This window comes from Mesorhizobium sp. P2_A12 (assembly GCF_056405075.1).
The window spans coordinates 109518-164694 of sequence record NZ_JBFUCU010000008.1 but is presented as its reverse complement, the minus strand read 5'-3'; the positions used below and the strand labels follow the sequence as shown (position 1 = coordinate 164694).

Annotated in this window: 58 protein-coding genes (2 of these 58 only partly in view); 29 read left to right on the top strand and 29 right to left on the bottom strand. The window is 63.4% G+C overall.

Annotation, left to right across the window (positions count from 1 at the left end):
• Positions 1-1294, top strand: partial view of a dihydroorotase gene (locus AC1DZU_RS19370; protein ID WP_477287360.1) — the 3' portion only. 38 nt of this gene lie to the left of the window's left edge; 1294 of the gene's 1332 nt are visible here — the last part of the coding sequence; its start codon lies off the left edge, out of view; its stop codon occupies positions 1292-1294.
• Positions 1295-1327: 33 nt separating this feature from the next.
• Here AC1DZU_RS19370 and AC1DZU_RS19365 read toward each other — a convergent pair whose 3' ends face one another.
• The 4 genes from AC1DZU_RS19365 to AC1DZU_RS19350 all read right to left on the bottom strand — a co-directional run bounded on the left by AC1DZU_RS19365 (position 1328) and on the right by AC1DZU_RS19350 (position 3677).
• Entirely contained in the window at positions 1328-2113 is a 786-nt protein-coding gene (locus tag AC1DZU_RS19365; protein ID WP_477287358.1) for a hypothetical protein, read from the bottom strand.
• A gap of 70 nt (positions 2114-2183) precedes the next feature.
• Complete coding sequence (locus tag AC1DZU_RS19360; RefSeq protein ID WP_008874920.1) at positions 2184-2441, bottom strand: hypothetical protein; 258 nt, start codon at positions 2439-2441, stop codon at positions 2184-2186.
• 361 nt (positions 2442-2802) lie between these two features.
• Positions 2803-3180 carry a TIGR02301 family protein gene (locus AC1DZU_RS19355; RefSeq protein WP_477287356.1) on the bottom strand — a complete coding sequence of 126 codons (378 nt, stop codon included), beginning with the start codon at positions 3178-3180 and terminating at the stop codon, positions 2803-2805.
• Positions 3181-3245: 65 nt separating this feature from the next.
• A complete protein-coding gene (locus AC1DZU_RS19350) occupies positions 3246-3677 on the bottom strand; it encodes an NUDIX hydrolase (protein WP_477287354.1) in 432 nt (143 codons plus the stop codon).
• Between the two features lie 131 nt (positions 3678-3808).
• Here AC1DZU_RS19350 and AC1DZU_RS19345 point away from each other — a divergent pair, with 131 nt between their 5' ends.
• A complete protein-coding gene (locus AC1DZU_RS19345; protein ID WP_477287352.1) occupies positions 3809-4570 on the top strand; it encodes an SOS response-associated peptidase in 762 nt (253 codons plus the stop codon).
• A 73-nt stretch (positions 4571-4643) separates the two neighbouring features.
• On the opposite strand, the gene AC1DZU_RS19340 is transcribed toward AC1DZU_RS19345, so the two are convergent.
• The gene (locus AC1DZU_RS19340; protein ID WP_184871193.1) at positions 4644-4799 is read right to left on the bottom strand and encodes a hypothetical protein; all 156 of its coding nucleotides are present in this window, start codon (positions 4797-4799) and stop codon (positions 4644-4646) included.
• A gap of 392 nt (positions 4800-5191) precedes the next feature.
• Here AC1DZU_RS19340 and cysS point away from each other — a divergent pair, with 392 nt between their 5' ends.
• The 9 genes from cysS (at position 5192) to AC1DZU_RS19295 (ending at position 12849) form a co-directional block, all read left to right on the top strand.
• Positions 5192-6625: a cysteine--tRNA ligase gene (gene cysS / locus AC1DZU_RS19335; protein ID WP_477287350.1), complete on the top strand. Its 1434-nt coding sequence runs from the start codon at positions 5192-5194 to the stop codon at positions 6623-6625.
• Positions 6626-6803: 178 nt separating this feature from the next.
• The gene (locus AC1DZU_RS19330) at positions 6804-7211 is read left to right on the top strand and encodes an endonuclease domain-containing protein (protein ID WP_477287421.1); all 408 of its coding nucleotides are present in this window, start codon (positions 6804-6806) and stop codon (positions 7209-7211) included.
• Positions 7208-7594 (top strand): VOC family protein, encoded by a 387-nt coding sequence (locus AC1DZU_RS19325; RefSeq protein WP_477287348.1) that lies wholly within the window; start codon positions 7208-7210, stop codon positions 7592-7594. The genes AC1DZU_RS19330 and AC1DZU_RS19325 overlap by 4 nt, the downstream gene beginning before the upstream one ends.
• Before the next feature lie 6 nt (positions 7595-7600).
• Positions 7601-8092, top strand: a complete 492-nt coding sequence (locus tag AC1DZU_RS19320) for a GFA family protein (protein WP_477287346.1) — start codon at positions 7601-7603, stop codon at positions 8090-8092.
• Positions 8089-8565, top strand: a complete 477-nt coding sequence (locus AC1DZU_RS19315) for a GFA family protein (RefSeq protein WP_477287344.1) — start codon at positions 8089-8091, stop codon at positions 8563-8565. The genes AC1DZU_RS19320 and AC1DZU_RS19315 overlap by 4 nt, the downstream gene beginning before the upstream one ends.
• On the top strand, positions 8562-9518 hold the full coding sequence (gene pip, locus AC1DZU_RS19310; RefSeq protein WP_477287342.1) for a prolyl aminopeptidase: 957 nt from the start codon (positions 8562-8564) through the stop codon (positions 9516-9518). The genes AC1DZU_RS19315 and pip overlap by 4 nt, the downstream gene beginning before the upstream one ends.
• Positions 9515-11137: a citramalate synthase gene (gene cimA, locus AC1DZU_RS19305; protein WP_477287340.1), complete on the top strand. Its 1623-nt coding sequence runs from the start codon at positions 9515-9517 to the stop codon at positions 11135-11137. Before pip ends, cimA begins: the two co-directional genes overlap by 4 nt.
• Positions 11138-11220: 83 nt before the next feature.
• Positions 11221-12138, top strand: a complete 918-nt coding sequence (rarD, locus tag AC1DZU_RS19300) for an EamA family transporter RarD (protein WP_477287338.1) — start codon at positions 11221-11223, stop codon at positions 12136-12138.
• 9 nt (positions 12139-12147) lie between these two features.
• A complete protein-coding gene (locus AC1DZU_RS19295) occupies positions 12148-12849 on the top strand; it encodes a glutathione S-transferase family protein (protein WP_477287336.1) in 702 nt (233 codons plus the stop codon).
• An 18-nt stretch (positions 12850-12867) separates the two neighbouring features.
• On the opposite strand, the gene AC1DZU_RS19290 is transcribed toward AC1DZU_RS19295, so the two are convergent.
• The 3 genes from AC1DZU_RS19290 to AC1DZU_RS19280 all read right to left on the bottom strand — a co-directional run bounded on the left by AC1DZU_RS19290 (position 12868) and on the right by AC1DZU_RS19280 (position 16771).
• Entirely contained in the window at positions 12868-13866 is a 999-nt protein-coding gene (locus AC1DZU_RS19290) for a transporter (RefSeq protein ID WP_477287334.1), read from the bottom strand.
• 150 nt (positions 13867-14016) lie between these two features.
• A complete protein-coding gene (locus AC1DZU_RS19285) occupies positions 14017-16326 on the bottom strand; it encodes a glycosyltransferase family 2 protein (protein WP_477287332.1) in 2310 nt (769 codons plus the stop codon).
• A gap of 154 nt (positions 16327-16480) precedes the next feature.
• Complete coding sequence (locus AC1DZU_RS19280) at positions 16481-16771, bottom strand: muconolactone Delta-isomerase family protein (protein WP_477287330.1); 291 nt, start codon at positions 16769-16771, stop codon at positions 16481-16483.
• A gap of 110 nt (positions 16772-16881) precedes the next feature.
• Here AC1DZU_RS19280 and AC1DZU_RS19275 point away from each other — a divergent pair, with 110 nt between their 5' ends.
• The gene (locus AC1DZU_RS19275; protein ID WP_477287328.1) at positions 16882-17787 is read left to right on the top strand and encodes a LysR substrate-binding domain-containing protein; all 906 of its coding nucleotides are present in this window, start codon (positions 16882-16884) and stop codon (positions 17785-17787) included.
• Between the two features lie 53 nt (positions 17788-17840).
• Here the strand turns inward: AC1DZU_RS19275 and AC1DZU_RS19270 are convergent, their stop codons facing one another.
• Positions 17841-18452, bottom strand: a complete 612-nt coding sequence (locus tag AC1DZU_RS19270) for an LOG family protein (protein ID WP_477287326.1) — start codon at positions 18450-18452, stop codon at positions 17841-17843.
• A 114-nt stretch (positions 18453-18566) separates the two neighbouring features.
• Here AC1DZU_RS19270 and AC1DZU_RS19265 point away from each other — a divergent pair, with 114 nt between their 5' ends.
• From AC1DZU_RS19265 to AC1DZU_RS19230, 8 genes are all read left to right on the top strand, one after another.
• Entirely contained in the window at positions 18567-20054 is a 1488-nt protein-coding gene (locus AC1DZU_RS19265; protein WP_477287324.1) for a LysM peptidoglycan-binding domain-containing protein, read from the top strand.
• A 251-nt stretch (positions 20055-20305) separates the two neighbouring features.
• Positions 20306-21199 (top strand): LysR family transcriptional regulator, encoded by an 894-nt coding sequence (locus AC1DZU_RS19260; RefSeq protein ID WP_477287322.1) that lies wholly within the window; start codon positions 20306-20308, stop codon positions 21197-21199.
• Between the two features lie 129 nt (positions 21200-21328).
• Positions 21329-22165, top strand: a complete 837-nt coding sequence (locus AC1DZU_RS19255; protein ID WP_477287320.1) for an SDR family oxidoreductase — start codon at positions 21329-21331, stop codon at positions 22163-22165.
• A gap of 24 nt (positions 22166-22189) precedes the next feature.
• Positions 22190-22573 (top strand): DUF1330 domain-containing protein, encoded by a 384-nt coding sequence (locus AC1DZU_RS19250; protein ID WP_477287318.1) that lies wholly within the window; start codon positions 22190-22192, stop codon positions 22571-22573.
• Positions 22574-22661: 88 nt separating this feature from the next.
• Positions 22662-23732 (top strand): alpha/beta hydrolase family protein, encoded by a 1071-nt coding sequence (locus AC1DZU_RS19245; RefSeq protein ID WP_477287316.1) that lies wholly within the window; start codon positions 22662-22664, stop codon positions 23730-23732.
• Between the two features lie 64 nt (positions 23733-23796).
• Positions 23797-24144, top strand: a complete 348-nt coding sequence (locus AC1DZU_RS19240) for an ArsR/SmtB family transcription factor (protein WP_477287314.1) — start codon at positions 23797-23799, stop codon at positions 24142-24144.
• 22 nt (positions 24145-24166) lie between these two features.
• Positions 24167-26047, top strand: coding sequence for an ABCB family ABC transporter ATP-binding protein/permease (locus AC1DZU_RS19235; protein ID WP_477287312.1), 1881 nt, complete (start codon positions 24167-24169; stop codon positions 26045-26047).
• Positions 26048-26177: 130 nt separating this feature from the next.
• Entirely contained in the window at positions 26178-26525 is a 348-nt protein-coding gene (locus AC1DZU_RS19230) for an antibiotic biosynthesis monooxygenase family protein (RefSeq protein WP_477287310.1), read from the top strand.
• A 5-nt stretch (positions 26526-26530) separates the two neighbouring features.
• Here the strand turns inward: AC1DZU_RS19230 and AC1DZU_RS19225 are convergent, their stop codons facing one another.
• Both AC1DZU_RS19225 and AC1DZU_RS19220 read right to left on the bottom strand, forming a co-directional pair.
• Positions 26531-27394 (bottom strand): SMP-30/gluconolactonase/LRE family protein, encoded by an 864-nt coding sequence (locus AC1DZU_RS19225; protein WP_477287308.1) that lies wholly within the window; start codon positions 27392-27394, stop codon positions 26531-26533.
• Between the two features lie 99 nt (positions 27395-27493).
• Entirely contained in the window at positions 27494-27652 is a 159-nt protein-coding gene (locus tag AC1DZU_RS19220; protein WP_477287306.1) for a hypothetical protein, read from the bottom strand.
• 109 nt (positions 27653-27761) lie between these two features.
• On the opposite strand from AC1DZU_RS19220, the gene AC1DZU_RS19215 reads away from it, so the two are divergent.
• Positions 27762-28460: a phosphatidylserine decarboxylase gene (locus AC1DZU_RS19215; RefSeq protein ID WP_477287304.1), complete on the top strand. Its 699-nt coding sequence runs from the start codon at positions 27762-27764 to the stop codon at positions 28458-28460.
• 3 nt (positions 28461-28463) lie between these two features.
• Positions 28464-29282 carry a CDP-alcohol phosphatidyltransferase family protein gene (locus AC1DZU_RS19210; RefSeq protein ID WP_095086458.1) on the top strand — a complete coding sequence of 273 codons (819 nt, stop codon included), beginning with the start codon at positions 28464-28466 and terminating at the stop codon, positions 29280-29282.
• Positions 29283-29356: 74 nt separating this feature from the next.
• On the opposite strand, the gene AC1DZU_RS19205 is transcribed toward AC1DZU_RS19210, so the two are convergent.
• A complete protein-coding gene (locus AC1DZU_RS19205) occupies positions 29357-31579 on the bottom strand; it encodes an AMP-binding protein (protein WP_477287302.1) in 2223 nt (740 codons plus the stop codon).
• A 176-nt stretch (positions 31580-31755) separates the two neighbouring features.
• Positions 31756-32163, bottom strand: coding sequence for a tautomerase family protein (locus tag AC1DZU_RS19200; RefSeq protein ID WP_477287300.1), 408 nt, complete (start codon positions 32161-32163; stop codon positions 31756-31758).
• Positions 32164-32275: 112 nt separating this feature from the next.
• Here AC1DZU_RS19200 and AC1DZU_RS19195 point away from each other — a divergent pair, with 112 nt between their 5' ends.
• Positions 32276-33139 (top strand): LysR substrate-binding domain-containing protein, encoded by an 864-nt coding sequence (locus AC1DZU_RS19195; RefSeq protein WP_477287298.1) that lies wholly within the window; start codon positions 32276-32278, stop codon positions 33137-33139.
• Between the two features lie 161 nt (positions 33140-33300).
• On the opposite strand, the gene AC1DZU_RS19190 is transcribed toward AC1DZU_RS19195, so the two are convergent.
• Both AC1DZU_RS19190 and AC1DZU_RS19185 read right to left on the bottom strand, forming a co-directional pair.
• Positions 33301-34209: a DMT family transporter gene (locus AC1DZU_RS19190; protein ID WP_477287296.1), complete on the bottom strand. Its 909-nt coding sequence runs from the start codon at positions 34207-34209 to the stop codon at positions 33301-33303.
• A 60-nt stretch (positions 34210-34269) separates the two neighbouring features.
• Positions 34270-35157 carry a DMT family transporter gene (locus tag AC1DZU_RS19185; protein WP_477287294.1) on the bottom strand — a complete coding sequence of 296 codons (888 nt, stop codon included), beginning with the start codon at positions 35155-35157 and terminating at the stop codon, positions 34270-34272.
• A 217-nt stretch (positions 35158-35374) separates the two neighbouring features.
• Here AC1DZU_RS19185 and AC1DZU_RS19180 point away from each other — a divergent pair, with 217 nt between their 5' ends.
• Positions 35375-35881 carry an OsmC family protein gene (locus tag AC1DZU_RS19180; RefSeq protein ID WP_477226274.1) on the top strand — a complete coding sequence of 169 codons (507 nt, stop codon included), beginning with the start codon at positions 35375-35377 and terminating at the stop codon, positions 35879-35881.
• Positions 35882-35900: 19 nt separating this feature from the next.
• Here AC1DZU_RS19180 and AC1DZU_RS19175 read toward each other — a convergent pair whose 3' ends face one another.
• From AC1DZU_RS19175 to AC1DZU_RS19110, 14 genes are all read right to left on the bottom strand, one after another.
• Entirely contained in the window at positions 35901-36119 is a 219-nt protein-coding gene (locus AC1DZU_RS19175) for a hypothetical protein (RefSeq protein ID WP_027045347.1), read from the bottom strand.
• Positions 36120-36288: 169 nt separating this feature from the next.
• Entirely contained in the window at positions 36289-36918 is a 630-nt protein-coding gene (locus tag AC1DZU_RS19170) for a hypothetical protein (RefSeq protein ID WP_477287292.1), read from the bottom strand.
• Positions 36919-36997: 79 nt separating this feature from the next.
• Positions 36998-37738, bottom strand: a complete 741-nt coding sequence (locus AC1DZU_RS19165) for an SDR family NAD(P)-dependent oxidoreductase (protein ID WP_477287290.1) — start codon at positions 37736-37738, stop codon at positions 36998-37000.
• Between the two features lie 48 nt (positions 37739-37786).
• Positions 37787-39256 carry an amidophosphoribosyltransferase gene (purF, locus tag AC1DZU_RS19160; protein ID WP_477287288.1) on the bottom strand — a complete coding sequence of 490 codons (1470 nt, stop codon included), beginning with the start codon at positions 39254-39256 and terminating at the stop codon, positions 37787-37789.
• Positions 39257-39360: 104 nt separating this feature from the next.
• Positions 39361-40029: a CvpA family protein gene (locus AC1DZU_RS19155; protein ID WP_457151113.1), complete on the bottom strand. Its 669-nt coding sequence runs from the start codon at positions 40027-40029 to the stop codon at positions 39361-39363.
• Positions 40030-40113: 84 nt separating this feature from the next.
• Positions 40114-41517, bottom strand: coding sequence for a DNA repair protein RadA (gene radA, locus AC1DZU_RS19150; protein WP_477287286.1), 1404 nt, complete (start codon positions 41515-41517; stop codon positions 40114-40116).
• 231 nt (positions 41518-41748) lie between these two features.
• Complete coding sequence (locus AC1DZU_RS19145; protein ID WP_095086422.1) at positions 41749-43239, bottom strand: replicative DNA helicase; 1491 nt, start codon at positions 43237-43239, stop codon at positions 41749-41751.
• A gap of 220 nt (positions 43240-43459) precedes the next feature.
• The gene (locus tag AC1DZU_RS19140) at positions 43460-44428 is read right to left on the bottom strand and encodes a small ribosomal subunit Rsm22 family protein (RefSeq protein WP_477287284.1); all 969 of its coding nucleotides are present in this window, start codon (positions 44426-44428) and stop codon (positions 43460-43462) included.
• A gap of 2 nt (positions 44429-44430) precedes the next feature.
• A complete protein-coding gene (locus AC1DZU_RS19135; protein WP_477287283.1) occupies positions 44431-44754 on the bottom strand; it encodes a YnfA family protein in 324 nt (107 codons plus the stop codon).
• A 175-nt stretch (positions 44755-44929) separates the two neighbouring features.
• Positions 44930-46228: a class I SAM-dependent methyltransferase gene (locus AC1DZU_RS19130; RefSeq protein ID WP_477287281.1), complete on the bottom strand. Its 1299-nt coding sequence runs from the start codon at positions 46226-46228 to the stop codon at positions 44930-44932.
• Positions 46229-46514: 286 nt separating this feature from the next.
• Positions 46515-47099, bottom strand: a complete 585-nt coding sequence (rplI, locus tag AC1DZU_RS19125; RefSeq protein WP_095086410.1) for a 50S ribosomal protein L9 — start codon at positions 47097-47099, stop codon at positions 46515-46517.
• Positions 47100-47315: 216 nt separating this feature from the next.
• Positions 47316-47564, bottom strand: a complete 249-nt coding sequence (rpsR, locus tag AC1DZU_RS19120; RefSeq protein WP_006203718.1) for a 30S ribosomal protein S18 — start codon at positions 47562-47564, stop codon at positions 47316-47318.
• Entirely contained in the window at positions 47564-48064 is a 501-nt protein-coding gene (rpsF, locus tag AC1DZU_RS19115; protein WP_023761609.1) for a 30S ribosomal protein S6, read from the bottom strand. The genes rpsR and rpsF overlap by 1 nt, the downstream gene beginning before the upstream one ends.
• 464 nt (positions 48065-48528) lie before the next feature.
• Positions 48529-50481 carry an LTA synthase family protein gene (locus tag AC1DZU_RS19110; protein ID WP_477287419.1) on the bottom strand — a complete coding sequence of 651 codons (1953 nt, stop codon included), beginning with the start codon at positions 50479-50481 and terminating at the stop codon, positions 48529-48531.
• 253 nt (positions 50482-50734) lie between these two features.
• On the opposite strand from AC1DZU_RS19110, the gene fabD reads away from it, so the two are divergent.
• The 5 genes from fabD to mltG form a co-directional block, all read left to right on the top strand.
• Positions 50735-51682, top strand: a complete 948-nt coding sequence (gene fabD / locus AC1DZU_RS19105; protein WP_477287279.1) for an ACP S-malonyltransferase — start codon at positions 50735-50737, stop codon at positions 51680-51682.
• A gap of 60 nt (positions 51683-51742) precedes the next feature.
• Positions 51743-52480 (top strand): 3-oxoacyl-[acyl-carrier-protein] reductase, encoded by a 738-nt coding sequence (fabG, locus tag AC1DZU_RS19100; protein ID WP_477287277.1) that lies wholly within the window; start codon positions 51743-51745, stop codon positions 52478-52480.
• 212 nt (positions 52481-52692) lie between these two features.
• Positions 52693-52929 (top strand): acyl carrier protein, encoded by a 237-nt coding sequence (locus tag AC1DZU_RS19095; protein WP_006203723.1) that lies wholly within the window; start codon positions 52693-52695, stop codon positions 52927-52929.
• 34 nt (positions 52930-52963) lie between these two features.
• Positions 52964-54226 (top strand): beta-ketoacyl-ACP synthase II, encoded by a 1263-nt coding sequence (fabF, locus tag AC1DZU_RS19090; RefSeq protein WP_095086397.1) that lies wholly within the window; start codon positions 52964-52966, stop codon positions 54224-54226.
• A gap of 102 nt (positions 54227-54328) precedes the next feature.
• On the top strand, positions 54329-55177 hold the 5' portion of the coding sequence (mltG, locus tag AC1DZU_RS19085) for an endolytic transglycosylase MltG (RefSeq protein ID WP_477287275.1). The gene runs 411 nt beyond the window's last position; the window shows 849 of its 1260 coding nt (coding positions 1-849); its start codon is at positions 54329-54331; its stop codon lies beyond the right edge, outside the window.

The following is a 55177-nucleotide window of genomic DNA, read 5'->3' as shown; positions in this document are numbered from 1 at the left end:
TGTGGTCAACCATGACGGCGAAGGAGCTCGCGACATCGGCGTGAAGGACGGGCGCATCGCTGCCATCGGCGATCTCGGCCACGCCTCGGCCGGCGAGGCGATCGACTGCCGCGGCTTGAACATCCTGCCGGGTGTCGTCGACAGCCAGGTGCATTTCCGGGAACCCGGGCTTGAGCACAAGGAAGATCTGGAGACGGGTTCGCGGGCGGCGGTCCTTGGCGGCGTCACCGCCGTGTTCGAGATGCCCAACACCAATCCGCTGACCACCAGCGAGGCAGCGCTTGCCGACAAGGTCCGCCGCGGCAGTGGTCGCATGCACTGCGATTTTGCCTTCTGGGTTGGCGGCACCCGCGAGAATGCGAAAGACGTCGGCGAGCTCGAGCGACTGCCGGGTGCGGCCGGGATCAAGGTTTTCATGGGTTCGTCCACCGGAGACCTGCTGGTCGAGGACGACGAAGGCGTCGCCTCGATCCTGAGGAATACGCGCCGCCGTGCCGCCTTTCACTCCGAGGACGAGTTCCGGCTGCGCGAGCGTCTGGGTGAACGCATCGTGGGCGACCCGTCATCGCACCCGATCTGGCGCGATGAGGTCGCCGCCTTGCGCTGCACCGAGCGGCTGGTGCGCATCGCGCGCACTGTTCGCGCGCGCATCCATGTCCTGCACATCTCGACGGCCGAGGAGATTCTGTTCCTCCAGCAGCACAAGGATGTCGCGACCTGCGAGGCGACGCCACATCACCTGACCCTCTCGGCTGACGATTACGCGCGGCTCGGCACGTTGATCCAGATGAATCCGCCGGTGCGCGACATCAGACACCGCGACGGCGTCTGGCATGGCATTGCGCAAGGCATCGTCGACGTGCTCGGCTCCGACCACGCACCGCACACACTGGCCGAGAAAGCCAAACCCTATCCGGCCTCGCCGTCGGGGATGACCGGTGTGCAGACGCTTGTGCCGATCATGCTCGACCATGTCAACGCCGGCCGGCTGACGCTGCAGCGCTTTGTCGACCTGTCCAGCCACGGTCCGCAGCGCATTTTCGGCATGGCGAGAAAGGGCCGGATCGCCGCCGGCTACGACGCCGATTTCACCGTCGTCGACATGAAGCGGCAGGAAATCATCACCAATGCGCAGGCCGGCTCAAAAGCCGGCTGGACGCCCTATGATGGCAAGCAAGTGACCGGCTGGCCGGTCGGCACCGTCATTCGCGGCCGCCGCGTCATGTGGGAAGGCGAGATCGTGGCGCCGGGCCAGGGCAAGGCGGTGGAGTTTTCCGAGGCATTGCCTCGCTAGGCCCCAACCTCCCGCAAGGCGGGCCAAAAAGGCTCAATCGCCGGCGACGAAGAATGTCCATTGCCCGGTGGGCGTGATGCCGACGCGGTAGAAGATGTAGGCGCCGAACTGCTTCATGTCGTCGAAATCGCCGGCGGTGACGATCTTGAAAAGTTCGACCCGTTGCTTGGCGTCGAGCTTGTCCAGTGGCAGCGCGAAGAAATACGGCCACACATAGAGTTCTTCGGGCTTGCCGGCATCGAGGTGGACGTAGCCGGCATTGAGCACCTCTTCCAGGATGGCCAGGATCTCCTGGCCGTCCGGATCGCCTGAGAGACCCTTGAGGAAGGCGATGGCGTCGCCGTCTATATCGGTCAGCGACAATTGTGTCGTGCTGTCGCCCGTGCCGATCAAAGGCCGCAGCTTTTCGATGTCGCCGCCTTTGCAGGCTTCGACTATCAGGTCGTGCATCCGCCGTACCGGTTCCGGCAGCCTGCCGAGATCGTAGACGACCTCGGGCACAGGCGTTTCCGGATCGACGCGCGGCCTGGTCACGCCGCCGCCGCTCGGCGGGCTGTCCGGCTCGGCTTCGTCAGGGCCAGCCGGTTTGCTGGTTGGAGGCGGCGTTCCTACTGGGTCGGGCATTGGCACGGTGCTTCCCGGCGGCGACATGTCGTCGTCCGCAGGCGGCGTGACTGGTGCGGGGAGCTCTTCGCGCTTGATCTCGCTCAGCGCATAAGCGGGGCTGCTGACGAGAACCAGGGGAATCGCGGCACAGCCAGCGGCGAAGCAGATGTAGAGGACCAAGCCAACCGGCTTGCCTGACATCGAAAAACTCACTGCCCGTTTCTCCCTGCTTCCGGGCATGACGCCCGAGCGGCAATCTGCCGTCAAAGAACCGGATGTCGGTTCAGTGCCGCAGCCGTTCAGGTTCGAAGGCGCCAGCAATCACCTTTTCACGCATACGGTCGAGCAGAGCAAGCGCCGAGGTCTCGCCATTGGCACGCAACATCTCGCCGAACGCCGTCTCCAGCGCTGCCTCGGCAATGATCTCGGGCTCTATGCCGGCGGAGAGACCTTCCGCCCAGGCTTCGCTGTGGCTTTCCACGGCGGTCAGGCGCTTCTCTTCCCTGACCAGCGCGTCGATGTCGTTGACACCATGTTCCATATGCGATGTCCACCCTTTCAAGCGGCGATCCGTCGATGCGGATCAGGCTTGATCTGTTCATTTCACACGCAGGGTCAATTAAGTATTTGTAAATACGACATTTTTTTGATCGTTTTTTACAAAGCCCGATTGCCTTGCGCGAAGCTGCGTTCAACTCGGGACAAACTTAGCCGATTAGGGCGGCCTGCGGGGCGAAAACCTTCAGTTTGAGTTAATTCCGCATTCGCGGAGTAAGGTTTCGTTAAGACTGTTGCAGAAGTGCCACATGAGGATTGCACCAAGATGTCACTTGGCACAAGCCGGATATTTCGGCCGTCACCGGTGATGGTCCGGATATCTGTGGATGGGCAGGTCGGAATGCCTAGTTGCCATAACGCGAGGCGATGTCGCGCGACAGCGTCTCGCCTTCCTTCATATAACGGCTGATGGCTTCGGTGGCTGAGGGGGTGCACTGCGTGTAGGTGCCGCCGAAGGAGCGGTAGCCGCGATTGAAGCTGGCGATGAAGCGGGCGCGCCGCTCGGCGTCCGGATTTTCCGAATCGAGCAGCTTCTGCATCTCGACACGCCACTGGTCGCCTTTCTCACCGCACAAATTGCGCAGGAAATGCAGCGATCCCAGAACCTCCGCCAGCCGCATCAGCCCGGGCTCGAACGGCGATTCGGCACCGAGCGCCGGCCGCGCCGAGACGGCCGAGCTGACGGCCAGGCATACGACGAGGAGCAGGGATGGACGGTTCATAGGCCCTCTTGGCCAAGCGGCATAAGCCTTTGTGGCGAAACAATTTGTCGCCCGCAAGGCGATTTTCAGGGCAGCCCGGCGTTTGCGCCAAGGCCCAGCAAGTCTTCGGCGACCGCGAACACCGATCCTGCGAGCGGCAGCACCGCCATCTCGCTAAGCGTGTAAAAGGCAGCTGTCTCGGCGTCGTCGCTGGCCACCGCCTCGCCGCCGGCATAGGCGGCTCCGAACACTGTCAGAAGGTAATCGACCGGGTGGCCGTCATCCCTGCCGTTGATGTGGATTTCCCGAAGCGGGCGGTAGTCGGTGGCGTGCAGGCCGGTTTCTTCCAGCAATTCGCGCTTTGCCGCGGCCTCGAGCGTCTCGCCCGTCTCGACCTTGCCGCCCGGAAAGGCATAGAGCCCTTGCGATGGCTGCCGCGCCCGCTTGACCAGGAGCACGGTGTCGCCGCGCACGACGGCCACCGAGACGGCCGGAAGTGTCTTGCGCGCTTCGTTCATGGATTCCCGATCAGGCTCATCTGAAGGCAGGTCTGTTGTGGACCGCCCAGCATGGGGAAGCTTTGGCGATTGCGCAACGCCGGTTCCATCGCCACTTTCAAGCTGAACCAGCCGAAGGGTACCAGTCGACCATGTGCGGACGTTTTGCCTTGACCGCGACACCGGATCGGACCGCCGCCTTTCTGGGCGTGGCGGGGCTTGAGGATTTCCCGGCGCGCTACAACATCGCGCCGACGCAGCCGATCCTGGTGGCAATCGCCGGTACTCCGCGGGCGCCCGGCTCCAATCTGCCGGACCGCCAGTCGATGCTGGTGCGCTGGGGGCTGATCCCGACCTGGGTGAAGGACACCAGGGAGTTTCCGCTGCTGTTCAACGCACGCTCGGAAGGGGCCGCCGAAAAGGCCTCGTTCAAGGCCGCCATGCGCCATCGCCGTGCGTTGGTGCCGGCTTCCGGCTTCTATGAGTGGCGGCAAACCGGGTGCAAGAAGGGCCAACCTTATTGGATACGGCCCAGGCATGGCGGGGTGGTCGCCTTTGCCGGACTGATCGAGACCTATGCCGAGCCGGGCGGTTCGGAAATGGACACCGGCGCCATCCTGACCGTCAATGCCAATGCCGACATCGCCCATATCCATGACCGCATGCCGGTGGTGATCGATCCGAGCGACTTTGCCCGCTGGCTGGATTGCCGCACGCTCGAGCCACGCGATGTCGCCGACTTGTTGCGGCCGGCGCAGACTGATTTCTTCGAGGCAATTCCCGTGTCCGACCTCGTTAACAAGGTCGTCAACACCGGACCGGAGATTCAGGAGAGGGGCGAGATCGGGCCGGAGCCCGGGAAGGTCAGGCGCCAGAAGCCTGGTGCGGACGACAGTCAGATGACGCTGTTTTAGAGGCGCATGTCAGCTTTAGAGACGCATGTCAGCGCTATGTTGCCGGCGCCTTCGGGGCCGGTCGCGCACCAGTTCAAGCAGCGCGAGGCGATACGATCTTCTGCGTCGGCTTTTTCTTCTTCGCGGTATGGAGAAGGGCGGCGACGATCGCGGCCGGGCCGATGGCGCGGTAGTGGTTGGCCAACGCCGGTTGCTTGGCGCGGTTGGATTCCTGCTTGGTTCGGGGCATGTCTCTCTTCCCAGGTAACATTTTCGTGTCTGCCGTTTGATGGCCGATTCTGACCAAATCGTGACGCCTGCTGAACTAGTCGACGAATGTTTCATCACTGTGCCGACATGTTTAATAAAATGTTTCGGCGCGCCTTTACCTGTGATCCAACGACGTTTTTGCCGAAACTAGCGACTTGACGGCAACACCTGCCAAGGCGATAAAGCCGCCCATGAAAACGTCTTTCGCCATTTGTGGCATTTGCATTATTGGCTAGCCTCGCGCTGGTCCGGACGTTTTCGCCTCATCTTCCCCAGATTGGACAAACGCCCCGGCCAGCAGGCTGGAGTCTGTTTTGCGCCCTCGACGGGCGCCCGGCTCCGGTCAAAACATAACGAACCGGGAAGGCACGAATGTCTGACGCATCGCATGGCCTGCGCCTCTACAACACGCTGACGCGGACGAAAGAGGATTTCGTCCCGATCGATCCGCTCAATGTGCGCATGTATGTCTGCGGTCCGACGGTGTACGACTTTGCGCATATCGGCAATGCCAGGCCGGTGATCGTCTTCGACGTGCTGTTCCGCATGCTGCGCCATCTTTATGGCGAGACGCACGTCACCTATGTGCGCAACATCACCGACGTCGACGACAAGATCAACGCGCGCGCCTTGCGGGACTTCGGCGGCGAGATCGGTTCAGGCACGCTCTCGCTCAACGAAGCGATCCGGCGCGTCACCGAAAAGACCGCCGACCAGTTCCACAAGGATGTGGCCGTTCTCGGCTGCCTGGAGCCGACGGTCGAGCCGCGCGCCACCGAATTCGTCGAGCCCCGCACTGACGGCAAGGCCGACATGATCACCTTGATTCAAAGCCTGATTGGACGCGGCCATGCCTATGTCGCGGCGGGTGAAGTACTGTTCGACACCGCGTCGATGCCGGACTACGGACAATTGTCGAAGCGCAATCTCGACGAGCAGCAGGCCGGTGCTCGGGTCGCCGTCGACGCGCACAAGAAAAGCCCGCAAGATTTCGTGCTGTGGAAGCTGTCGTCACCGGAGGAGCCGGGCTGGAACAGCCCGTGGGGCAGGGGCCGGCCGGGCTGGCACATCGAGTGCTCGGCGATGTCGGCCGCCTATCTCGGCGAGGTCTTCGACATCCATGGCGGCGGCCTCGACCTGATCTTCCCGCACCATGAGAACGAGATCGCCCAGTCGCGTTGCGCCCATGGCACCGACGTCATGGCCAACATCTGGATGCACAACGGCTTCCTGCAGGTCGAGGGCCAGAAGATGTCGAAGAGCCTCGGCAATTTCTATTCGATCAACGAGTTGCTGGAGACAGAGACCTTTGGCGGCCGCAAATGGCCGGGCGAGGTGCTGCGGCTGGCAATGCTGATGACGCATTATCGCGAACCGATCGACTTTTCCGTGCGCAAGCTGGAGGAGGCCGAAAACATGCTGCGCAAATGGAAGCGGGCGGCGGATCTTGCGCCGGCCGCGGGGCAGTTGCCGATGGAGGTCATCGATGCGTTGTCGGACGATCTCGCCACGTACGCCGCTTTCCAGGTCTTGACGCAGTTGGCCGGCGAGGCCGTGGACGGCAACGAAGTGGCGGCTTCGCTGAAGGCGTCGCTGCTGTTCCTCGGCTTCGATGTCGCCTCGGCCGACATTGATGAAGGTGGTGTTGCCAAGGCGATCGCCAATCGCCTCGCGCTCATCGCGTCGAAGAACTGGGCCGAGGCCGACCGCATCCGCGACGAACTGCTGGCACATGGCGTACAATTGAAGGACGGCAAGGACCCCGTCACCGGAGAGCGCGTGACAACGTGGGAGGTGAAACGGTGAGGGTGGCGCGAAACACCCCCCTCTGTCCTGCCGGACATCTCCCCCTCAAGGGGGGAGATTGGATGTCACATCGGCTTTCGCCAATCGTCTCCGTTGATCATTGGGCGTTTCCGGCGAAGCTGCCGATCTCCCCCCTTGCGGGGGAGATGCCCGGCAGGGCAGAGGGGGGCGAACCGCGATGACGCATTATCGAGTGCCCGTCGGCAACCGCAACAACGCGCGCAAGATGCGCAAGGCTATGACCGATGCCGAGCTGAAACTCTGGAATGAGATTCGCGCACATCGGCTCATGGGGCTGGCGTTTCGACGCCAGATGCCGATCGCCGGCTACATCGTCGATTTTTCCTGCTCTAGCAAGAAGCTGATCGTCGAGTTGGATGGTTCTCAGCATGCTCAGGCTGAAGCTTCGGCATCCGACGCCATGAGAACTGCCAAGCTCGAAGCCCTAGGCTGGACCATCCTGCGCTTCTGGAACGACGACGTCATTCGCGATATCGACAATGTCTGCCAGCACATCGTGATCGAAGCCGGCCTTGCCGGTGCTGAAATGCTGGCGAGCGAACCAGCAAGGGAGTCCGTTCCATGATCGACCATCTCGGTATCACCGTTGCCGATTTCGATGCTTCGAAGGCTTTCTACGACAGGGCGATGGCGCCGCTGGGTGCCTCGCTGCTGTATATGGTGCCGCTGGAATACACCGGCGGCGCCAAGGTCGGCGGCTATGGCCGCGACCGGCCGGTGTTCTGGCTGAGTTCCGGCAAGGACAAGCCGAAAGACCACCAGCACGTCGCCTTCACCGCGCGCAGCCGCGCCGAGGTCGATGCCTTCCATGCGGCGGCACTTGCCGCCGGCGGCAAGGACAATGGCGGGCCGGGCCTGCGCCCGCACTATCACCCGAACTACTATGGCGCCTTCGTCTTCGATCCCGACGGCAACAATGTCGAAGCCGTCTGCCATGTGCCGGAGTGAACCGCGATGAGCCTCGACAACCGGCCGATCTATACCGGCGGCTGCCAGTGCGGCGCGGTGCGCTTTCGCGTGGAGGGCGCGCTTGGCGACGCTTCGATCTGCCATTGCCGCATGTGCCAGAAGGCGTTCGGCTCGTTCTATGCGCCGCTGGTTTCGGTGCGCGGCGCAACGCTCGACTGGACGCGCGGTGAGCCCAAATATTTCCGCTCGTCCAGCCATGTCGATCGTGGCTTTTGCGCCGATTGCGGCACGCCGCTGACCTTCACCGCGCCGGACGGCGTTGGCCTCGCCATCGGTGCGTTCGACAATCCGGCGGAGATCGTGCCGCTGATCCAGTGGGGCACCGAGGCAAAGCTGCCCTATGTCGACACGATCCCGCAATTGCCGGGCGAGGAGACAATGGCGGACATGTCGTCAGCCCCCTATCTGGCCGACCTCGTCTCCTATCAGCACCCGGACCACGACACCGAACAATGGCCGCCGAAGGAAAGATCATGACCGAGACATCAAGAACCGGCGGCTGCCAGTGCGGCGCGGTGCGCTTCCGCATCAAGGGGGCGCTCGGCCGGCCGTCGATTTGCCATTGCCGCATGTGCCAGAAGCAGTTCGGCTCGTTCTTCGGTGCGCTGGTGACGGTGCCCAAGGATGGCGTCGAATGGACCCATGAGGAGCCAAGCTATTTCCAGTCGTCGGTCTACATCGATCGTGGCTTCTGCGCCCGCTGCGGCACGCCGCTGACCTATCGGCAGCCCGGTGGACTGGAGATCGCCATCGGCGCCTTCGACGACCGCTCCGATCTCGCCCCGCAAATCCAGGTCAACTACGCCGCGCGGCTGCCCTGGGTGGAGACGATCTTCGACCAGCCCGTCCACCAGGACCCCGATTTCTACGCCCGGCAGGAGCAGATCATCTCCTTCCAGCATCCCGACCACGAAACGGCGGACTGGCCGACCAAAGGTTTGCAGCTATGAGCAGTCGATTGCGCACCCTTTATCCCGAGATCGAGGCGTTCGAGTCCGGCATGCTCGATGTCGGCGACGGCCATCAGGTCTATTGGGAACGCTCCGGCACCAGGGGCGCCAAGCCGGCGGTGTTCCTGCATGGCGGGCCAGGCGGCACCATCTCGCCAAGACACCGCCGGCTGTTCGACCCAAAACTTTACGACGTCATCCTGTTCGACCAGCGCGGCTGTGGAAAATCGACGCCCAACGCCTCCCTGGAAGCCAACACGACCTGGCATCTGGTCGCCGATATCGAACGCCTGCGTGAGATGGCCGGCTTCGACAAATGGCTGGTGTTCGGCGGTTCCTGGGGCTCGACCCTGGCGCTTGCCTATGCCGAGACCCATCCTGATCGCGTCAGCGAACTGGTGGTGCGCGGCATCTACACGCTGACGCGTGCGGAGCTCGAATGGTATTACCAGTTCGGCGTCTCCGAAATGTTCCCGGACAAATGGGAGCGGTTCCTGGCGCCGATCCCGGAGGCCGAGCGCGGCGACATGATGGCGGCTTACCGCAAGCGGCTGGTGGGCAGCGACCGCAAGGCGCAGATCGAGGCAGCCCGCGCCTGGAGCCTGTGGGAAGGCGAGACGATCACGCTTTTACCCGACCCCGAAACCAGCGGGCCTTTCGGACAGGACGACTATGCCGTCGCCTTTGCCCGTATCGAAAACCACTATTTCGTCCATGCCGGCTGGCTGGAAGAGGGGCAGTTGCTGCGCGATGCCTGGAAACTGAGGGATATTCCCGGCACCATCGTCCATGGCCGCTACGACATGCCGTGCCCGGCGCGCTATGCCTGGGCGCTGCACAAGGCCTGGCCGAAGGCGGATTTTCACCTGATCGAGGGCGCCGGTCATGCCTATTCGGAGCCGGGCATCCTGGGTCAGCTGATCCGGGCGACGGACAGGTTTGCGGGCAAATGACTATGACCCGCGAGCGCCTCTATCTCTTCGACACCACCTTGCGCGACGGCCAGCAGACGCCGGGCATCGACTTTTCCGTCGAGGACAAGATCGCCATCGCAAAATTGCTCGACGCTTTCGGCCTCGACTATGTCGAGGGCGGCTATCCCGGCGCCAACCCGACCGACACCGCCTTCTTCCAGGAGAAGCGTACGGCGAGCGCCAAATTCGTCGCCTTCGGCATGACCAAGCGGGCAGGGGTGTCGGCGTCCAACGATCCCGGCCTCGCAGCCCTTGTGCAATCGAAGTCGGACGCCATCTGCTTCGTCGCCAAGAGCTGGGACTACCACGTCCGCGTCGCGCTCGGCTGCACCAACGAGGAGAACCTCGACGCCATCAAGGCATCCGTCGAGGCGGCGATCGCCGCCGGCAAGGAGGCGATGGTCGATTGCGAGCATTTCTTCGATGGCTTCAAGGCCAATCCCGACTACGCCCTGGCTTGTGCCAGGACGGCCTTTGATGCCGGCGCGCGCTGGGTGGTGCTGTGCGACACCAATGGCGGTACGCAGCCGTCGGAAGTCCGCGCCATTGTCGAGCAGGTCATCGGCTCAGGCATCCCCGGCGGCAATCTCGGCATCCATGCCCATGACGACACCGGCCAGGCGGTCGCTAATTCGCTGGCCGCGGTTGAGGCCGGCGTGCGCCAGATCCAGGGAACGCTCAACGGCATCGGCGAGCGCTGCGGCAACGCCAACCTGATCTCGATCGTGCCGACCTTGGCGCTGAAGCCGGCCTTCTCCACCCGCTTCGAGACGGGTATTTCGGCGGAAGCGCTCGCCGGCGTCTCCAGGCTGTCACGCGCTTTCGACGAGCTCTTGAACCGTGCACCGGAAGCGCAGGCGCCCTATGTCGGCGCCTCGGCCTTCGCCACCAAGGCCGGCATCCATGCTTCCGCACTGGCCAAGGAGCCCGCGACCTATGAGCACGTGCCGCCGGAGGCGGTCGGCAACCGCCGCCGCGTCATGGTCTCGGACCAGGGCGGCAAGGCCAATTTTCTCGCCGAACTGAAGCGGCGCGGCATCGATGTGCCGAAGGACGACCACCGGCTCGATGCGCTGATTGCGGTGGTCAAGGAACGCGAGGCCGAAGGCTATGCCTATGAAGGGGCTGACGCCAGCTTCGAACTTCTGGCGCGCAAGATGCTGCACGGCCTGCCGGAGTTCTTCAACGTCACCTCGTTCCGCTGCATGGTCGAGCGCCGCTTCGACGCCAACGGCCAGTTGAAGACGGTGTCCGAAGCGATCGTCAAAGTGCTGGTCGACGGCGAGGAGAAGATGTCGGTGGCCGAGGGGCATGGCCCGGTCAACGCGCTCGACATTGCCCTGCGCAAGGATCTCGGCAAATTCCAGAACGAGATCGCCGACATGGAGCTTGCCGACTTCAAGGTGCGTATCCTCAATGGCGGCACGGAGGCGATCACCCGCGTGCTGATCGAATCGCATGACGGCACCGGCGCGCGCTGGTGGACGGTCGGCGTTTCCGAAAACATCATCGACGCCTCGTTCCAGGCGCTGATGGATTCCATCGTCTACAAGCTGATGAAGAACCGCGAGATGGCCGGGCTGGTGGCGGCGGAGTAGGGTTGAACCATCAGCGAAAGTCCGTTGATCCATCAGAACTTTGTGATGGTCTTGGCAAGGTGGCTGGGCCATAGCGTTGGCCCATGGCCACTGAAGCAACTGCCCTGGACACCGATTCAAAGGCCCGCCGCGGCTTTCTTTTGGCGCTGGGCGCCTATCTGCTGTGGGGATTGCTGCCCTTCTATATGAAGGCGGTCGCCCACCTGCCGCTCGCCGAAGTCATCGCCCACCGTATCGTCTGGTCTGTGCCGATCGCCGCTGCCGTACTGGTCTGGGCCGGCCGTACGGCGGATTTCAAGGCAGCGCTTCGCTCACCCCGCACCATCGCCATGGCCGCGCTGACGGCGGCATTGATTTCGGTCAACTGGGGCATCTATGTCTGGGCGATCGCCGTCGACCGCACCGTCGAGACCGCGCTCGGCTATTACATCAACCCGCTGGTCAACGTCGTCGTCGGTGCGCTGCTGCTGGGCGAGCGTCTCGACCGGTTGCAGATCGCGGCGGTGGTGCTGGCGGCAGTCGCCGTCACGGTGCTGACCATCGAGGGCGGCAAGCTGCCCTGGGTGTCGCTGGCGCTGGCGTTTTCCTTCGCCGCCTACGGCTTCTTCCGCAAGACGCTGCCGATCGGCCCGAGCCAGGGTTTCCTGCTCGAAGTGCTCTTGCTGTCGGTGCCGGCCCTCGGTTACATCGCCTACCTGATCGCGACCGGGCAGGACCACATCGTGTCCGGCAGCGGTGCTGATACGGCATTGCTGATCGGCTGCGGTCCGGTCACATCGGTGCCGCTGCTGCTGTTCGCCTTCGGTGCCAAGCTGCTGCGCCTCTCGACCATCGGCATCATGCAATACATCGCGCCGACCATGGTGTTCCTGATCGCGGTCCTGATCTTCAACGAGCCTTTCGGCACCACCCAGGCCGTCGCCTTTGCTCTCATCTGGGCGGCATTGGCGATCTATTCCTGGTCGATGCTGACGAACGCGCGCAAGGCTTCTATCCGGTAAGGAGTTTCGATGTACCTGCTGCACATCGCCAACAAGAACTATTCCTCATGGTCGCTGCGGCCATGGGTGCTCATGCGCGAGCTGGATATTCCGTTCGAGGAGCGGCTGACGCCATTTCCCACCGGATCGAGCTGGGATCTCTACCGGCCGTTCTCACCCAGCGGCCGGGTGCCCTGCTTGATAGACAACAGCCTGGTCGACGATGGCTGGGCGGTCTGGGATTCGCTTGCCATCGTCGAGTATCTGGCCGAGCGTCACCATGGCGTCTGGCCCGTCGAGGCCAAGGCGCGCGCCTGGGCGCGCTCGGCCGCCGCCGAAATGCATTCGAGTTTCACCGCACTGCGCGGCGCGTGCCCGATGAGTTGCGGCGTGCGCGTCAAACCTTTCCCGATGTCCGATGCGCTGAAGCAGGATCTGTTTCGCCTCGGCGACCTATGGAACGATGGCCTTGCCCGTTTTGGCGGGCCGTTTCTCGCCGGCGCGCATTTTACCGCCGTCGATGCCTTCTTTGCCCCGGTGGCGTTCCGGGCGCAGTCCTTTGGGCTCACCTTCGAGGGGGCGGCTGCGGCCTATCCGGCACAACTGCTCGATCTGCCGGCGATGCGGGAATGGTATGCGGCCGGCCTTGCCGAGACCTGGCGCGACCCGGACCACGAGGCGGAAATCCGTGCCGCCGGCACGATTGTCGAGGATCTTCGCGCTTCGGCATAAACAGTCACCCGGCTGCTGTTACAACCCCCGCCCAAGCCGCCTGACGAACAGATAGGTGGCTGCCGCGATAAACACCGACACCGCGGTCACCACCCAGAAACCCATGGGCGTGTCGACCAAAGGCAGCCCGCCGACATTCATGCCGAACAGGCCCGAGATGATGGTCATCGGCAGCAGCACCGCCGTCATGACAGAGAGTACATAGAGCAGCTGGTTCGACTGCATGGTCAGCTTGGCCATCAGCTCGTCCTGCAACAGCCTTGTGCGCGCCTGCAGCTGCTCGCCGTCATGATAGAGCGTATGCGCCCGTTGCGAGAGCCTGGCCGCCATGTCGTTGATCGGGTCAGGCAGCTCGTTGCGATGCGAATGGTCGAGATGCCGGAACAGATTGGTGATCGTCGCCATCTGCCGATGGATCACCACCAGCTGCCGGCGCGCCTCGACCAGCGCCTGTCGCTCATTGTGCCATGCATCGCGCACGACGCGGTCCTCGATGCCGTCGAGCGTGTCGCCCAGCTTGCCGAGCTCGACCGACATGCCGTCGAGCGACTGGCCCGTGACCGCCTCGATCAGCTCCGCCGGCGAGCGGAATTTCCGCGATCCATTCTCAACCGCCTTGCGGACGGCATCGACCGATTCCAGCGGCTGCTTGCGAGCGCCAACCAGCATCGTCTCGTTGAAGGCAAAGCGGAAATGGACAAGCCCGCGCGCTTCCGAAAAGTCGTGTTTGAGATCCGGCAGATCGCCATAGAGCCAACCATCCTCGAAGTCGATGTGACAGCCATGGCTGGGGGCAAGGAAGGCGTCGCGCACCGGCCCCGGCAACGCTTTTTCAGCGCCGATCTCCTGGCGTGCATGCAGGTCGGTGATCTGATAGCTGCGCCAGGTCCAGCACGCCTGTGCCGGGTCCTTGGTGCGCAGGCCATCGGCGGTGAAATGATAGATGAAGAACAGCCCGTGCTCGTCGGGCAGGTAAGGCGACAGGTCGGTGCCTTCCGGGGCAAGAGCGACATCCATGGGCAGTACCAGATGCAGTTTTCGGACATGGCGCCGCGCGGCGGCAGCCTCACCGCGATTTCTAGCACGGACGCGTCCGCTTGCGTGTGACTGTTTCTTGACGGTCGATCACAGTCTGCCGATCACCGGCGTCGCTTTCGATCTTGCCCGTCATCTTCGGCGCACGAACGGGCCTCGCACCCAACGCAACGGTGCGGTCAGCCGCCAACTGCGTGACGCAAGGATCGCGTCGCGTTCTGCGCGGAGAGCGTCTCGATCGCGGACGAGCATGTCGCGTTGGAGGCTGAGGTCGTGGTTGGTGCGAACAAGTGCGTCATGGTCGAGTGTGAGGTCACGTGTCGTGACCGTCGGCTGCGGGTGTTCCTGGAGCGGCAGCCGGGCCAGGAGCCATTCGGAAATTGCTGCCGGAAGGGTCAGCGTTCCCTCCAATATCGGATTTGCCTCTGCCGATCCGGCGCTGAACAGGTGATGATAGTGGATGTGGACCAATCGCGCCGCGTCGGGTGCCGGCAGCCCTGCAAGGTTGTTGAGGGGAAAATTGTGCGTATCCGGCAAGATTCGCACGGAGTGATTTCCCGCGACGGCCGCCAGCGAGAAGGCGGCCTGGCTTGTACCCCAATAGGCGGTGGCCTCTCCGTGCAGAACCCCGGTCCCGGTGTTGTAGGTTGGCCCGTCAGCCCACGACTTCATATCCGCGGCCACCAATTGTCTGAAAATGTCTTCGGTGCGCTGGAAAAGCCCGCACGCCCTTTTTGCTACAAAAAGCCCGCCATTGTAGCTCGCCCGCACCGCCTGGCCACCGACCGTTGTGTGCACGATGGGCAGATGTTCATAGTCGACGCCTACAAGGGCGCACAACTTTCTCCAGTAGCTGTCGAAGGGGTCGCCAGGACCCGTCGTGCACATTCCCTTGACGTCTACAGGGCGCGCGGCGGCCGAACTTGCGCCCAATGAAAAATCGGGCTCGGCGACAAATATCGTATCGCTGTCGAGCTGCACAATGATTGGCGGCCCCGGCCGACGTTCGACGTGAGCAAGCGCGTGAATGCGATACGACGTGCCATATTGCGGGTAGTAACTCTCGATCTCGATCGGCAGATATTCGACATCCATCTGCTCGAGTTTGCGCAGCGTCGACACGGATGGGCGACGGCTGCTCCTTGGCGACACGACCGTTATCGGGCACCGCGAATAGGCACCGGCGAAACATCGTATGCTCTCGCACAGCAACAGGGCTTGCGCTTCGAGAATGCCCGCCTCGGCAATCAGGACAAATTCGACACTCTTTTCGGCGATGTCGCGCGCCTGGCCAGTCTCCCGCGGCAGGGCCGGCACACCCGGCGAGGGCGCCGGTGAAGACTCTATTTTCGCGGCTTCGCCGAGCCATTTCCCGGTCGCGCGCAACCGGGCCTTCAGGCCAGCCGCCAGCCGCTTCATTGCCGCTCTGGTCGCGGCACGCCGGTCGAGCGGCCGACACAGGGAACAGACCCTCAGCATCTCGTGTATCCGCAACGGCGGACTGGCCAGCATGCGGGCAACGAGGTCATGCGCCAGCTGCCTGGCGGCATCCGCATCCTCAGCCCGCTCGAACGGCCGGGCGGCGGCGAGGAAGACGCGAAGCACGGCAAGCAGCTTGCAGTAGGCGGCGGCGCGCCGCTCGACGGCGATCTCATGCCCACGGATGAATTCGGTCATATCGCGCGCGAAGGCGTCGTCATAAAGATCGTAGGTCAGGCCGAGCTTGGCCCAAAGCGCCTCGCGGATCGGATGCGTCCGGTTGCGCGCGTTCTTCGAGTGCTTCGTGCTCAACCCTTGCGTGTTCAGCCGGTAGCGCGTCAGCGGCTCGGCAAGGTTTCGCGCCCGGCACAGAGGCAGCAGGGCAAAACACAGATAGTGATCATGCGATATCCACTGATCGGCCCTGTAACCCCCGACGGCCTCGAAGCTGCTACGGCGATAGGCCATGGACGAATGATAGAATGGATTGTGGAACAGGATGGTCCACCGGATCGCAAGATCCGTTTCGGGCATCAGCTGCCCGCTGACGACGCGGTCGGCTTCGTCGATCAGCGTTACGGCGTTTCCGACGAGGCCAAGCTCGGAGTCCTCGTCCAGCGCGGCCACCAGCCGCCCGACATGCGTCGGCTCGGCAATGTCATCGCAATCCAGACGCAGGATAATGTCGCCGCGGGCCGCCTCGATGCCGCGGTTGGCGGCGGCGGCCGGGCCAAGATTGGTGGGATTGGTCACGATCCGTATGCGCGGATCACGGCGTGCCAGTGCCTCGAAGACCGCGTCGTCGCCCGTCGCGTCGTCGACGATCACAAGCTCAAGATCGCGGAACTCCTGGGCTAGGATACTGTCGACCGCCGCGTCGAGGAAACGCTGGTCGGTGTAGACGGTCATGACGACGGAGGCGCGTGGAGCGAGATCTGTTCGCGTCTCGGATCTGTTCTCCAAAGTTTGTCCCCCTGCCGATAGTCCCCGATAGCCAACTCGCCCGCGAGCCGCAAACGGAAATCGCTACAGGCCGAGCTTGCTCACCGGATCCGGCGAACGTCTTGGAAGGAGAGCGGGCGGCAAGCTTGGCCGACCGCCGTGGCTCCTGCGTCCGTCAGCGCTTAGGGCCGAAGCCTGGATAAGGGTTGAGCGGGACGATGGCGGCAATGTCCATCATGCCGGCCTTGACCAGCGGCAAGGTGGCGAGGTGGTGGCGCACATCTGCGTCGCTGCCGGCCTCGAACATCATGCCGCTGCCCGGGATGTCGCCGCGGTTCCACACCTGTCGCACCGCGCCTTCTGCATAGAGCGTGCGCCGCTGCTCGGCCTCGCCGGGCAGCAGCGGCGCGAAATCGGCATCGCTGAACTTTTCGGTGTTGCGGGTGAGAAGGGCAAAGAACTGCATGGCGGTCTCCTTTGGTTGGGAACGACCCAACTATCACCGCGGCTAGCCAGACTGTCCAAGACTGAATATGATAAAGTTGAGACCTTGAAGGACTTACGGCCTCGGAGAAAATGTTCGACCTGCGCCAGCTCCGCTATTTCGTCACCGTCGCTGAAACCGGCAATGTCGGCCGCGCCGCCGAGATGCTGCATATTTCGCAATCGCCGCTCAGCCGGCAGATCATACAGCTCGAGGAGCAGCTTGGCGTTCCCCTGTTTGAAAGAGCCAGGCAACGGGTCCATCTCAACGCCGAGGGCCGCGCCTTCCTCACCGAGGCGCGCTCGCTGCTGTCCAACGCGCGACGATTGGAGGAGTTTGGCCGCAACCTGGCCAGCGGCGCCGTCGGCCGTCTCGCCATCGGCTATGTCGAAGGCGCCGTGCATGCCGGGCTTGTCGCCGGGATGCTGCGTCAGTTCCGCCGCGAACGGCCGGATTTTCACCTTCAGCTACGAAGCCTGCGGTCGGCGGCGCAACTGGAGGGGCTTAGGCAGCGCTCGCTCGACCTTGGTTTCGTCTATTCGCCACCGGCTGACAATGACCCGGACATCGCCGCCATCGCGCTGCGCCATGAACCGCTGGTGCTGGCGATTCCCGAAGATGATCCGCTTGTGGGGTTGTCGGACATCAGGCCGCACCACCTCGACGGCCGCACCTGGATCACCGTCGTGCGCCAACCTGACGACACCAACCGTGGCCAGTTCCTGGCTGCTTGCGCCAAGGCCGGCTTTCTGCCCGACATCGCTTATGAGACGGCAGATCCGTTGACCTCGCTCGGCCTGGTCAGCGCCGGTCTTGGCCTGGCCACGGTGCAGGCCAGCCTGCGTGCCGCCGCACCATCGCGGATCGTGTTTCGCGACCTGCCATGGTTCGAGCGAACGGTTTCTATCCATCTTGCCTGGCGGCGTCACGACCGCCGCGCGGTGATAGCCGGCTTGCGGGAGGCAGCCGGGGAAGAGGGTAGGGCAGTAGGGCAGTAGGGGATCACTCCAGACAATTCACTACCGCCTTACTGCCCTACTCCGTTATTCCCCTACATTTTGTCGATCACCGACTGCATGCCCTCGGTCGGGGCGTCGACGGAGGAGCCTGCCACCATGATGGCGGCGACGATTGCCTCGGGGTCGTTGACCACCAGCGGCTTGACCCGTTGCGCGGTGTGGATGAAGCCCTCAGCGGCCATGTGGTCGAGCAGCGCCAGCATCGGATCCCAGAATCCGCCGATATTGGCGAACACGATCGGCTTGCGGTGATGGCCGAGCTGCCCCCAGGTCATGACCTCGACGATCTCCTCGACCGTGCCGATGCCGCCCGGCAGCGCCACAAAGGCGTCGGATTTTTCGAACATCTTATGTTTGCGTTCGTGCATATTATCGGTGATCACCAGCTCGTCGAGCCGGTCAAGCGCGGTTTCGGTCGCCTCCTTGTTGATCAGGAAGCGCGGAATGATGCCCGTCACCTTGCCGCCGGCACGCAAGGCGCCCTCGGCGACGGCGCCCATGATGCCTTTGGTGCCGCCGCCGTAAATCAGCCTGAGGCCGGAGCGCGCAATCGAGCGCCCAAGCAGGTGACCGGCCTTGGCATAGGTTTCATCGCGGCCCGGAGACGAGCCGCAATAGACGCAGACGGATCGAATCGTGTTCATACTGATGATTGGTGATTGGGTCTGAAAGCGGGGTCAAGCCCGGGGCGGGCTTTTTCTTGTCGGCTTTGGCAAAACAGGCTAGACCGGCATTAGGTGGCTAAGGGGTAGGGAAATATGGCAATTAATCCACTGAAGGCGTTCTTGTTCGCAGCGGGTGGGACCGTTGCGGCCGCAGGAACCGCCTATGTATCGGGCGCACTCGACCCATATCTCAATCGCACGCCGCCGGCGGAAGTGGCAGCACTGACCCCGCCCGCGGCGCCGAAACCAGCCGATCCCGGCACGGAATCGCGGCTGCCGCCAGCGGCGGTGCCGGCCGTTCCCGGCGCGGCGCCTCAGGCAACGGCCCCGGCCGCACCGGCAACGGATGCGGCGGCTCCAGCCGCGCCCTCAACGGATGCGGTGGCGCCCGCTGCGGCCGGTCCGATCGTGCCGTCCTTCGATGTGGTGCGCGTCGAGAGCAATGGCTCGATCGTCATTGCCGGCAATGCGGCGCCCAATTCCAAGGTTGAGATCCTCAACGGCACCACCGTGCTCGGCTCGACGGTCGCTGGCCCCGATGGCGCCTTTGTCATCGTGCTCGACGATCCGCTGAAACCCGGCGACTACACAATTGCATTGCGCGCCACCACCGGCGATGTCGTGACCGCCTCGGCGCAAACCGCCGTCGTCTCGGTTCCCAAGGATGCGGCGGGCCAGGTGCTGGCCATGGTCGAAGAGCCCGGCAAGCCGGCCGAACTGCTGACCGTTCCGGCGCCCGAGACAAAGCCGGCCGCACCGGCCGCCGGCGACCAGGCCGCCGCACCGGCGGCTCCTGCGCCAGCCGTGGTTGCGGCAGCACCCGCTCCGGCTGCACCAGCTACGCCGCCCGCCGGATCAGTGGCCGAACCCAAGATCGTCGTCGAAGCGGTCGAGATCGACGGCAAAAAGATCTTTGTCGCCGGTCTCGCCGATGCCGGCCGCAAGGTGCGCGCCTATGCCAATGACATCCTGCTCGGTGACGCGCAGACGTCGCGGGACGGTCATTTCCTGGTCGAGGCGACGCGCGACATTCCGGTCGGCAGCTACACCATCCATGTCGACGGTCTCGATGCCGACGGGGTGACAGTTGTGGCCCGCGCCGCCGTACCGTTCGAGCGCGAGCCGGGTGATTCTGTCGCCGCCGTGGCGCCCGCCGAAGCAAAGCCGGCCGCGCCTGCCGTCGCAGGCGCCGCTCCGGCGGAATCCGCATCGGCTCCTGCTGCACCGGCCACCGGGGCTCCGGCCGGGACGCCCGCTCCCGCCACCGACGCTGCGGGAGTTGTGGCTGCGGCAACGCCGCCAGGCGATGTGCCCGAGACGGTGGCGCCCAAGCTCGAGCATGCCAGCAGTGCCGTCATCATCCGCCGCAACGATACGCTTTGGCGGATTTCGCGGCGCGTCTACGGCCATGGCGTTCGCTACTCGACCATCTACCTCGCCAACCAGGATCAGATCAGCGATCCTGACCGCATCTGGCCGGGGCAGGTGTTCAAGGTCCCCGAAAAGTCGAAGGAAGGCGAAGCCGCCGACCTCAAGGCGATGGGCGAGCAGGCGACGACGGCTCCGCCCAAGACCAAGTAGTCAGCCAGCGGCTGAACGCGTGATCTCCACCGCGAGGCGAGACGCCTTCGACTGAGTCCCTGCACAAGAAAGGACTTCTGGTTCGGTGTTGAACCGCCGGCGGTGTCGCGCGGGCTGGCGACCCAATCCTGTTTCGTCATCAATCCCGGGCGCTTCGGCCGCGATCGGTTTGGCGTCCAACAAATATATCCGAGGACGAACATGCCGATTGGGCGCTATAAACGGCGCGCAGTCAGAAACAGGACTTATAAATGAGAAAAGGCGACTTCAGCGAGTTGGCCATGTTTATCACGGTCGCCGAAGAGGGAAGCTTTACACGTGCCGCCGCGAAGCTTGGCCTGTCCCAGTCGGCACTCAGCTATGCCGTCCGCATGCTCGAGGAGCGGCTCAAAGTCAGATTGATCTCGCGAACGACACGCAGCTTGTCGTTGACCGACGCAGGAGAAAGGCTGCTTCACAGCCTGCGTCCGGCATTCGACCATATCGACAATGAAATCGCTCAGCTCACCGCCCTTCGTGACAAGCCTGCGGGCACGATCCGCATCACGACCTTCCGCCATGCGGCAAGAACGGTGCTATGGCCCGTCCTGCTGAAGCTCCTGCCGGAGTATCCGGACATCGCTGTCGAGATCAATGTCGATGAAGGGCTGACCGACATCGTCGCCGGTCGGTTTGACGCGGGCATCCGCGTCGGCGAGCAGGTCGAGAAGGATATGGTTGCGGTCCGGGTGAGCGCCGACATCCGCATGGCGGTGGTCGGCTCCCCAACTTATTTTGCCACTCGCGAGGTTCCACAAACACCGCGTGATTTGAGCAACCACAATTGCGTCAGCTACCGGCAGGGCGCAGGTGGTGGGCTCTATGCCTGGGAGTTCGAGCGCGACGGCGTCGAGCTTGAGGTTCGGGTCAGCGGGTCGCTCGTGATCAACGACAACGAGATGCTGGTAAACGCAGCCCTCGGCGGACTGGGGCTGGTCTATACCTTCGAAACGCAAATCGCCCGGCATGTTGCCGATGGACGCCTGGTCCGTGTCCTGGAGGATTGGTGCCCGCCATTCTCCGGCTATCACCTTTATTATCCAAGCAGACGACAACAAACCCCGGCCTTCGCCGTCCTGGTCGAAGCGCTCCGCTACAAAGGGTAGTGGTTTTCGACTAGCGTCATCGCGATGACGCATTTATCAATCCCATTTCTAAGTTCATGCAGATAATAGCGTCTAATCAGGATAAGCTGCGCGGTCTATCTCCTGTCTATCAAAGACAAGGAGTTGGATATGAGCAAGGTCTGGTTCATCACGGGTGCCGGCAGCGGTATTGGCGCCGCCACCGCCAGGGCGGCACTGAAGGCAGGCGATCGGGTGATCGCGACTGCCCGCAATCTCGACAAGGTCCGCAATGCGCTGAGCGATGTCGCAGGCGACAGGCTCGTGTATCTCCAGTTGGACGTCGCCAGCGAAGCACAGGCGAAGGCTGCGGTTGACGAGGCGATGAAGACCTTTGGACGGATCGACGTTCTGGTCAACAATGCCGGCTACAGCCTGCTTGGCAATTTCGAGGAGTTGAGCACCGCCCAGATCGAGGGACTGATCTCGACCAATCTGTACGGCGTCATCCACGTCATGCGTGCGGTCCTTCCGGTCATGCGCAAACAACGCTCTGGCCGGATCATCAACATCAGTTCGCTTGCCGGCATAATGGGCTTCAAGCATTGCGGCGCCTACAGCGCTGCCAAATTCGCGGTCGAAGGCCTTTCCCTCTCGGTGGCGCAGGAGGTCGAACAGTTCGGCATCAAGATCGTGGTGGTCGCGCCGGGCTTCTTCCGCACGGACCTCCTCGATGTGCAGAACGCCAAATACAGCGCCAGCACGATCGAGGACTACGCCGCTGAAGGCACCGCCCAAGACATGTGGTCGGGCTATGACGGCAAACAGCAAGGTGATCCCGCCAAGCTCGGCGCTGTCTTCGTCAAACTTGCCGGGATGGAGAATCCGCCGAGGCAGTTCGTGGCTGGCAGTGACGCCATTGCAGCATTCAAGCCGGTCCTCGAAGGACGTCTTGAGGAACTGAGTGCTTACGAGGGTCTGTCCAGGTCGACAGACGGCTCATTCTAGCCCCCAAAGCCAAGGAATCATACAATGAAGAAACTCGCCATCGGCGCGGCTGCGGCCACGGCCGTCACCATCGCTCTCGCGGCAACAGGCTACGCGCAGAACACGCAGGCGCCCGGCTACATGATCGCCAACTACACGGTCAAGGATCAGGCGGGCTACCGGAAATATATGGAAGAGGCGGGCCCGCTTGCTCCGAAATACGGCGGCAAGATCATCGTCTTCAACCTCAACGCGACCGCTGTGGAAGGCCAGCCGAAAAAGGTCATGGCCATAGCCGAGTTTCCAAGCCTGGCGGACGCCCAGCGCTTCTACAATTCTCCCGAATATACGGCCGCGAGGAAGTACCGCGTCGCGGCGACCGAAGGCACGGTTGTCATGACGGAAGGGTTTGTCCCTCCGCAGCCATAACGAGCGAATAGGGCGGGCAATACCGAGTATGTCCTCGCCTCAAATCCCAGCGGACATCGACCTCTCAACAACCATCAAGGAGGCCCACATGGGCAACCAGCGCGACAATTCTGTTCACCAGGAAGGCGCTCTCTCGAACGACCGCCGACAGCTTCTGAAAGCCGGGGTGGCGCTTGCCGCTCTCCCTGTCATCGCCGCCTCGTCCGCAGTTGCGACGGCTGCGAACAATCAAACGCAAACGGGTGCAACCATGACCGATGCCAAATCCAAAGAGTTCATCAATGGCCTTGCCGATTTGATGGCACACTCAACCCGCACGCCGATCCTGAGGTGGCCGAATGAATACGGCATGGAATACGAGGAGATCTTCTTTCCGGCGATGGATGGCGTGACGATCGAGGGTTGGTTCATCCCTGCCCAATCGGACAGGTTGCTCATCTTCAATCACCCCATGCCCTGCAATCGCTACGGCTATCCGGGGCATCTGGAGCCGTGGAAAAATTTCGGCGGCTTCGAAGTGAATTTCCTGCCGGAATACAAGCTCCTGCATGATGCTGGCTACAACATCATCACCTACGACATGCGCAACCACGGCCGCAGCGGAATGGGCAGCGGCGGCATCAATGGCCACGGCGTGCTGGAGTATCGCGACGTCATCGGATCGCTGCGTTACGCGAAATCCCGGCCCGATACCAAGGACATGAAGACGGCCCTTTACAGCCGTTGCCTTGGAGCCAATGCCACCATCGTGGGCATGAAGAAGCACCCGGAGGAATTCGCCCACATCAAGGCAATGATCGCCCTGCAGCCTGTCACGCCTGCGGTATTCGTCGAAACTGCTGTCGAGAACCAGAAAATCGCCAACGGCCTTGATCTGTTCGACGTGGCGTTTCACAAGCGGACCGGCTTCCATCTCGCTGACGTCTGGCCGATGGACTATGCCAGGGCAGTGACTGTTCCGACACTCGTCGCGCAGGTCCGCAATGATTTCCTGACCAAGCCCTCCAATGTGCAGGAAATTTACGACACCATCTCCTCCGAGGACAAGAAACTCTTCTGGATCGAAGGGACAGACCAGCGTTTCGAAGGATATAACCACTTCGGAAAAAACCCCCAGCTGGTGCTGGATTGGTTCAGCTCTCACATTCCAACGACCTAGCAGCCAAATCTGCCCAAAAGGGCAGCTTGCCGTAGAACCGGTCATCGTTTATCGCCGATGGACGATGACCGAATCCCCCTTCGAAACAGACGGATGCCGCCCCGCGCCGGCCAACTGCGCCCCGGACAGCCGCGCCGTTGCCGCGCGGCTTGCCGCGTTATCCCACCCGGCACGCATCGAAATCATAAAGCACCTGTCAGCCAGCAACTCCTGTTGCTGCCGTGAAGTCGTCGATCGTTTCGATCTGGCGCAGTCCACCGTGTCACAACACCTGAAGATACTGGTCGAGGCCGGGCTGGTCCGCTTCGAGCCCGATCGCCAGCGCTCGCGCTATGCGGTCGACCACGCCGCGCTTGCCGATGTTTCCGCGTCGGTCGCCGCGCTCGTCAATTCCTGCTGCTCCGGCCGCTGAAAATAAGAAGAAGGCACCAGAAATGGCCGAAAAAACCGTCTCCGACTCCTCGACCTTCAAGACGCTGCTCAATCTGTGGCCTTACATGTGGCCGGCGGATCGCGCCGATCTCCGGGCACGGGTCACCTGGGCAACGCTTCTCTTGGTTGTCGCCAAGCTGACGCTGGTCGCCGGTCCCTATTTCTTCAAATGGGCGACCGACGCGCTGGCCGGCGACGCCAAGTCCGTGCCGCCGCTGCCGACTTTTCTGCTGGCGCCCGTCATGCTGGTCGTCGCCTACAACGTCGTGCGACTGGTGCAGCTTGGTTTCAACCAGCTGCGCGACGCACTGTTTGCCCGCGTCGGCCAGTACGCGGTGCGCCAGCTCGCCTTCCGCACCTTCGTCCATATGCATGAACTGTCGCTGCGCTTTCACTTGGAGCGGCGCACCGGCGGCCTGTCGCGCATCATCGAGCGCGGCACCAAAGGCATCGAGACGATCGTCCGTTTCATCATGCTCAACACGGCGCCGACCATCCTCGAATTCGCGCTGACCACCGGCATCTTCGCCTACACCTATGGCTGGAAATACGTCGTCGTCGTCGCGGTCACTGTCTGGGTCTATGTCTGGTTCACGGTGCGGGCGAGCGACTGGCGCATCGGCATCCGCCGCGACATGAACGACAGCGACACCGACGCCAACACCAAGGCGATCGACTCGCTGCTCAACTACGAGACGGTCAAATATTTCAACAATGAAGGCATGGAGGCGGAGCGCTTTGACCGCTCGATGGCGCGCTACGAGATCGCCGCGACGCGTATCTGGACTTCACTCGGCTGGCTGAACTTCGGCCAGGGCATCATCTTCGGTCTCGGTACCGTCATCGTCATGTGCATGTCGGCGCTCGAAGTGCAGGCGGGCACGCAGACGGTCGGCGACTTCGTCTTCATCAACGCGATGCTGATGCAGCTGTCGGTGCCGCTCAATTTCATCGGCTTCATCTATCGCGAAATCCGCCAGGGGCTGACCGATATCGAGCAGATGTTCGACCTTCTGGATGTTCCGCAGGAGATCGTCGACAAGCCGGATGCCAGGCCACTCGCCGTCAGCGCGGGGAAGGTCGAGTTCCGTGACGTGCATTTCTCCTATGATCCGAACCGCAAGATCCTGAAGGGCATCAGCTTCGCGGTGCCGGCCGGTAAGACGGTCGCCATCGTCGGGCCATCGGGCGCCGGCAAGTCGACCATCTCCAGGCTGCTGTTCCGCTTCTACGACGTCCAGGGCGGCCAGGTGCTGATCGATGGTCAGGATATCAGGGACGTGACGCAGGAGAGCCTGCGCGGGGCGATCGGCATGGTGCCGCAGGACACGGTGCTGTTCAACGACACCATCGCCTACAACATCCGCTATGGCCGCATCGGCGCCAGCGAGGAGGACATGCGCAAGGCGGCCGAACTCGCCCAGATCGGCCCGTTCATCGAGCGGCTGCCCGATGGCTACAAGTCGATGGTTGGCGAGCGCGGGCTGAAACTCTCCGGCGGCGAGAAGCAGCGCGTGGCGATCGCCCGCACCATTTTGAAAGCGCCGCCGATCCTGATGCTGGATGAAGCGACATCGGCGCTCGACAGCCACACCGAGCAGGAGATCCAGGCCGCGCTCGATCTGGTCAGTCGTGGCCGCACCACCATCGTCATCGCCCACCGGCTGTCGACGGTGATTTCCGCCGACGAAATCATCGTGCTGCAGGATGGCCAGATCGCCGAGCGCGGCACCCATGCCGAGCTGATGCGCAAGCACGGCCTCTACGCCTCGATGTGGGACCGCCAGCGCGAAGCGACCGAAGCCGAGGAGCGGCTGCGCATCGCCCGCGAGGGCGACGAGCTTGGCGTTATCGTCCGCCGCCGCACGTCGGAGGTGTCATAGCGTTTTTCCTTCTCCCCCAGGGGAGAAGGAAAACGTGTCGAAAAAATCCGCTTGACCTCAACTTTGGTTGAGATTGTAGGCCGTTCTTGGAGCCCGCAAACACCAACATCCAAGAACGGAATAATCGAAAATGAGCAAGATAAATCAGAGTGCTGATGGCGGCAGCGTGTTCAGGGTGGACAAGTTCGTCGTCCCGGCCGCCGCCCGCGAAGAGATACTCGCCAAGGTCAAGGCAACGCATGAGGTGCTGCGCCGGCAGGATGGCTTCGTGCAGGATTTCCTGCTCGAGCAATTCTCTGGCCCGGGCGAATTCAACCTTGTCACGATCGTCGAATGGGAGAGCCAGTCGGTCGTCGACCGCGTCGTGCCGATCGTCACGGCCGAGCATGCGCGTGCCGGTTTCAATCCGCAGGAGACGATCGCCCGGCTCGGCGTGCGAGCCGACATCGCCAACTATCAGCGGATCCCCGGGTTGTAAGGCCTCTACGGCCAGCCGACACCAGGTGCCGGCGCTTCAACGCTGAGCACCTGGCCGGTGCGGGCATCGCTGATCATGTGCTCGAAGCCGCGCCATTCGGCGGCGGCGATGAACAGCGTTTTCAGGTCCGGACCGCCCAGCATGCAGGCAAAGCAGCCGCGATCGACATTGACGGTCTGCAGCACCTCACCGCCTTCGAGCACCCGGACGCAGTGCCTGTTGGGAACGTCCGCGTACCAGGCCGCCCCTTCGGCATCGAGGCAGATGCCGTCGGGAAAACCATCGAGGTCGGCCCAGACGCGGCGGTTGGCGAGGCTGCCGTCCGCGGCGATGTCGAAGGCGGTCAGCCGGTTGGCGTGCGATTCGGCGACGATCAGCGTCTTGTTGTCCGGCGTCACCGCCATGCCGTTGGCGAAAGCAATATTTTCCGCCACTTGCCGGACCGCGCCGTCCGGCGTGACCAGCACGACGGTACCTGGGCCGAAATGCTGGCCGGGAGCCGGCGCCGGGCCGCCGCCATTGACATAGATGTTGCCGCGCCCGTCGACGACGATCTCGTTCCACGGGCTTTTCGACAGGCCTCGCAAATCCGCGTGGGTAACCAGTGAACCGTCCGATTCCCTGCGCAAGAGCAACCCCTCGCGACCTGAGACGACGAGCAGGCGACCGTCCGGCAGCCAGTCTATGGAGTAGGGCAACACAGCCGGCACGGTGAGCACGATCTCGCGGCTGCCGTCGGCATCGACGGCGATGATCTCGCCGGTCCCCCAGTTGCAGAGCCACAGGCGTCCGTCATGCCATCGCGGCGATTCCCCGAAGGCGAGGCCTTCCGTCACGACACGAGCTTTGTTGCCAGATGATGCCTGCATGATCGGGAGCCTCCGTTGCACGCGTCATCGGCCCTTGCGGGCGGAATGAAGCGCTGTCTCACCAAGGACGGGCGAGCGGACGGATCCCCGACAGCAGCCCTACTGTTTTTCGCTCAGGAAGAACGTCCCATCGGCATGGCCGTTGGCGCCGCATGTTGGCGGTTCCGAAATGCCGTCCTTGCCAGTGCCGCTCTCCTCGACGGCGAGTGCGTCGTCGTCGCGGCGGAAGGTGAAAACGAAACCGGTCGGCTTGTGCATCATGGCTCCTGCCAGTTGCGGCCAATGCGGCCTTGCCGATTGTTGCGTTGCGGTGAATTGGGCTTTCGGCTATTGAGGCCGGACTTGAAACGGAGCCTGCCCCAGCCCGATGAGCCTTGTCGATACGGTCAAGAACGCATTCGTACCGATCCATCGCGAAGGCTATCCCTTTATCGCGGCCTTCGGTGCGGCGACGCTTTTCCTCGGCTACTTCTCGTCGATCCTGTTCTGGATCGGCCTTATCCTGACCGCCTGGTGCGTTTATTTCTTCCGTGATCCAGAGCGCGTCACGCCGGTTGACGATCGCCTTGTGGTGAGCCCCGCCGACGGCATCATCTCGGCGGTTGGACCGGCCGTGCCGCCGCGCGAACTTGGCCTCGGCAATGTCGAGATGACCCGCATCTCAGTATTCATGAACGTGTTTTCCTGCCATGTGAACCGCGCCCCGGTGCGTGGCCGTATTGCCAAGATCGAGCACCGGCCGGGCAAATTCCTCAATGCCGAACTCGACAAGGCGAGCACCGAGAATGAGCGCAACGGCCTGGTCATCGACAGCCCCAACGGCACGGTCGCGGCTGTCCAGATCGCCGGCCTGGTGGCGCGCCGTATCGTCTGCTGGGCCGAGGCCGGCGGCTCGATCGCCATCGGCGAGCGTTTCGGCCTGATCCGCTTCGGCTCCCGCGTCGACGTGTTCCTGCCGCTCACCGCCACGCCGCGCGTTGCCGTCGGCCAGACGGCCGTCGGCGGCGAAACCGTGCTGGCCGAATTCGGCGGTGTCGCCGGCACTCCCCTCGTGCGGATTTCCTGACCGGTGGGCACGCAATACAAAAAGTTCGAAGCCCATGCCAGCGGCGGCCCGCGCATCCGCGAAATCCCGATGCGCATGGTGCTGCCCAACCTCGTCACCGTGCTGGCCATCTGTGCCGGCCTGTCCGGCATCCGTTTCGGTTTTGAGGGCCGTTTTGAGCCGGCAGTGGTGATGGTGCTGCTCGCGGCCTTCCTCGACGGCATTGACGGGCGGCTGGCGCGGATGCTGAAGGCGACCTCCAAATTCGGCGCGCAGATGGATTCGCTGGCCGACATCGTCAACTTCGGTGTTGCGCCCGCTCTCGTGCTCTATGCCTTCCTGCTCGACCGCGCCGGATCGCCGGGCTGGATCGCCGCACTTCTGTTCGCCATCGCCTGCGGGCTCAGGCTTGCCCGCTTCAACGTGCTCGATGACGAGAAGGCCGAGCGCCCCGTTTGGCAGTCCGAATATTTCGTCGGCGTGCCGGCGCCGGCGGGCGCCGTGCTGGTGATGCTGCCGCTCTATCTCTATTTCCTGCGCACAGGGCTGGAGCCCAGTCGCCCGGCTGCCTTCGTCGCCACCGGTTTCACCATCTTGGTTGCCTTCCTGCTGGTCAGCCGGCTGCCGGTCTATTCCGGCAAGAGCTTGAGAGTGCCAGGCGACAAGGTGCTGCCGATCATCCTTGGTGTCGTGCTCTACGTGCTGCTGCTGATGACCTATCCCTGGTACACGCTGACCGCCTCGGTCGCCGGTTATCTGCTCTTCCTGCCGTTCAGCGTGCGCGCCTATTCAAAGCGCGCCAAGCAGGAAGGCGAGAAAGTGCCGCCTTCGGACATCGGGTAGGTTTTTCTCGAAGCCCGCTCCGCCTTCGTCATCCTGGGGTCTGCGCTCCGCGCCAGGATGACGAAGATTGGCCTCTATGCCGCCACACCCAGCCCCAGCCTGTCGATCGCCAGCTTTCTGGTCGACACATAGTCGGTCTTGCCGGAACCCAGCACCGGGATTTCCTCGACCTTGATGATGTCGTTCGGCACCATCAATTCGGCGGCGCCTGCCTGCTTGCCGAATTTGCGCAACTCGTCGGGATTGGCATCGTCGGCGGTGGTGACCAGCACGATGCGCTCGCCGCGCCTCTTGTCCGGCACCGCCACCGCCGCATGGCGTTCTTCCGGCCACAGCGACTGCACCAGCATCTCGACAGCACCCAGCGACACCATCTCGCCGGCGATCTTGGCGAAGCGCTTGGCGCGGCCGCGAATGGTGATGAAGCCTTCGCGGTCGACGGCGACGATGTCGCCGGTGTCGTGCCAGCCGGTCAGCGGCTGCAGCTCACCGGGGCGATCGGCAGTCATGTAGCCCATCATCAGGTTCGGTCCGTCGAGCCACAACTGGCCGGCGTCGGATATGCCTTCGACCGGCTCCAGCTTCATGCGCATCGCCGGCAGCAGCCGGCCGACCGTGCCGTCGCGGCCATGGATCGCGGTGTTAACGGCAACCACGGGTGCGGCTTCCGTCAGCCCAAAACCTTCGATGATCTCGGCTTGGAAGCGTTCGCGATAGACGCGGCGGGTTTCCGGCTTCACAGCCTCGGCGCCGGCGACGACGAAGCGCAGGCTGGAAAAATCGCCGTCCTTGGCGGTGCGCGCATAGTTGGCGAGGAACGTGTCGGTGCCGAACATGATTGTCGGTTTCACCTTGCGCGCGATCTCGGGGATGATCTTGTAGTGCAGCGGCGAGGGGTAGAGGAACAGCTTTACCCCGGTGACCAGCGGCAGGATGGTGCCGCCCGTCAGGCCGAAGGAATGGAACACCGGCAGCACGTTGAGCAGGATGTCGGCGGGCGAGATGGTGATGCGCGCCTCGGCCTGCATGGCGTTGGCAAGCAGGTTCTTGTGCGACAGCACCACTGCCTTGGGTGTGCCTTCCGAACCCGAGGTGAACAGGATCACCGCAGGCTTGGCTGCATCCTGCCGCTGCAGCGGACAGCGCCACAGCAAGGCCGCGGCAAGCTTGTCGAGCGCGGTGACGTCTTCCCGCACATCCTCCAGCCAAAGCAGCTTGGCGCCGCCGTTCTCGACCGCCGCGACGATATCGGCGAGGTCGGCCTTCTCGACGAAGGCACGGGAGGAGACAACCGTGCGGATCACCGCCGTGCGCACCGCCGCGGTCACGCTGGCCGGGCCGGCGGTGTAGTTGATCATTGCCGCCACCCGGCCGCCAGACAGCAGGCCGACAAACGACAGCACCACGCCATTGGCGTTGGGCAGCAGCAGGCCGACCGCTTCGCCCGGTGCCGTCACCGCCTCGAACCGGCGGCCAAGGACGCGAGCGCCGATGAACATCTTGCGGTAGCTCAGCGTGCCGGAGATGACGTCCTCGATGATCGGGTGCGAGGCGCCGACACGGGCAGCGGCGTCGCGCATCGCCAGGAACAGGCCACGATCGAGGTCGGCGCCGAAAAACCGGGCCTCGGCGACACGGTCGAACAGCGCGTTGGTGTTCGAGGCCTGGTCCGGGTTGCGCGCTGCCAGTTCGGCGATGGTCATCGGTTCCAGCACGCTGATCGACAGTTGCGGGAACCAGTGCCGCGGCGCCTTGTCCGCCGGCGTCAGCGACACCGGCAGGCTGCGCGCCCCGCCGACGAAGATCGGCACGATCTTGGCGTCGGCCTGCATGGCGATGCGGGTGACGGCGCGAAACAGCCGAAACGTCTTGATGTCGGGCTCGACAGCGTCCGGCAGATAGACGGCAAGCCGTCCCTTGCCTTTCAGAACGCGCACCAGCCGGCGGCTGACGAAGAGGTGTTCGGCGTTGAAGGCGATGGTGCGGCCAAGCTCGCGCCATGGTTCGAGCCATGGCGACCGCGCCGAGACCTCGTCGAGTATGTGCAGCGTGTCGTCCGGCAGCAGCGACAGCATCAGCGCCGGTTCGAAACGCGATTGATGCGAGATGACGTAGATGACGGGGGCCTGCGCCTTGCGGGCGATCCTGATGCGATCGTCGCTGACACGGTAGGCGAGCTTGAACGGCACATAGAGCAGTGCCTGGGTGAAACGCAGGCCGAGGCGGAATTTCTCCACCACGCCGATCAGCAGCCAGGCAAGAACAAAACCCGCAACCAACGCCAGTGTCAGGATCATGCCGCGTCTCTCCCAACGATCTTAGCATCGCGGCTCTTTGCGACCGCTTCGGGGCAGAGCGTAGCGGAATGGAGGGCAAGGTCAATGTCGAGGCGCGGCGCGCTCTTCCTTCCCCTAGATGGGGAGATGCCCGGCAGGGCAGAGGGGGCGCTGTCCCTTCCCCCTGTCGATATTCCTTACGCCGCCTTCAACCGCCCGCTGATGAAGCGGAACTCCTGCGTCTTGCCGCCATAGCCATAGGCGGCGGCCGGCACTTCATGCACGAAGGCATAGCTTTCCTCGTGCACGCCGCCCAGCAGGCGGCCGAAGGCGTCGAAAATCGCCTTCAGATAGGCCTCCAGCTCGAGCTTGGTGTTGGTGCCGTCGACCACCTTGATATCGAGCCAGAACGTGTTGGTGCCATGCTCGGCCAGTGACTTGCCGCCGGCGAACCAGTGCTGCGGATCGATGTAGGAAACGGCAACCGCGGTGATCGTCGGATCCTTGCGCAGCTGCGTGGCGGTGATCTCGGTGATTTCGCCGGCGATCCTGGCGGACAGCGCGGCATCAGGCTTGCCGGTGACGCTGACGTTGATGATGGGCATTTTTCTTCTCCTGGTTTGAGCGGCGTCCGATCGCCGATGGAAGGACCATGCCACCATCATCGAATCAAAAAAATAGAATTGTTTTTAAGGGAAGGTTCGATATTATCGAAGTATGGAAACGCTCGATCCCGATCTGCTCAGGACTTTTCTCGCTTTCGTCGACAGCGGCTCGCTGGCGCAGGCGGCATCGAGCGTCGGCCGTTCGCCCTCGGCGGTCACAGCGCAGATGCAGCGGCTCGAGGAAATCGTCGGCGAGGCGCTCCTGGCGCCGCAGGGCCGGGGCCGAGGCCTGACGCCCGCCGGCGAGGATCTCGTCGGCCATGCAAGGCGCATCCTTGCCGCTCACCGCGAGGCATGGTTGGCCTTGAAGGGCGCGCGTGCTGCCGGGCGCGTTGCCATCGGGACGACGCAGGATTTTGCCGACAGCGGTTTGCCAGAGCTGCTGCGAGCCTTCGCCGTCAGCCATCCGCGCGTCAGGATCGAATTGCGTGTCGGCCGCTCCGCCGAACTGGTGCAAGCGATGCAATCCGGCGGGCTCGATCTGGCAATCGTCATGCGCCAGGTGGCAACGCCGGACGAAGTCGGCGTGCTGCGCGAGCCGATGATATGGCTGTGTTCGCAAAAAGGACTGGCCTCGCGCCAGGAAGAATTGCCTCTGGCATTGCTCGATCCGTATTGCGACTTTCGCGAAGCCGCACTTGCCGCACTCGATGCGGCCGGCCGCCGCTATCGCATCGCCGCAGGCAGCGCCAGCCTGGCCGGTCTGCGCACGGCGGTGAATGCGGGTGTTGCGCTGACGCTGCGCACGGCGCGCTTTGCCCATTCCGGCATTGTCGAGGCGCCGCGCGAACTTGGTCTGCCGCAGGTTCCAATGGCGGAGTTTGCGATACGGCTGCGCGCCGGTACCGATGGTCCGGCAGCCGATCTGGCGGCACTGTTCAGTGGCAATTTGGCTCTACCCGGGCTCCTTGGCTGAATCGATAAGATCCGATCTCGCTGCGGAAACGCCCAAGAAAAAGCCGACCTTACGGTCGGCTTGGGAGTAGGACGGGCCGAGGGGTTTGGGGGGACTTGGGGGTGGCCCGTCACACCAACAATGCATGAGCCGGATGATGGTTCCGTGACTTTGTAACTTTTTTACGAAATATTTGACGCCATGCGTTGCGAGCGGGCCATCAGCCAGTCCCGTCCCGCATGGGCGAACACCGCGCACAACACGATGGCGCCGCCGATCATGCTGGCGGCTGGTGCGATCTCGCCCAGGAACAGGAACGCAAACAGGATCGCGAACGGCACTTCGGCCGAGCCGAGCAGACCGGATTCGGCCGCCGGAATGAGCCGCGCACCTTCCGTCCACAGGATCGAGGACAGCGCAAAACATGAGCCGAAGGTGGCAAGCAGCACCGCGTCGCGTGGCGTGACCGCCAGCGGATCGGTGACGAACCAGCCAAGCACGAACAAGAGGAAGGCCGAAACCGCGCCGGCCCACACCACCGGCGTGTCTCGGAAGGCACGCACCATGATCATGTAGAGCGCGCTGCCGATGGTCATAAGCAGCGCCAACCCGTCCCCGAACAGATGACCGGTGCCGAACCCGGACCAGACCATGATCGCCACGCCGCACAGCGAGACGCCGGCGGCGACCATCGTCTGCAGGCGAAACGGCTCGCGCGTCAGAACCCAGGCCAGCAGCGCTGTGACGAAAGGCGCGGTCGCATAGATGATCGCGACATTGGCGACGAAGGTGAACTTGAAGGCCGAGATGAAGGCGATGCTGGCCAGCGCCCCTTCCACCGCCAGCAGCCAGCCGCGCCAGCCGAGGCGCAACGTTTCGCGGTTGCCGGAGCGATGGCGGCGCCACAGCACATAGAGGCTGATCAGGATCGAGCCGACAAAGCCGCGCCAGCAGGTGATGGTCAGCGGATCGGCATGGATCGACTTGGTCAGCACCCCGGTCAGGCCGAACACCGCCGCCGATGACGACACCAGCAGGATACCCAGCGTGCGCTCAGTGGTGCTGTCCGTCGGGGCTGCAATGTCACTCATGCCGCCAGCCTACGCCGTTGCGTCCTGACATCGTAGCGTCAGCAGTGACGGCGATCCACATCATAGCCGCTTGCGGAAATGCTCGGTGCCGACGATCAGCAGCCCGGCGGCGATGATAAGGGCGGCGCCGAAGAACACTTCACGGCGCGGCACGTCACCCCAGATCGCAAAGCCGAGCGCGAACGCCCACAACAGCGAGCTGTATTCGAGGGGTGCGAGGATCGAAGCCGGCGTTCGCTTCATGCCTTCGAACAGAAGATATTGCGCAAACCCACCAAGCGCGCCGACGCTGGCAAGGAGCAGCAACTGGGTCCAGTCCGGCGTCTGCCACCAGAGCAGCGCCGGTGCCGCCGAAAAGAGCAGGAAATAGAAGTTGTTGAGGAGAAGCTGGATCATCGAACGCTCGGCAAGCGCGGTCTTGCGCAGGAGCACGATGGCTATGCCCCACAAAAAGGCCGCCGCCAGCACCAGCAGCACCGGCACGGACAGGCCGAGATGGGTCGGGTCGCAAGCGACGAAGACGCCGGCAAAGCCGATCAGCACCGCAAACCAGCGCAGCATCGGCACCTTTTCGCCCAGCATCACCACCGAAAGCACGGTGACGATGATCGGTGCCGCGTAGTAGACGGTGGTCAGTTCTGCAAGCTGAAGGCTGCGCGCGGCATTGTAGTAACAAAGCCAGGCGGCGAGTGTGAAGGCGCTGCGCACCAGCATCGGCCGCACGATTGGCGAGCGCACCGTGTCGGCAAACAGCCGTTGGCCGCCGATCGCCGCGCAGGCGCCAAGAATGGTGATGCTGCGGAAGAACATGATCTGCCAGACCGTCATGCCGGTGACCAGCAGCTTGATCGAGGCATCCTGCGTCGAAAACAGGAAATAGGCCGCACCGGTCAGCAGGATTCCTGCGAGGACCCTTTCGCGTGTTTCGAGAATGGCGACATCGGCCATAAGGCGCGGGACCAGTGTTGCAGGAGGCGACAAAATGCTGTGTGGAGCGACGCGAGAGGAAGTCTCCCATACCAAAAGCTATACGGGCGAAAGTCAGCACAGCGCTACGCCAGCCCTAAGCTTGCGTTGGGGCAGGGGATGGCGACCTTGCTTCCAGAAGGCAATCGGCACTTATATCTGCACGCCGCTGTCCGGCAACGAGAGCGAAGGAACGGAAATGGATGCGACCGAACTGAAGGCGAAGCAGGCGCCACTGAAGCAGGCCTATCGCGACGACGCTGCGCAGGCGCTGATCACGCTTCGCGCCAAAGGGTCGATCGACGACCAGTCGGTTGCCTGCAAGGTGGAGACAGGCAGGGCGATCGCGATCGCCGGATTGCATCCGGCAACCGGTGGCTCGGGGCTCGAACTCTGCTCGGGTGACATGCTGCTGGAGGCGCTGGTGGCCTGCGCCGGGGTGACGCTGAAGGCGGTGGCGACGGCGCTGGAGTTCAAGCTGGGCGCTGCCACGGTGGAAGCCGAAGGCGACCTCGATTTTCGCGGCACGCTCGGTGTGGCCAAGGATGCGCCGGTCGGCTTTCGCGCCATCCGGCTCAATTTCGATCTCGATACCGACGAGCCGCAGGAGCGGGTAGACTCCCTGCTGAAGCTGACCGAGCGGTATTGCGTGGTGTTCCAGACCATCAACCAGAAGCCGCAGCTGACGGTGAGCGCACGGCGCTGAAACGCCGTGCGCCGGATGCTTACTGCGCTGCCGGCTCTTCGGCGTCGCCCTCGTCGGTGAAGGGCGAGGCGCTCGGCACGCATTGCACCGACCAGCCGGTCGGTGTCGGCTGCTTCTGATATTCGGTGATGGCGGCGGTGCATTGTTCGCGCTTGTCGAAGGTGCTGGGCAGCACGACCATGCCGCCCTGCGGGCCGGCGATTACCAGATACCAGACCAACGCTGCGGTCGTTGCCATGGGGATGTCCTTGTTCTGCCCAATTGGGGCGCTTGTTGCGGGAGTCGCTGCGATCCTATCAACTCCGCCGAAATGACGAAAGCATGACCGCCGTGCAGCCTTCCGCCATGACAATCACAGCCGCGTGATGCGATGGCGGATCTGGGCCCAGATCTAAACCCAAGCGGGCTTAGTTGGTGGCAAAACAATAGAACAGGCCGTCACCGCCGGTGCCTTTCAGCGCCTCCTGGCTACAGCCGCCACGCGAGGCATGCGAGGAGTTCCAGGATTTGGCGGCCGCCGAATCGTCGAGGCCGGTGCGGTCGTGATGGCCCATCATCGCGGCACCTTCCGCTCCGCTCATCGTCCAGTCGCCGCAGGTCTGGTCGGCGATCTTCGTGCCATCGGGTTTGGAGCCGGTCAGCATGTCGTGGCGGTTTGGCTTGTCGCCACGGCCGTTGACCACTTCGCCCTTCTCGTTCAGCGCCGTCTGCTTGGTGATGCCATTAGCGTCGCCGTGCAATGAGGCGACATCGTCGGCGATCTTCACACCCTTGGCGTTCACCCACGGCCCCTTGCCGATGCGGTCGCGCGCGTCGGTATCGCTGGTCGACAGATAGGCGGCCCAGCTCTTGCCGGTGACGCCGGCGGCTTCCGCCAGCGAGGCGCAATGCGCGTCCGCACCCTTGAGGCCGCCGAGGTCGGCACCCTTGCCGGAGCCAACGTTGGTGACGAAGAAGCTCATCTTTGCGTCTTGCGAATAGGCGGCGCCCGCGGCCGCGATCAGGGCGGCGGCGGTGGCGAGAAGCAGTCTGCGCATGGTGGTCCTCCGTTCAGGTTTCGAATGTCTGACATTCGAAGAACGTCGGCGGTGCCGAGAATCTTCCGGCAAAAAGCAGCTATTCCGGCTGGCGATAGGCGACAAAGCGGTTGTGCTTGGCCTGGAAGATCAGTCCGGTCTCCTTCAGGTCCGGGCTCGCCAGCGGCACGATAAGTTTGGCGACCTCCGAAGGGTGAGGCAGTGTTGCCGGATCCTCGCCGGGCACAGCCTGGGCGCGCATCGCAGTGCGGGTAGGGCCTGGGTCGGCCGCGTTGACCCTGAGCGGCAGGCTTTGCGTCTCGTGCGCCCAGGAGCGCATCATCGTCTCGACTGCCGCTTTGGACGCCGCGTAGGGCGCCCAGAAGGCGCGCGCCGAGTGGGCCGAATTCGCGGACAGCAAAATGGCGCGGCCGGCGTCGGAGAGTCGCAGCAGCGGATCGACCGAGCGGATCAGCCGCCATGTCGAGGTGACGTTGATGGTCATCACCCTCTCGAACGTTTTCGCCTCGACATGGCCGATCGGCGAGATGACGCCGAGCACGCCGGCATTGGCGACGAGAATGTCGAGCTTGCCCCAGCGTTCGTGGATGGCGCCGCCCAGCCGGTCGATGCCGGCCATGTCGGCGAGGTCGAGCGGCACCAGCGTCGCCTGGCCGCCGGCCGCCTTGATCTGGTCGTCGAGCTCTTCCAGCCCGCCGACGGTACGCGCTACCGCGATGACATGCGCGCCGGCTGCAGCCAACTCCTTGGCGATGAAATAACCGATGCCGCGCGAGGCGCCGGTGACGACCGCAACGCGGCCGGTAAGGTCGAGGGTCATGCTATGGATTCCGGGAATTGACTAACGCGGATGACGGGTGCGGCAATCCTACGACCCGCTCGTCGCCAGCAGCGACAGCGTGCGCACATTGTCGTGGCCTTCGAAGTCGAGCAGGCGGGTCGGATACTGGCCGGTGAAACAGGCATCGCAGAACTGCGGCTGGTCGTTGTCGCGGCTGGCCTCGCCGACGGCGCGATAGAGGCCATCGATGGTGAGGAAGCCGAGCGAATCGACCCGGATGAACTCGGCCATTTCTTCCACCGACATGCGTGATGCCAGAAGCTTCGATTTTTCCGGCGTGTCGACACCGTAGAAGCAGGAAGCGCGCGTCGGCGGCGAGGCGATGCGCATATGCACTTCCCTGGCGCCGGCATCGCGCACCATCTGCACGATCTTCTGGCTCGTGGTGCCGCGCACGATGCTGTCGTCGACCAGCACCACGCGCTTGCCCTCGATCATGCGGCGGTTGGCGTTATGCTTCAGCTTGACGCCCATGTGGCGGATCGAATCGCCCGGCTGGATGAAGGTCCGGCCGACATAGTGGTTGCGGATGATGCCGAGTTCGAAGGGAATACCGGCGGCTTGCGAAAAGCCGATCGCCGCCGGCGTGCCCGAATCCGGCACCGGCACGACGATGTCGGCCTCGACCGGGCTTTCCTGCGCCAGTTCGGCGCCGATGCGCTTGCGCACCTCATAGACGTTGCGGCCCTCGACCGAGGAATCCGGCCGGGCGAAGTAGACATATTCGAAGATGCAGAAGCGGGTCTTGTGTGGCTCGAACGGGAACAGGCTTTCAATGCCCTTGGACGTGACGACAACCATCTCGCCGGGCTTGAGATCGCGCACGAAACGCGCGCCGATGATGTCGAGCGCGCAGGTTTCCGACGCCAGGATCCAGGCGCCGTCGAGATCGCCGAGCACCAGCGGCCGAATGCCGAGCGGATCGCGGCAGCCGATCATCTTCTTGGATGTCATCGCCACAAGCGAGAAGGCGCCCTCGACCTGGCGCACCGCGTCGATGAAACGCGAGTTCAAATCGCGCTCCTTGCTGGTGGCGACGAGGTGCAACAGCGTCTCGGTATCGGAGGTGGAGGAGAAGATCGCGCCCTGCTTCTGCAGCGCCCGCTGCACGGTCATGGCGTTGGTCAAATTGCCGTTGTGAGCGACGGCAAAGCCACCATCGGCCAGCTCGGCAAAGAACGGCTGGATGTTGCGCATGCCGGCGCCGCCTGTCGTGGCGTAGCGCGTATGGCCAATGGCGCGGTTGCCTTGCAGGCTGTCGATGACGCGCTGCTTGGTGAAGGTATCGCCGATCAGGCCGACATGGCGTTCGACATGGAACTGGGTGCCGTCATAGGAAACGATCCCGGCCGCTTCCTGGCCGCGATGCTGCAGCGCATGCAGGCCAAGTGTGACGATGGCTGCCGCATCCTGCCGGCCGAAAATGCCGAACACGCCGCATTCGTCGTGGAAATGGTCGTCGGCCTCGGCGGAAAGCACGTCGTCTGCGTCTGCCATCTTAAGCTCCGCTAAAATCGCCATATAGTGCGGGTTCGCGTCGAAAGCAACGCGCACCGTGCAGCCGTTCACACCATCGTCAGTTTCCGGCGCCGTTCCGGGCGTCAGTTTGCCGGTGCAGCCGGCGCTGGATTGGCCGGAGCGTTCTCCGCGGGCGGTGCTGCGGCGTCATCGTCGGGAGCGGGCGTGTTGGCATCCTCGCCACCTGCCGGGGCATCCGCCGCCGGTGCGTCCGGAGCAGCAGGCGTCTCAGCAGCCGGCTGATTCGGATTGAGCTTCTTGAGGATGGCGTTTTCCGGATCCTCGGGCAGCAGGCTTTCGAGCTTGGCGCCGATCTGCTCCAGCAACGGCCGCGACTTGGCATCCGTGACCCAGGCCGGTGCCTTGGCGCCAGCCAGCCAGTTGAAGAACAGGAGCGCGACGGCAACGACCAGAATGCCGCGCGCCGCGCCGTAGAGAAAGCCGAGCGTGCGGTCGAGAGCGCCGATCCTCGAGTCGATGATCCAGTCGGCGAGCTTCATTGTGATGACCGAGACGACGATCAGCGCGATGACGAAGACGATGCCGGCGGCGGCCGCCATGGCGATCTTTTCGTTGTCGATGTAAGGCTTGAGGTAAGGCAGCACCGGCTTGTAGAAGAAGAACGCCGCCGCTGCCGCCGCTGCCCAGGAGACGACGGACAGGATTTCGCGTGAGAAGCCGCGAACCATGGCGAGCATCGCCGAGACCAGGGTGAAGCCGACGAGAATTCCGTCAAGCAGCGTAATCGGCATGTTCTTTCGCCCCACTCCATGAGCCGCATTATAGCGCGGAGCATCGGGTTTTCCCAACCGGTTCCCAGTTTTGGGTCCGATGCTCTAGTCCTGCTCGTCCACGCGGCTTCGGCGTGAGCCGGCTATGCGTGCCACGAGGTCGGCAAGCTCGGTCGGCTGGAAAGCGCCGGCCCCGATCCCCCCGGCAAGTTCCTCGCTGCCCAAGGGCAGAACCGCGCTTCCAAAACCCAGCTTTTCGGCTTCCTTGAGGCGCTGTTGCGCATGCGCAACCGGCCTCACGGCGCCCGAAAGGCTGATTTCGCCGAAATAGACGCAATCGGCGGGAAGGGCAAGACCGGTGAGCGAGGAAACCAGGGCCGCCGCCACCGCCAGGTCGGCCGCGGGCTCCGAAATGCGATAGCCGCCGGCGACGTTGAGATAGACATCATGGCTGCCGAAGCGCACACCGCAATGGGCCTCCAGAACCGCAAGGATCATCGACAGCCGGGCGCCGTCCCAGCCGACGACCGCGCGGCGCGGCGTGCCGAGCGAGGAGGGGGCGACCAGCGCCTGGATCTCGACCAGCACAGGCCTTGTGCCCTCCATTCCGGCGAAAACCGCGGCACCCGGCGATTTCGCATGGCGCTCGCCGAGAAAAAGCTCGGACGGATTGGCGACCTCGCGCAGGCCCTTGTCCGACATTTCGAAGACGCCGATTTCGTCGGTCGGCCCAAACCGGTTCTTCACCGTACGCAGGATGCGGAAATGGTGACCGCCTTCGCCCTCGAAATAGAGCACGGCATCGACCATATGCTCGACGACGCGCGGCCCGGCGATCTGGCCTTCCTTGGTGACATGGCCGACCAGGACGATCGCCGCACCGGTGGATTTCGCATAGCGGATCATCGCCTGGGCGGCGGCGCGCACCTGGGTGACGGTGCCAGGCGCCGAATCGGCAAGGTCTGTCCACAGCGTTTGGATGGAATCGAGGATCACCAGGTCCGGCCGCTTGCCGTCGGCGATGGTGGCGAGGATGTCCTCGACATTGGTCTCGGCAGCAAGCTCCACCGGGGCTGCGGCAACACCGAGCCGCTGCGCCCGCAGCCTGATCTGCGCGACGGCCTCTTCGCCCGAGACATAGACGATGCGGTGGCCTTTGGACGCGAGTGCTGCGGCGGCCTGGGTGAGCAGCGTCGACTTGCCGATGCCGGGATCGCCGCCGACCAGCAGCGCCGAGCCGCGCACGAAGCCGCCGCCGGTGGCGCGATCGAGTTCGCCGATGCCCGAGATGATTCGCGGCGCGTCCTCGATCTCGCCCGACAGCGTGGTCAGCACCACCGCGCGACCCTTGCGGGCGTTGCGCGAGTTGGCCGGCCCTGAGCCGATGCCGCCGGACGTGCCTTCCTCGACCAGCGTGTTCCACTCGCCGCAGGCATCGCATTTGCCGGCCCAGCGCTGGTGCACCGATCCGCAATTCTGGCAGATGAACTGAACCCGCGATTTGGCCATCAGATGGATGCTGCTTGGAAGTAGTCGGGAGTTGGCGATCCTGCCCACCCCCCTCTGTCCTGCCGGACATCTCCCCCGCAAGGGGGGAGATTGGATGTCATCACCGTCTTCGCCAATCGCCCAGGTTGAAGAGAGGGGGCCGCAAATGAAACTGCAGATCTCCCCCCTTGCGGGGGAGATGTCCGGCAGGACAGAGGGGGGTGTGACGGAATGCGAGGGTAGATCAAAAACTCACTCGAATCTTTCCGGCAAATGATGCTCTTCGGCGAGGTCGGAGAAGCGGGTGAATTCGCCTTGGAAGGCAAGGCTGACAGTACCGGTCGGTCCATGGCGCTGCTTGGCGATGATCACTTCGGCCTTGCCCTGGACCTCGACCATCTTTGTTTCCCAGGCGAGATGCTCGGGCGTGCCTTTCTCGGGCTCCTTGTTTTTGATGTAGTATTCCTCGCGATACACAAACAGCACCACGTCGGCGTCCTGCTCGATCGAACCCGATTCGCGCAAGTCAGACAGCTGAGGATGCTTGTCGTCGCGGCTTTCGACCTGACGCGAGAGCTGTGAGAGCGCGATGATCGGCACGCCAAGCTCCTTGCCAAGCGCCTTCAGTCCGGTGGTGATCTCGGTGATTTCCTGGACGCGGTTCTGCGACGCCTTGGCGGACGAACCCTGCATGAGCTGGATATAGTCGATGACCATCAGATCCAACCCGCGCTGGCGCTTGAGGCGGCGGGCGCGAGCCGCAAGCTGGGCAATCGAGATACCGCCCGTCTGGTCGATGTAGAGCGGGCGCTTGTGGTTCTCCTGCGTGTACGCGACAAGCTTGCCGAAATCGGCTTCCGTCAGGTCGCCGCGCCTGATTTTTGACGATGGGATCTCGGTCTGCTCGGAAATGATGCGGGTGGCCAATTGCTCCGACGACATTTCGAGCGAGAAGAAGCCGACGACGCCGCCATTGGCCGCCTTGACGGAGCCGTCGGCCTGCTGCGCAGGCTCATAGGCGGCTGCAATGTTGTAGGCGATGTTGGTGGCCAGCGACGTCTTGCCCATGCCCGGGCGGCCGGCGATGATGATCAAATCCGACGGCTGCAGGCCGCCCATGCGGTGGTCGAGATCGCGCAGGCCGGTGGCGATGCCGGACAGGTGGCCATCGCGCATATAGGCGGCACTCGCCATGTCGACGGCGTTCTTCAACGCATCGGAAAAACTCTCGAAGCCGCCGTCGTAGCGGCCGTTTTCGGCCAGCTCGAACAGCCGCCGCTCGGCATCCTCGATCTGTTCGGTGGGCGCCATGTCGACCGGCGCGTCATAGGCGATGTTGACCATGTCCTCGCCGACGGTGATCAGCGCGCGACGCGTCGCAAGGTCATAGATGGCGCGGCCATAGTCGGTGGCGTTGACGACTGTGACGGCTTCCACCGCCAGCCGCACGACATATTGCGCCATCGTCATGTCGCCGACCTTCTCGTCGGCCGGCAGGAAAGTTTTCAGCGTGATCGGCGTCGCCACCTTGCCCATGCGGATGAACTCTGACGCCACCTCATAGATCTTGCGGTGGAGCGGCTCGTAGAAATGGCCAGCCTTCAGGAAGTCCGAGACGCGGTAGAAGGCGTCGTTGTTGACCAGGATGGCGCCGAGCAGCGCCTGCTCGGCCTCGATGTTGTTTGGCGCTTCACGATAAAGCGGTGTTTCCGCGACGCCGAATTTTCGCGCTGCCTCTGCCATGATATCCCCGATTTCGATCCCGGCTCTTCGATACCAGAATGACAAAAGTCAGTGCTGACTTATCTGCAACAGTGCCGATGCCAACCAACATCAATGTTCGCTTGTTCACAGGAACAACAAATCGTCCACAGGACAGAATTCCCGTCCCCCGATTTCAGTTGACTCGGCAGAGGAACAATCTACAAGAAAAACAAGAACGAAGCAAGAACAATTGTGCCGGTCAAATCTCCAGAACGTCGCCCCAGTCCGACCGCCGCGCAACCTTGAACGGCTCGCCGTCGCGCTTGGTGAACAGCCTTTCGCCGGCACTGCCGTTGCTCTCGCAAAGTTTCAGCAACACCTTGCCGGATCCTGATTTTGGTGGCGCGATGACCCGTGCCTGAGGGGAAGGAGCAGGCTGTCGCGAAGCGGCGACATAGATGAACTTCTCGTCCTCCCACGGCACGTCGCCATCCTTGGCCAGCCGGTGCAGGCGCGAGCGGGCGACGCGGCGGGAAAAATGACACCAGTCGGGTGGGGCGACCGGGCAGGGCGCCTGATGCGGGCAGGGCGCTAGCACATGTGCGCCCGCCTCGATCAGTTGCCGGCGCACAGCAAGGATGCGCTGCCATCCGGCCGGCGTGCCCGGCTCGACGACCAGCAGCGTATCGCTGGTGAGTTGCCACAGCCGACCGATGAGCTTTGGCAGAGACGCGGGGACAATTTCGTCGAGCACATAGGCGCAAGTGACCAGATCGGCCGGCTCGAGGTCGGCAAGGTCGATGGTGGCGTCGCCGGCCAGCCATCTGGTTCGGGCGGCAATCGCCCCGGCGGCAAGAGTTTCGCCGACCTTGCGCGCCGCGGCGCTGGCTTCGAACAGCACCGCCTGTTCGAGATCGGGCCACAAGTCGCTCGTGGCCCAAAGCACCGTACCAGGGCCGGCGCCGACATCGAGCAGGCTCTTGGGTTGAAGGCCGGGCCTGGTGTCGCCGAGCGCATCGAGGCTGGCGCGGACGGCGGCGTAGGTCGCCGGCAGCCGCGTCGCCAGGTAGGCTTGCACGGCCAGGTTCTCAGCCATATGCAGCCGACCGTCGCGCAGTTCGGCGCGGTACCGGTCGGACAGCGTTTTTGCCGCCTGCTTGAGTGTCGCCAGCGGAACGTTCTCGAGCAGACGCTCGACACCCTGGCGAAGTGGGGCCGGTAACTCCATGCTCAGGCTCCGCGTGGCGCGACGAGGATCACCGAGGCGCCGACAATGCAGAGCGCAGCTCCAGCGAAGTCCCAGCGGTCGGGGCGCACGCCCTCCGCTAGCCACAGCCAGCCAAGCGACGCCGCGATGTAGATGCCGCCATAGGCGGCGTAGGCGCGGCCGGCGGCATTGGCATCGACCAGCGCCAGCAGGAAGCCGAACAGAGCGAGCGAGGCGAGACCGGGGAGCAGCCACAGTGGCGACTTCTCCAGCCGCCACCACGCCCAGAACGAAAAGCAGCCGGCGATCTCGGCCAAGGCGGCAGCGACATAGAGAACATAGGTCATGAAAAAGGTCCGGTGGCGATCACTGGACCTTTTTCAGTGCAGGCGCCAGCAATGGCAAGCCGCAATACTATTTCCAAGGCATGTCGCTCAAAAGCGGGTCCGGCTTTGGGAGGACGACTTGCAAAAAACAAAGACCTAAAGCGCCTCGCATGCGTCCGTTCAAACGCGACGCGCTTCAGTCAGCAACCTTACGGCGGCGAGTTGGCTTGGCAGCCGGGCTCTTCTTGATGGGATCCGTTTCACGGTGACCCATATCGCGCATCTCAAGCGCCTTCTCGCATTTGGTCATGTAGTCGCGCGTCGTCGGCAAGGTGTCGTTCTTCTTGGCGATCTGGATCTGGAAGATCACCAGATCCTGCCAGCGGAAAGCGGCTTCCGAAGCGGCCAGGTAGAACTCCCACATGCGGCAGAAGCGCTCGTCGTAGATCGCCTTGGCCTTGTCGCGGTTGGCGGCGAAGCGCTCGCCCCAGTGCTTCAGCGTGTCGGCATAGTGCAGCCGCAGGATTTCGATGTCGGTGACGACCAGCCCCGACTTCTCGATCGCCGGCATGACTTCGGAGAGCGAAGGGACATAGCCGCCCGGGAAGATGTATTTGCGGACGAAGGCGGTGGTCGCCCACGGAACGCCGGAGCGGCCGATCGTGTGCAACAGCATTACGCCATCCGGCTTGAGCAGCGTCGCGCTCTTGTCGAAGAAGGTGCGGTAGTGGTTGACGCCGACATGCTCGAACATGCCGACCGAAACGATGCGGTCGAAACGCTCGTTGAGCTCGCGGTAGTCCTTGAGCTCGAAATGCACGCGGCTTTCCAACCCTTGCGCGTGCGCGCGGTCGGTGGCGACGCCATGCTGTTCGGTCGACAGCGTCACGCCTTGCACGTCGACGTCGAACGCCTTGGCGAGATAGAGGCTGAGCCCACCCCAGCCGGACCCGATGTCGAGCACCGTCTGGCCGGCCTTCAGCCTGAGCTTGGCGGCGATGTGGCGTTTCTTGGCGGCCTGCGCTTCGTCGAGCGTCATGTCCGGCTGCTCGAAATAGGCGCAGGAATACTGCATGTCCTCGTCGAGGAAAAGCCGGTAGAGATCGCCCGACAGGTCGTAGTGGCGCTGCACGTTGCGGCGCGAGCGCGAGGCGGTGTTGATCTGCTGCAGGCGGCGGAAAGCATGGCGCAGGCCTTCTATGGCTTTCGACCATGTGGCGTCGATGCCGCCGCTGCCCATGTTCTGGAAGGCGATGCGCATCACACCCAGCACGCCGCCTTCGAGAATGTCGAGTTCGCCGTCCATATAGGCTTCCGGCACCGCCAGCATCGGATCGAAGGTGATGGCTCGCTCGGCATGCGCGGTCTTGATGTGCATGTGCACCGGATCGCCGCTGCCGTCGCCGAAAACCACCGCGGCGCCCTTGGGGCCGGTTACCTTGAGATTGCCGGTGCGCACCAGGCGATCGAGAACGCGCTTGAGCAGAATATTCATGACCAAATGTCCCCTCAGACAGGCTGTCTCGGCGCATGACCCCGAAAATCGAAATCGATCTTCGGGAAAGGGATCGTGCGCCAAACCAAAGTTTCACAGCGTCCTTTGCGCGGCCAAAGGACGCGCGACGCTGTAGTCTGCATCAATATATAGGGGTTCGAAAAGTTCCATTTGGCACAAAAATGCCCGGGCGAGAAACCCGGGCATTGGTCCAGTATGGCTGAGGCCAACTGGGATCGAAGCTGAGTGCGGCACGCCCGGCAGGGCGCACCGGCAACTCAGACCGTCAGGCGTTGTCTTCGCCGCCTTCGAACTCGGTGTTCGGATCGAAGAAGTTTTCCGGCCGGGCATTGTCGTTGATGTCGTCGCCATAGATGGCTTCGGCGGTGGTCAGCGTCTCGCCCTTGGCCTGGCGTTCGGCTTCGTCGGCCGTGCGGGCGATGTTGAGCGTGATCGTGACCTCGACTTCCGGATGCAGCGCGATCGCCACATTGGTGAGGCCGATGGTCTTGATCGGCTGGTTGAGCAGGATCTGGTTGCGGTTGACCGTGAAACCTTCCGCCGTCAGCAGATCCGCGATGTCGCGGGTCGACACCGAGCCGTAGAGCTGGCCGGTTTCGCCAGCCGAACGCACGGCGATGAAGCTCTTGCCGTCGAGCTTTTCGGCGACCTGGCTGGCTTCCGACTTGCGCTCGAGGTTGCGGGCTTCGAGCTGGGCGCGCTGGCCTTCGAACTTCTTCTTGTTGGCTTCGTTGGCGCGCAGCGCCTTGCCCTGCGGCAGCAGGAAGTTACGGGCAAAGCCGTCCTTGACCTTGACGGTATCGCCCATCTGGCCGAGGCGGGAAACGCGTTCGAGAAGAATGACTTCCATGGTTTTGTTCCTTCGTTTGGGCGCCAATCGTTGGGATCGACGCCGAATGTCTTGGGAACAGGTCAGGAAGCTTGGGGCGCGCCTTGGCGCCGGTGTCGCTGTCCTGCCTGTTCAGGCAGTTAGAGGTTTGACCTCAACTCGGGATTTGAATGCGATCCCCGCGGCGCCCGTCGCCGAGGTGAAAAAAGCGGGCGGCAAGCCGCCCGCTCGAAAGTCTTAGCGAACCACGTAGGGCAGCAGGCCGAGGAAGCGGGCGCGCTTGATCGCCTTGGCGAGTTCGCGCTGCTTCTTTTGGCTGACGGCAGTGATGCGCGACGGCACGATCTTGCCGCGCTCGGAAATGTAGCGCTGCAGCAGACGCACGTCCTTGTAGTCGATCTTGGGCGCGTTGGCGCCGGAGAACGGGCAGGTCTTGCGGCGGCGATGGAACGGGCGCCGGGTCGGGATCTGGTTGATGTCGACCATTATTCTGCACCCCCTTCAAAGCCTTCGCGCGGACGGCGCGGACCACGATCGGCACCGGCATCGCCGAACGAGCGCGGCGGACGATCGCCACGGTCGCCGCGATCACGGTCGCCGAACGAGCGCGGACCACGATCGCCACGGTCACGGTCGCCGAAGCCGCCGCGTTCCGAGCGCTCTTCGCGCTTCTGCATCATGGCCGACGGGCCTTCCTCATGCGCCTCGACCTTGATGGTCAGGAAACGCAGCACGTCTTCGGACAGGCCCATCTGGCGCTCCATCTCGTTGAGCGCGGCCGGCGGGCAGTTCAGGTCCATCAGCGTGTAGTAAGCCTTCCGGTTCTTGTTGACCCGGTAGGTGAGGGACTTCAGTCCCCAGTTCTCGACCCGGCCGACGGACCCGCCATTTGCGGAGATGACGCCCTTGTACTGTTCGACAAGCGCATCGACCTGCTGCTGCGAGAGGTCCTGCCGGGCAAGAAACACATGTTCGTAAAGAGCCATAGTGTATCAGTGCCTTTCTTCGTTTCTCTCCCGGTTCCCGGCGGCAAAAGCCTCTGCAACTTCTCTGACCCGCCGTTCCCGGTAAAAGGGGGCGGAGAAGAAAGGAGCATGACGAGACGGTCGAGAGCGGAGACACGGGAGGCGGAAGCACTTCTGTCTTCACACGAAAGTTTTCGAAAAAACCTCCGGCCCTCCGTTCAGCCCCCAGCTGGGACCGGCAGATTGGGGGCGTCTATACAGCAATCCGCCCACAACGCAAGCGCAAGCGGCATTCCCTTGTGTCGCAGGGGCGGAAAAATCAAGCAGCAACAATGGCAAGGCTTCGTGGTTTCCGGCAACCGGGCCTTAACCACAATGTCAGGTTGTGTGGAGTTGAAATCCTGCCGTCAACGGTCGATTCATCAAGGGAGGCGCAGAAGCGTGACGCAACGGCGCAGGGCCTGATCCTCGCGGGATCGTTTGGCTCAACTCATATGGGCGACGATTTTGTCGACCGTTTCGGGGAAGAAGTCCGGCGCTGCGAGGCGTTTGCCGAACATCATGTCGTACTGCAGCAGGCGGAAATCGCGGATTGTCGGGTCGATCTCCTTCTGCCGTGCCCAATCGGGCGTGGCTTCGCCCGTCGGCGTCAGCAACAAATTGCGGTCGACGACGCGGTAGCGTTCGCGCATCTCACCCAGGAAGCCGGTGTAGTATGGGTGGGTGATGCCGGCGGTGGTGAGGATATGATAGGGCAGGAACGCCGGGCTCACCGCGCCCAGGTTCTCGACCGGACCGGAGTGGTTCGACCAGATGATCAGCGGCGTCTGGTGATGTTCAAGTGCGGCTTGCGGCGTCGGTTCCTTGCGCGGCGCGACATTGTCTTTCAGGAAGCCGGTTTCGACATAGACCGGCCCCAGCGGCGGCAGATGGTCGCCGAAGAAGGCGATCACGGTGGGACGGGAGCGTTTCTTCGCCCATTCGACAAGGCGTTCAAGGCCACGATCGGCGTCGGCTGACCCCTCGGCGTAGCTGAGCAGCGATTCGCGCGCCCACTGGCTGATCGGTGCCTGCACCGTGTGTGTCGGATTGTAATAGCGGTTCGGCTCGTAGGGACCGTGGTTTTGCAGACTGACAGCAAAAAAGAACACCGGCTCATCGCTGGCGTCGGCCTCGCTGATGATCTCGTCGGTCATCGCCGCATCGGACGCCAGCGGCCCGCGCTTCTGCAAGGGCGGCAGCGTCTCTTCTGATTTGAAATCGTTGAAGCCGAAATCTGCGTAGACCGCGCCACGGTTCCAGAACCAGTTGGTGCCGGGATGGATGGCGCGCGCCCGGTAACCCTGGCTCTTGAGGAACGTCGCGAGTGAAGGCGTCGGCGTGCGCACATATTGCTGATAGGGGATGCTGCCAGCCGGCAGGAAGGCGTTGGAAAAGCCCGTCAGCGCCTCAAACTCGATGTTGGCGGTCATGCCGCCGAATTCGGGCGAGAACATCGAGCCCGAACGCAGCGCCCGCACGTTGGGGATCGGGTCGGGCGTGATGGTGACGCCGGGCAGCTTGGTCGGATCCCAGAAGGATTCGCTCATGACGATGATGATGTCGGGTTTTTCGGCCGGCATCGAGGCGGTCACATCGGTCCTGTCGATCGCCGCGATTGCCTTGTCGGAATAGCCCGGCGGCGCCGAGACATGCGCCATCGGCACGTTGAGAGCGAAGGCCAGGGCAAAGCCGTTGGAGGCATAGTTTTCCTTCTGGTCCCACATGATCGGGATGATCTGCAGCCGGTCCCTGGTCCAGGAGAAGGTGGCGTAGTCCATGATCGAAACGAAGAAGGCGAGCAGCGGCACCGCCAGCGTCAGCCGGGCAAGGCGGCCCTTGCGGCTGAGCGCCGGAACCCTGCGGCGCCATAGCCGCCAGCCATAGACGAGCAGCGACAGGCCGGCGACGATGCCCGCGACCATGGCCAGCGCGGTCATCGGCCGGTCGCGCACCAGGAGCGGCAGCAGCGCGAAAATCTGGCGGGCGTAGAGGAAATCGGTGGGATAGAGCGGATCGCCGAGATAATGCGACTTCTGGTGGCCGACGAAGGCAAGGGACAGGGTCAGCGGCGCGACGATCATCAGGCTCTGGTGGCTGCGGCCGAGCACCGCATCGAGGCCGATCAGGATCAGCGCGAACACGACGATGGTGGTCCAGCCCGGCTTGAGCGGCTGCAGGAAGAAGGCGACCGTGCCGGCAAAGTCGCCGCGCACGATCAATTCGATGGCAAACACCATGACGGCCGCGATCGCCAGGCTGACCAGCCCATAGCGCACGACCGGCCATGTCCTGCCCGGCAGATAGCCGGTGGACGGGTCGTCTTCCAGGAACTGTGGCGCGGCTTTGCCGACGCGTTTAGAACTCTTTGCCACTTTAACTTCCCCACCCAGCGACAAACTCGTCACTCGATTGTCATATAATTGTCACGCAAAGCTAGCGCCTGTGGCGGAAATAAGAAGAGCCAGCAAACGATTCGTGAGCGGTTTTCATCAGGAGTGATCGCCAAAAAGCCTTTCGGAACAGGCACTCGGCCGGCGATGGTGCCGCCGGCCAGGGTCGAACTGGGCTTGACTTGGCGGCCTGCCTTGCGTCACAGGCAAGAAAAACCCGACTATCAGGCAAGCAAAACCAGCCCTTGGGAGCCCTCGCATGGCCGTTGCATTCACCTTTCCTGGACAAGGCAGCCAGGCTGTCGGCATGGGCAAGGATCTCGCCGATGCCTTTCCCGAGGCGCGCAGGATCTTCCAGGAGGTCGACGACGCACTTGGCGAAAACCTGTCGAAGCTGATCTGGGAAGGGCCAGAGGAGACGTTGACGCTCACCGCCAATGCGCAGCCGGCGCTGATGGCGGTGTCGCTGGCCGCGATCAGGGCGCTGGAATCGCGCGGCTTCTCGCTGAAGGACAAGGTCGCCTATGTCGCCGGCCATTCGCTGGGCGAATATTCGGCGCTCGCGGCCGCCGGCTTCGTTTCGGTTGCCGATGCCGCCAGGCTGCTGCGCATCCGGGGCAATGCCATGCAGGCAGCAGTGCCGGCCGGCGAGGGCGCCATGGCGGCAATCATCGGGCTGGAGCAGGCGGGTGTAGAAGCTGCCTGCGCCGAGGCTGCCCAAGGGGCAGGCTCTGTCTGCCAGGTGGCGAACGACAATGGCGGCGGCCAGCTGGTCATTTCAGGCACAAAGGGCGCAGTGGAGCTGGCGGCGAAACTTTGCACGGAAAAGGGCGCCAAGCGGGCGCTGATGCTGCAGGTTTCGGCGCCTTTCCACTCCGCTCTGATGACGCCGGCGGCCGAGATCATGCGCGAGGCTCTGGCCAGCGTGGCGAAGGCCGCCCCGGTGGTTCCCATCGTCTCCAACGTCACCGTCACCCCGACCAATGATCCGGACGAGATCGCGCGGCGTCTGGTCGAGCAGGTGATTGCCCGCGTGCGCTGGCGCGAGACTGTGGAATGGTTCGGCGCAAACGGCATCGCCACGCTTTACGAGATCGGCGCCGGAAAGGTGCTTTCAGGCCTGGCGCGGCGTATCAACCGCGACATCGCCACCGCGTCGGTGGGCTCTGCGGCTGATGTCGAGGCGGTGCTGGCGACGCTTGCTTAATCTAGTGCCATTTGACCCCGCCCGTGCAAAGGGTGTTCTCTTCTCAATCAGGAGACAAAAATGTTCGAATTGACTGGCCGCAAGGCACTCGTCACCGGCGCATCGGGAGGCATTGGCGAGGCGATCGCCAGGGTCCTGCATGCGCAAGGCGCGATCGTCGGCCTGCATGGCACGCGGGTCGAGAAACTGGAGACGCTGGCCGCCGAGCTTGGCGATCGGGTCAAGCTGTTCCCGGCCAACCTGTCGAACCGTGACGAGGTCAAGGCGCTCGGCCAGAAGGCGGAGGCCGACCTCGAAGGTGTCGACATCCTCGTCAACAATGCCGGCATCACCAAGGACGGGCTGTTCGTGCGCATGTCGGACGCCGACTGGGACACCGTGATCGAGGTCAACCTGACCGCTGTCTTCAGGCTGACCCGCGAACTCACCCATCCAATGATGCGCCGCCGTCACGGCCGTATCATCAACATCACCTCGGTTGTCGGTGTCACCGGCAATCCCGGCCAGACCAACTACTGCGCCTCCAAGGCCGGCATGATCGGCTTTTCCAAATCGCTGGCGCAGGAGATCGCCACCCGCAACATTACCGTCAACTGCGTCGCCCCGGGCTTCATCGAATCGGCCATGACCGACAAGCTCAACGACAAGCAGAAGGAGGCGATCATGGCGGCGATCCCGACGCGCCGCATGGGCACCGGCGCCGAAGTCGCATCCGCCGTTGCCTATCTCGCCTCCAACGAAGCCGCCTACGTCACCGGCCAGACCATCCATGTGAATGGCGGCATGGCGATGATCTGAACGAGGTCCGGCGGAGTTGTTGCCGGCTTGTGAAAAGAGACCATTTCGGCTTGGACCTCAGCTATTTTTCGTGTAATGCGGCCCGCAACCCGGCGGTTCGGGCAAAAACCGGTCCGTGGCCGTTGCGTTTCCGGCAGGACCATCTTTCAGCTTGATTAGCGGCATTCTGCCCGCTAACGAAGACAGACAAACAAAAGACGAGGATGCCCCAAATGAGTGACACCGCAGAGCGCGTCAAAAAGATCGTCATCGAGCACCTTGGTGTCGATGCCGACAAAGTGACGGAGCAGGCGAGCTTCATCGATGATCTGGGCGCCGACAGCCTCGACACGGTCGAACTCGTCATGGCGTTCGAAGAAGAATTCGGCGTCGAGATTCCCGACGATGCGGCCGAGACCATCCTGACCGTCGGCGACGCGGTGAAGTATATCGACAAGGCATCCGCCTGACGCTTTCCGCAGTCATCACCGGGGAGGACCTGCGATGAGGCGTGTCGTCGTCACGGGCCTTGGGTTGTTGTCGCCATTCGGCATGGGCTTCGAGCACAGCTGGAAGGAACTTCTGACCGGCCGCAGCGCAGCCAAACGCATCACCGAGTTTGAGGTGGAGGATCTTGCCTGCAAGATCGCCCACGTCATTCCGCGTGGCGATGGCAGCAATGCCACCTTCAATCCCGAAGCCGTGCTCGAGCCGAAGGAATTGCGCAAGATCGGCGACTTCATCCTGTACGGGATTGCCGCCGCCGACGAGGCGCTGAAGGATTCCGGCTGGGAGCCAAAAACCCATGCCGAGCAGTGCGCCACCGGCGTGCTGATCGGCTCCGGCATAGGCGGCATCGAAGGCATCGCCGAGAACGCGATGATCCTCAAGGAACGCGGCCCGCGCCGCATCAGCCCGTTCTTCATCCCGGGCCAGATCATCAATCTCGTTTCCGGGCAGGTCTCGATCAGGCACGGGCTGAAAGGCCCAAACCACGCCGTCGTCACGGCCTGTTCGACCGGTGCGCACGCCATTGGCGACGCTGCCCGGCTGATCATGTGGGGCGATGCCGACGTGATGGTCGCCGGTGGCGCCGAAGCGCCGGTGACGCGGCTGTCGATCGCTGGCTTCGCCGCGTGCCGGGCACTGTCGACCGATCGCAACGATGCGCCGCAAACGGCGTCGCGCCCCTATGACCGCGACCGCGACGGCTTCGTCATGGGCGAGGGCGCCGGCGTCGTCGTGCTTGAAGAGCTCGAACATGCCAAGGCGCGCGGCGCCAAGATTTACGCCGAGGTGACCGGCTACGGCCTCACCGGTGATGCCCATCACATCACCGCGCCTGCCGAAGACGGCGACGGCGCCTTCCGCTGCATGACGGCGGCGTTGAACCGGGCCAAGCTGACGCCTGCCGATGTCGACTACATCAACGCGCACGGCACCTCGACCATGGCCGATACGATTGAACTCGGCGCCGTCGAGCGGCTTGTCGGCAATGCCGCGTCGAAGATTTCGATGTCGTCGACCAAGTCGTCGATCGGCCATCTGCTGGGGGCGGCGGGTGCTGCGGAAGCGATCTTTTCAATCCTCGCCATTCGCGACAATGTCGCGCCGGCGACCATCAACCTCGACAACCCGGAGCGCGAGACCGCGATCGACCTGGTGCCCAACAAGCCGCGCGCCCGCCAGATCGACGTTGCGCTGTCCAATTCCTTCGGCTTTGGCGGCACCAACGCTTCGCTCGTCTTCCAGCGCTATAATGGCTGACCGTTCAGCTGCCCGGCGATGCTTCGGCATGCCGTCAATTTTGCCATATTCGCCCCTACTCTGCCGCAGGGGATTCGTTGAGCGATCAAACGGTAGGGCAAAATGAACACAAATCCGGCGGGCAACGGAGAATTCGGACAGCGTCCGGCATCTGGTCCGATCGTGCCGAAGACGGCGAGCGAGGCCTTGCGGCCGGAGGCCGGCACACCGCCGCCGAAGCGCTCGCGCGCTTCGCGCAGCCAGGTCGTCGTGTTCATGAACTTCGTCATCTCCGCGGTGATGCTGATGGTTCTGGCGGCCGGCGCCGCGGTCTATTTCGGCAAGCAGGAATTCACTGAAGCTGGCCCCTCGGCCAATGGCGACACTTTCCTGGTCAAGCCGAATACCGGCGTCCAGGATATTGCCGACCAGCTCGAACGCCGCGGACTGATCAGCGACGCCCGGATCTTCCGCCTTGGCGTGCGCGCCTACGGCAATGATTCGGCGTTGAAGGCCGGCGAGTACGAGATCAAGCCCAAGGCTTCCATGCGCGAGATCATGGAGCTTTTGAAGAGCGGCAAGTCGGTGATGTATTCACTGACAGTTCCAGAAGGGTTGACGGTCGAGCAGGCGCTGCAGCGCATCGCCGATGAGCCGGCCTTGAGCGGTGATATGCCGGCGACCACTCCTCCCGAGGGCAGCCTCGCCACCGACACGCTGCGCTTCACGCGCGGCGCGACACGCCAGCAGATGATCGACAAGCTGCTGGGAGATCAGAAGAAGCTGGTCGACGATGTCTGGCAGCGGCGCGCGCCGGACCTGCCGCTGGCCAATGTCGAAGAGTTCGTCACGCTGGCCTCGATCGTCGAGAAGGAAACGGGCAAGGGTGACGAGCGTTCACGAGTTGCCGCCGTCTTCCTGAACCGGCTCGCCAAGGGCATGCGCCTGCAATCCGACCCAACCATCATCTAC

Coding starts and splice junctions, on each gene's coding strand:
- AC1DZU_RS19330 (WP_477287421.1), top strand. CDS start 6,804: ATGACGCATTATCGAGTGCCCGTCGGCAACCGCAACAACGCGCGCAAG.
- rpsR (WP_006203718.1), bottom strand. CDS start 47,564: ATGGTCGACATCAACCAGATCCCGACCCGGCGCCCGTTCCATCGCCGC.
- AC1DZU_RS19195 (WP_477287298.1), top strand. CDS start 32,276: ATGGAAACGCTCGATCCCGATCTGCTCAGGACTTTTCTCGCTTTCGTC.
- AC1DZU_RS19245 (WP_477287316.1), top strand. CDS start 22,662: ATGGGCAACCAGCGCGACAATTCTGTTCACCAGGAAGGCGCTCTCTCG.
- AC1DZU_RS19240 (WP_477287314.1), top strand. CDS start 23,797: ATGACCGAATCCCCCTTCGAAACAGACGGATGCCGCCCCGCGCCGGCC.
- AC1DZU_RS19340 (WP_184871193.1), bottom strand. CDS start 4,799: ATGCCCCGAACCAAGCAGGAATCCAACCGCGCCAAGCAACCGGCGTTG.
- cysS (WP_477287350.1), top strand. CDS start 5,192: ATGTCTGACGCATCGCATGGCCTGCGCCTCTACAACACGCTGACGCGG.
- fabD (WP_477287279.1), top strand. CDS start 50,735: ATGGCCGTTGCATTCACCTTTCCTGGACAAGGCAGCCAGGCTGTCGGC.
- AC1DZU_RS19155 (WP_457151113.1), bottom strand. CDS start 40,029: ATGCCGATTACGCTGCTTGACGGAATTCTCGTCGGCTTCACCCTGGTC.
- AC1DZU_RS19230 (WP_477287310.1), top strand. CDS start 26,178: ATGAGCAAGATAAATCAGAGTGCTGATGGCGGCAGCGTGTTCAGGGTG.
- AC1DZU_RS19190 (WP_477287296.1), bottom strand. CDS start 34,209: ATGAGTGACATTGCAGCCCCGACGGACAGCACCACTGAGCGCACGCTG.
- AC1DZU_RS19215 (WP_477287304.1), top strand. CDS start 27,762: ATGAGCCTTGTCGATACGGTCAAGAACGCATTCGTACCGATCCATCGC.
- AC1DZU_RS19130 (WP_477287281.1), bottom strand. CDS start 46,228: ATGAATATTCTGCTCAAGCGCGTTCTCGATCGCCTGGTGCGCACCGGC.
- AC1DZU_RS19290 (WP_477287334.1), bottom strand. CDS start 13,866: ATGGATGTCGCTCTTGCCCCGGAAGGCACCGACCTGTCGCCTTACCTG.
- AC1DZU_RS19255 (WP_477287320.1), top strand. CDS start 21,329: ATGAGCAAGGTCTGGTTCATCACGGGTGCCGGCAGCGGTATTGGCGCC.
- AC1DZU_RS19315 (WP_477287344.1), top strand. CDS start 8,089: ATGACCGAGACATCAAGAACCGGCGGCTGCCAGTGCGGCGCGGTGCGC.
- AC1DZU_RS19145 (WP_095086422.1), bottom strand. CDS start 43,239: ATGGCAGAGGCAGCGCGAAAATTCGGCGTCGCGGAAACACCGCTTTAT.
- AC1DZU_RS19360 (WP_008874920.1), bottom strand. CDS start 2,441: ATGGAACATGGTGTCAACGACATCGACGCGCTGGTCAGGGAAGAGAAG.
- fabF (WP_095086397.1), top strand. CDS start 52,964: ATGAGGCGTGTCGTCGTCACGGGCCTTGGGTTGTTGTCGCCATTCGGC.
- fabG (WP_477287277.1), top strand. CDS start 51,743: ATGTTCGAATTGACTGGCCGCAAGGCACTCGTCACCGGCGCATCGGGA.
- radA (WP_477287286.1), bottom strand. CDS start 41,517: ATGGCCAAATCGCGGGTTCAGTTCATCTGCCAGAATTGCGGATCGGTG.
- AC1DZU_RS19165 (WP_477287290.1), bottom strand. CDS start 37,738: ATGACCCTCGACCTTACCGGCCGCGTTGCGGTCGTCACCGGCGCCTCG.
- AC1DZU_RS19200 (WP_477287300.1), bottom strand. CDS start 32,163: ATGCCCATCATCAACGTCAGCGTCACCGGCAAGCCTGATGCCGCGCTG.
- AC1DZU_RS19320 (WP_477287346.1), top strand. CDS start 7,601: ATGAGCCTCGACAACCGGCCGATCTATACCGGCGGCTGCCAGTGCGGC.
- AC1DZU_RS19270 (WP_477287326.1), bottom strand. CDS start 18,452: ATGAACACGATTCGATCCGTCTGCGTCTATTGCGGCTCGTCTCCGGGC.
- AC1DZU_RS19265 (WP_477287324.1), top strand. CDS start 18,567: ATGGCAATTAATCCACTGAAGGCGTTCTTGTTCGCAGCGGGTGGGACC.
- AC1DZU_RS19180 (WP_477226274.1), top strand. CDS start 35,375: ATGGATGCGACCGAACTGAAGGCGAAGCAGGCGCCACTGAAGCAGGCC.
- purF (WP_477287288.1), bottom strand. CDS start 39,256: ATGGCAGACGCAGACGACGTGCTTTCCGCCGAGGCCGACGACCATTTC.
- rplI (WP_095086410.1), bottom strand. CDS start 47,099: ATGGAAGTCATTCTTCTCGAACGCGTTTCCCGCCTCGGCCAGATGGGC.
- pip (WP_477287342.1), top strand. CDS start 8,562: ATGAGCAGTCGATTGCGCACCCTTTATCCCGAGATCGAGGCGTTCGAG.
- cimA (WP_477287340.1), top strand. CDS start 9,515: ATGACTATGACCCGCGAGCGCCTCTATCTCTTCGACACCACCTTGCGC.
- AC1DZU_RS19235 (WP_477287312.1), top strand. CDS start 24,167: ATGGCCGAAAAAACCGTCTCCGACTCCTCGACCTTCAAGACGCTGCTC.
- AC1DZU_RS19220 (WP_477287306.1), bottom strand. CDS start 27,652: ATGCACAAGCCGACCGGTTTCGTTTTCACCTTCCGCCGCGACGACGAC.
- AC1DZU_RS19295 (WP_477287336.1), top strand. CDS start 12,148: ATGTACCTGCTGCACATCGCCAACAAGAACTATTCCTCATGGTCGCTG.
- AC1DZU_RS19225 (WP_477287308.1), bottom strand. CDS start 27,394: ATGCAGGCATCATCTGGCAACAAAGCTCGTGTCGTGACGGAAGGCCTC.
- AC1DZU_RS19205 (WP_477287302.1), bottom strand. CDS start 31,579: ATGATCCTGACACTGGCGTTGGTTGCGGGTTTTGTTCTTGCCTGGCTG.
- AC1DZU_RS19140 (WP_477287284.1), bottom strand. CDS start 44,428: ATGGAGTTACCGGCCCCACTTCGCCAGGGTGTCGAGCGTCTGCTCGAG.
- AC1DZU_RS19275 (WP_477287328.1), top strand. CDS start 16,882: ATGTTCGACCTGCGCCAGCTCCGCTATTTCGTCACCGTCGCTGAAACC.
- AC1DZU_RS19250 (WP_477287318.1), top strand. CDS start 22,190: ATGAAGAAACTCGCCATCGGCGCGGCTGCGGCCACGGCCGTCACCATC.
- AC1DZU_RS19185 (WP_477287294.1), bottom strand. CDS start 35,157: ATGGCCGATGTCGCCATTCTCGAAACACGCGAAAGGGTCCTCGCAGGA.
- AC1DZU_RS19135 (WP_477287283.1), bottom strand. CDS start 44,754: ATGACCTATGTTCTCTATGTCGCTGCCGCCTTGGCCGAGATCGCCGGC.
- AC1DZU_RS19350 (WP_477287354.1), bottom strand. CDS start 3,677: ATGAACGAAGCGCGCAAGACACTTCCGGCCGTCTCGGTGGCCGTCGTG.
- AC1DZU_RS19280 (WP_477287330.1), bottom strand. CDS start 16,771: ATGCAGTTCTTTGCCCTTCTCACCCGCAACACCGAAAAGTTCAGCGAT.
- AC1DZU_RS19355 (WP_477287356.1), bottom strand. CDS start 3,180: ATGAACCGTCCATCCCTGCTCCTCGTCGTATGCCTGGCCGTCAGCTCG.
- AC1DZU_RS19325 (WP_477287348.1), top strand. CDS start 7,208: ATGATCGACCATCTCGGTATCACCGTTGCCGATTTCGATGCTTCGAAG.
- AC1DZU_RS19345 (WP_477287352.1), top strand. CDS start 3,809: ATGTGCGGACGTTTTGCCTTGACCGCGACACCGGATCGGACCGCCGCC.
- AC1DZU_RS19170 (WP_477287292.1), bottom strand. CDS start 36,918: ATGCGCAGACTGCTTCTCGCCACCGCCGCCGCCCTGATCGCGGCCGCG.
- AC1DZU_RS19260 (WP_477287322.1), top strand. CDS start 20,306: ATGAGAAAAGGCGACTTCAGCGAGTTGGCCATGTTTATCACGGTCGCC.
- AC1DZU_RS19095 (WP_006203723.1), top strand. CDS start 52,693: ATGAGTGACACCGCAGAGCGCGTCAAAAAGATCGTCATCGAGCACCTT.
- rarD (WP_477287338.1), top strand. CDS start 11,221: ATGGCCACTGAAGCAACTGCCCTGGACACCGATTCAAAGGCCCGCCGC.
- AC1DZU_RS19175 (WP_027045347.1), bottom strand. CDS start 36,119: ATGGCAACGACCGCAGCGTTGGTCTGGTATCTGGTAATCGCCGGCCCG.
- rpsF (WP_023761609.1), bottom strand. CDS start 48,064: ATGGCTCTTTACGAACATGTGTTTCTTGCCCGGCAGGACCTCTCGCAG.